31 protein-coding genes and 3 pseudogenes are annotated in these 42230 nt (G+C 64.2%); 20 read left to right on the top strand and 14 right to left on the bottom strand.

Going from position 1 to position 42230, the window contains the following annotated elements; all coding sequences use genetic code 11:
- The 3 genes and pseudogenes from BEN49_RS14160 to BEN49_RS29570 all read left to right on the top strand — a co-directional run.
- Window positions 1-2203 (top strand): glycoside hydrolase family 3 C-terminal domain-containing protein (locus BEN49_RS14160; protein WP_204376120.1); only part of this gene is annotated, 2203 nt, incomplete at its 5' end.
- Window positions 2204-2502: 299 nt separating this feature from the next.
- A pseudogene (locus BEN49_RS14165) lies at window positions 2503-4143 on the top strand (beta-galactosidase); the annotation flags it as partial.
- A gap of 128 nt (window positions 4144-4271) precedes the next feature.
- The gene (locus BEN49_RS29570) at window positions 4272-4421 is read left to right on the top strand and encodes a Beta-galactosidase C-terminal domain (RefSeq protein WP_239691941.1); all 150 of its coding nucleotides are present in this window, start codon (window positions 4272-4274) and stop codon (window positions 4419-4421) included.
- An 88-nt stretch (window positions 4422-4509) separates the two neighbouring features.
- Here BEN49_RS29570 and BEN49_RS14170 read toward each other — a convergent pair whose 3' ends face one another.
- Both BEN49_RS14170 and BEN49_RS14175 read right to left on the bottom strand, forming a co-directional pair.
- The gene (locus BEN49_RS14170; protein ID WP_070744429.1) at window positions 4510-5787 is read right to left on the bottom strand and encodes a pyridoxal phosphate-dependent aminotransferase; all 1278 of its coding nucleotides are present in this window, start codon (window positions 5785-5787) and stop codon (window positions 4510-4512) included.
- Window positions 5788-6046: 259 nt separating this feature from the next.
- Window positions 6047-8422: an outer membrane beta-barrel protein gene (locus tag BEN49_RS14175; protein WP_070744486.1), complete on the bottom strand. Its 2376-nt coding sequence runs from the start codon at window positions 8420-8422 to the stop codon at window positions 6047-6049.
- Between the two features lie 397 nt (window positions 8423-8819).
- Here BEN49_RS14175 and tsaE point away from each other — a divergent pair, with 397 nt between their 5' ends.
- From tsaE to BEN49_RS25760, 3 genes are all read left to right on the top strand, one after another.
- Window positions 8820-9257 carry a tRNA (adenosine(37)-N6)-threonylcarbamoyltransferase complex ATPase subunit type 1 TsaE gene (gene tsaE / locus BEN49_RS14180; RefSeq protein ID WP_070744430.1) on the top strand — a complete coding sequence of 146 codons (438 nt, stop codon included), beginning with the start codon at window positions 8820-8822 and terminating at the stop codon, window positions 9255-9257.
- Between the two features lie 94 nt (window positions 9258-9351).
- On the top strand, window positions 9352-10578 hold the full coding sequence (locus tag BEN49_RS14185; protein ID WP_070744433.1) for an alanine dehydrogenase: 1227 nt from the start codon (window positions 9352-9354) through the stop codon (window positions 10576-10578).
- Window positions 10579-10602: 24 nt separating this feature from the next.
- Entirely contained in the window at window positions 10603-11094 is a 492-nt protein-coding gene (locus tag BEN49_RS25760) for a carboxypeptidase-like regulatory domain-containing protein (RefSeq protein ID WP_083326102.1), read from the top strand.
- A gap of 246 nt (window positions 11095-11340) precedes the next feature.
- Here BEN49_RS25760 and BEN49_RS14190 read toward each other — a convergent pair whose 3' ends face one another.
- The 3 genes from BEN49_RS14190 to BEN49_RS14200 all read right to left on the bottom strand — a co-directional run bounded on the left by BEN49_RS14190 (window position 11341) and on the right by BEN49_RS14200 (window position 14832).
- Window positions 11341-13008 (bottom strand): formate--tetrahydrofolate ligase, encoded by a 1668-nt coding sequence (locus BEN49_RS14190; RefSeq protein ID WP_070744434.1) that lies wholly within the window; start codon window positions 13006-13008, stop codon window positions 11341-11343.
- 252 nt (window positions 13009-13260) lie between these two features.
- Window positions 13261-14184, bottom strand: coding sequence for a flavin reductase family protein (locus BEN49_RS14195; RefSeq protein ID WP_239691942.1), 924 nt, complete (start codon window positions 14182-14184; stop codon window positions 13261-13263).
- Window positions 14185-14226: 42 nt separating this feature from the next.
- A complete protein-coding gene (locus BEN49_RS14200; protein WP_125916871.1) occupies window positions 14227-14832 on the bottom strand; it encodes a hypothetical protein in 606 nt (201 codons plus the stop codon).
- 116 nt (window positions 14833-14948) lie between these two features.
- Between BEN49_RS14200 and BEN49_RS14205 the strand changes: the two genes are divergently transcribed.
- From BEN49_RS14205 to BEN49_RS14260, 12 genes and pseudogenes are all read left to right on the top strand, one after another.
- Window positions 14949-15371, top strand: coding sequence for an IS1/IS1595 family N-terminal zinc-binding domain-containing protein (locus BEN49_RS14205; RefSeq protein ID WP_070744440.1), 423 nt, complete (start codon window positions 14949-14951; stop codon window positions 15369-15371).
- A gap of 51 nt (window positions 15372-15422) precedes the next feature.
- Window positions 15423-16682 carry an MFS transporter gene (locus tag BEN49_RS14210; protein WP_094123167.1) on the top strand — a complete coding sequence of 420 codons (1260 nt, stop codon included), beginning with the start codon at window positions 15423-15425 and terminating at the stop codon, window positions 16680-16682.
- Window positions 16683-17162: 480 nt separating this feature from the next.
- Entirely contained in the window at window positions 17163-18695 is a 1533-nt protein-coding gene (locus tag BEN49_RS14215) for a hypothetical protein (protein WP_094123168.1), read from the top strand.
- Window positions 18696-18861: 166 nt separating this feature from the next.
- A complete protein-coding gene (locus BEN49_RS14220; RefSeq protein ID WP_083326103.1) occupies window positions 18862-20337 on the top strand; it encodes an MFS transporter in 1476 nt (491 codons plus the stop codon).
- A gap of 103 nt (window positions 20338-20440) precedes the next feature.
- A complete protein-coding gene (locus BEN49_RS14225) occupies window positions 20441-20662 on the top strand; it encodes a hypothetical protein (RefSeq protein WP_070744448.1) in 222 nt (73 codons plus the stop codon).
- A 226-nt stretch (window positions 20663-20888) separates the two neighbouring features.
- Window positions 20889-22130, top strand: a complete 1242-nt coding sequence (locus tag BEN49_RS29575) for an SLC5/6 family protein (RefSeq protein WP_070744450.1) — start codon at window positions 20889-20891, stop codon at window positions 22128-22130.
- 830 nt (window positions 22131-22960) lie between these two features.
- Window positions 22961-23581, top strand: a pseudogene (locus BEN49_RS29580) (sensor histidine kinase); the annotation flags it as partial.
- Window positions 23582-23810: 229 nt separating this feature from the next.
- Window positions 23811-24128 (top strand): response regulator transcription factor, encoded by a 318-nt coding sequence (locus BEN49_RS14240; protein ID WP_317040457.1) that lies wholly within the window; start codon window positions 23811-23813, stop codon window positions 24126-24128.
- A 159-nt stretch (window positions 24129-24287) separates the two neighbouring features.
- Window positions 24288-26197 (top strand): annotated as a pseudogene (gene acs / locus BEN49_RS14245) (acetate--CoA ligase).
- Window positions 26198-26602: 405 nt separating this feature from the next.
- A complete protein-coding gene (locus BEN49_RS14250) occupies window positions 26603-29347 on the top strand; it encodes a TonB-dependent receptor (protein ID WP_070744461.1) in 2745 nt (914 codons plus the stop codon).
- A 177-nt stretch (window positions 29348-29524) separates the two neighbouring features.
- On the top strand, window positions 29525-30931 hold the full coding sequence (locus BEN49_RS14255) for a hypothetical protein (RefSeq protein ID WP_125916873.1): 1407 nt from the start codon (window positions 29525-29527) through the stop codon (window positions 30929-30931).
- A gap of 89 nt (window positions 30932-31020) precedes the next feature.
- Window positions 31021-32139: a phytase gene (locus tag BEN49_RS14260; protein WP_083326104.1), complete on the top strand. Its 1119-nt coding sequence runs from the start codon at window positions 31021-31023 to the stop codon at window positions 32137-32139.
- Between the two features lie 108 nt (window positions 32140-32247).
- Here BEN49_RS14260 and BEN49_RS14265 read toward each other — a convergent pair whose 3' ends face one another.
- From BEN49_RS14265 to BEN49_RS14295, 7 genes are all read right to left on the bottom strand, one after another.
- Window positions 32248-32781, bottom strand: coding sequence for a hypothetical protein (locus BEN49_RS14265; RefSeq protein WP_070744465.1), 534 nt, complete (start codon window positions 32779-32781; stop codon window positions 32248-32250).
- Between the two features lie 12 nt (window positions 32782-32793).
- Window positions 32794-33948, bottom strand: coding sequence for a zinc-dependent alcohol dehydrogenase (locus BEN49_RS14270; protein WP_070744467.1), 1155 nt, complete (start codon window positions 33946-33948; stop codon window positions 32794-32796).
- Between the two features lie 321 nt (window positions 33949-34269).
- Window positions 34270-34938, bottom strand: coding sequence for a sce7726 family protein (locus tag BEN49_RS14275; protein ID WP_070744469.1), 669 nt, complete (start codon window positions 34936-34938; stop codon window positions 34270-34272).
- The gene (locus BEN49_RS14280; protein ID WP_239691943.1) at window positions 34935-35795 is read right to left on the bottom strand and encodes a GIY-YIG nuclease family protein; all 861 of its coding nucleotides are present in this window, start codon (window positions 35793-35795) and stop codon (window positions 34935-34937) included. The genes BEN49_RS14275 and BEN49_RS14280 overlap by 4 nt, the downstream gene beginning before the upstream one ends.
- Entirely contained in the window at window positions 35687-36430 is a 744-nt protein-coding gene (locus BEN49_RS14285) for a 3'-5' exonuclease (protein ID WP_083326105.1), read from the bottom strand. The genes BEN49_RS14280 and BEN49_RS14285 overlap by 109 nt, the downstream gene beginning before the upstream one ends.
- A 162-nt stretch (window positions 36431-36592) precedes the next feature.
- Window positions 36593-37066: a PA2169 family four-helix-bundle protein gene (locus BEN49_RS14290; protein WP_070744474.1), complete on the bottom strand. Its 474-nt coding sequence runs from the start codon at window positions 37064-37066 to the stop codon at window positions 36593-36595.
- A 93-nt stretch (window positions 37067-37159) separates the two neighbouring features.
- Window positions 37160-38392, bottom strand: a complete 1233-nt coding sequence (locus BEN49_RS14295; protein ID WP_239691944.1) for an AI-2E family transporter — start codon at window positions 38390-38392, stop codon at window positions 37160-37162.
- Between the two features lie 180 nt (window positions 38393-38572).
- Between BEN49_RS14295 and BEN49_RS14300 the strand changes: the two genes are divergently transcribed.
- Together BEN49_RS14300 and BEN49_RS14305 are read left to right on the top strand one after the other, a co-directional pair.
- Entirely contained in the window at window positions 38573-40507 is a 1935-nt protein-coding gene (locus tag BEN49_RS14300) for a DNA topoisomerase IV subunit B (RefSeq protein WP_070744477.1), read from the top strand.
- 109 nt (window positions 40508-40616) lie between these two features.
- Window positions 40617-41072, top strand: a complete 456-nt coding sequence (locus BEN49_RS14305) for a CHRD domain-containing protein (protein ID WP_070744479.1) — start codon at window positions 40617-40619, stop codon at window positions 41070-41072.
- 82 nt (window positions 41073-41154) lie between these two features.
- On the opposite strand, the gene BEN49_RS14310 is transcribed toward BEN49_RS14305, so the two are convergent.
- On the bottom strand, window positions 41155-41649 hold the full coding sequence (locus BEN49_RS14310) for a globin domain-containing protein (RefSeq protein ID WP_070744481.1): 495 nt from the start codon (window positions 41647-41649) through the stop codon (window positions 41155-41157).
- A gap of 58 nt (window positions 41650-41707) precedes the next feature.
- Window positions 41708-41851 carry a hypothetical protein gene (locus tag BEN49_RS28035; protein WP_158022917.1) on the bottom strand — a complete coding sequence of 48 codons (144 nt, stop codon included), beginning with the start codon at window positions 41849-41851 and terminating at the stop codon, window positions 41708-41710.
- Window positions 41852-42230: the final 379 nt, after the last annotated feature.

Raw genomic sequence — 42230 nt, forward strand, 5'->3', positions numbered from 1 at the left:
CCCCGCCCCGGCCACCACCCGGGCCACCGCCGCCAATGCCCAGCAAGCCCTAATGGGCCACGAAGCCGAAATTGAGGCCTTGCTTCAAAAGCTAACGCTGGAGGAAAAGGTGCACATGCTGCACGGCAACTCGGCCTTCGCCGCCGGCGGCGTGGCGCGCCTGAACATCCCCGAAATCATGACCTCGGACGGGCCCCACGGCGTGCGCCCCGAGCAGGGCCGCAACTGGAAGCCCCCCGTGGGCGCCAATGACGCCGGTACCGCCCTGCCCACCAACAACGCCCTGGCCTCGACCTGGAACCGCGCCCTGACCCACGCCTACGGCACGGTGCTGGGCTCGGAAGCCAACGCCCGCGGCAAGGACATCATCCTGGGGCCGGGCGTCAACATCATCCGGGCGCCGCTGAATGGGCGCAACTTTGAGTACTTCAGCGAGGACCCGTTTTTGGTATCGCAGCTGGTGGTGGGCTACATCCGGGGCGTGCAGGACCAGGGCGTGTCGGCCTGCGTGAAGCACTACGCGGCCAACAACCAGGAAACGCACCGCGACGACGTGGACGTGAGCATGAGCGAGCGGGCCCTGCGCGAAATCTACCTGCCGGCCTTCAAGGCCGCCGTGCAGCAGGGCGGCGTGTACTCGCTGATGGGCTCGTACAACAAGTTTCGGGGCACCTACGCCACCGAAAACGCCTACTTGATGAACACCATCCTGAAGGGAGAGTGGGGCTTTAAAGGCCTGGTGATGAGCGATTGGGGCTCGGTGCACGACACCCAGGAAGCCCTGCGCAACGGCACCGACCTGGAAATGGGCACCGACCTGAGCCTGATGTACCGGAGCGTGGACCAGAGCCAGGCCACGGCCACCGCCAGCACCGCCGCGGCGCCCGCCCGCAGCTACTACGACCAGTTTTTCCTGGCCGACCCCGCCCTGGCGGCCCTCAAGAAAGACCCCAGCCTGGTGCCGCTGGTGGACGATAAGGTGCGGCGCATTTTGCGGGTGATGTACGCCACCCACCAGCTCGGCGGCGCCAAGCGCCAGCCCGGTGCCTACAACACCAAGGAGCACCAGGCCACCGCGCTGCACGTAGCCGAGGAAGGCATGGTGCTGCTCAAAAACGAGGGCGGCCTCCTGCCCCTTAAGAAGTCGGTGAAGACCGTGGCCGTGATTGGGGCCAACGCCGAGCGGGCCAACTCGATGGGCGGCGGCAGCGGCCAGGTGAAGGCCAAGTACGAGATTTCGGCCCTGCAAGGCATCAAGAACGAGTTGGGCAGCGGCGTGAACGTGACGTATGCCCCGGGCTACACCATTGCCCGCGACCAGAAGGCCGACCCCGCCCTCATTGCCCAGGCCGTGGCCGTCGCCAAGGCCGCCGACGAGGTCATTTTTGTGGGCGGCTCCATCCACGGCTACGACTACAGCAAGTGGAGCGACAACGCCTACGACGCCGAGGGCGTGGATAAGCCCGACATGAAGATGCCCTTCGGCCAGGACGAGCTGGTGCAGGCCGTACTGGCCGCCAACCCGCGCACCGTGGTGGTGCTGCTGGGCGGGGGCCCCATCGACGTGTCGGCCTGGGCCGGCCGGGCCAAGGCCGTGGTGGAGGCGTGGTACCCCGGCATGGAGGGCGGCAACGCAATTGCCCACGTGCTGTTCGGCGACGTGAACCCCTCGGGCAAGCTGCCGTTCACCTTCCCCGCCAAGCTCGAAGACTCGCCCGTGTACAAGCTGGGCGAGTACCCCAGCAGCCCCGGCGACCCGCTGAAGGAGGTGTACAAGGACGATATCTACGTGGGCTACCGCTACTACGACACCTACAAAGTGGCGCCGCAGTACCCCTTCGGCTTCGGCCTGAGCTACACCACCTTCAAGTACGGGGCCCTGGCCGTGACGCCCGGCCCGCAGAGCGCCACCGTGAAGCTGAGCGTGACCAACAGCGGCAAGGTGGCCGGCGCTGAAGTCGTGCAGCTCTACGTGCACGACAACCAAACCGCCGTGAAGCGCCCCGAGAAGGAGCTGAAGGCCTTCGAGAAGGTATTCCTGAAGCCTGGCGAAACTAAAACCGTGACCCTAGCCCTGCCCGCCGAATCGTTCAAGTACTACGACGAAGGCAAAAAGCAGTGGGTGCTGGCCCCCGGCACGTTCGACCTGCTGGTGGGCAGCTCCTCGCGCGACATCCGCCAAACCGGCACCGTGAAGCTGTAGAACCATAAGCTTGTAACCTTGTAGCGCGGACTCTATCGTTCGCGTCGCTGCCCGGTCGCTACCCGATAATCGGTAGGCCGAAGCAAGCGGCGCGGACGACAAAGCCCGCGCTACGTGCTTGTACCCTGCATACTTTCTTGCTTATGAAACACTTGCTGCTCACCCTTGGTCTGCTGGCCGGGGCCCTGCCCGGAGCCCGGGCCCAAACCCGGCCCATCAAACAGGACAAGCTGCTCTACGGCGTGGCGTACTACGACGAGTACATGCCCTACGACCGCCTGGACAAGGACGTGGCCATGATGAAGGCCACGGGCATCAACGTGGTGCGCATCGCCGAATCGACGTGGAGCACGCTGGAGCCGCAGGAGGGTGTGTTCGACTACTCGCACGTGGACCGGGTGCTGAACGCCATGCACAAGGCCGGCATCAGCGTCATTATCGGCACGCCGACCTACGCGGTGCCCACGTGGCTGGCCCGCAAGTACCCGGCCATCCTGGCCGTCACTGCGCGCGGGCAAAACCAGTACGGCGTGCGCCAGAACATGGATATCAGCAACCCCGACTTTCGCCGCCACGCCGAGGCGGTGATTAGGGCCCTGGTGGGGCACGTGAAGAACCACCCGGCCATCATCGGCTACCAGGTGGACAACGAGACGAAGGCCTACGGCACGGCCGGGCCGGCGGTGCAGGCGCTGTTCGTGAAGCACATGCAGCAGAAGTTTCCGTCGCTCGACGTGCTGAACAAGGCCTACGGGCTGGATTACTGGAGCAACCGCATCAACAGCTGGGAGGATTTTCCGTCCACGGTAGGCACCATCAACGCCAGCCTGGGCAGCGAGTTCAGCGCGTTTCAGCGGCAGCTCGTGACGGACTACCTGGCCTGGCAGGCAGCCATCGTGCGCGAGTACAAGAAGCCGGAGCAGTTCGTCACCCAGAACTTTGACCTGGGCTGGCGCGGCGCCTCCTACGGCATCCAGCCCGAGGTGGACCACTTCGCCGCTGCCAAGGCGCTGGACGTGGCGGGCATCGACATTTACCACCCCAGCCAGGACCAGCTCACGGGTACCGAAATTGCCTTCGGCGGCGACCTGACCCGCTCAATGAAAGGCGGCCAAAACTATCTGGTGCTCGAAACTGAGGCCCAGGGCTTCCCGCAGTGGGTGCCCTACCCGGGCCAGCTGCGCCTGCAGGCCTTCAGCCACCTGGCCTCGGGGGCTAATATGGTGGAGTACTGGCACTGGAGCAGCATCCACAACTCGGCCGAAACGTACTGGAAGGGCCTGCTCAGCCACGACTTCATGCCCAGCCCGACCTACGACGAGGCCGGCACCATCGGCCGCGACTTCCAGCGCCTGAGCCCGCAGCTTGTCAACCTAAAGAAGACCAACAAAGTCGCCATCCTTTTCAGCAACCAGGCCCTGACAGCGGAAGGCTGGTTTGCCAACGGGCTGGAATACAACGAGGTGCTGCGGCCCTTCTACGATGCGCTGTACCGCCAGAACGTGGGCTGCGACCTGGTGGACCCCAGCAGCCCCAACCTCGACCAGTACCAGCTCCTCATCGTGCCCATGCTCTACGCCGCGCCCACCAGCCTGCTGGAGCGGCTCAACCAGTTTGTGCAAAAGGGCGGCCACCTGGTGTGCACCTACCGCAGCGGCTTTTCGGACGAGAACGTGCAGGTGCGCAGCACCGTGCAGCCGGGCGTGCTCAGCGCGGCCCTCGGCGTGACGTACAGCCAGTTCACGGCCCCCGTCAACGTCGGCCTGAAGGGCGACCCGTACCACGTGGGCGCTAAGGACAATGAGGTGACTACGTGGATGGAGCTGCTCACGCCCACCACGGCCACCGTACTGGCCAGCTACGACCACCCCGTGTGGGGCAAGTACGCGGCCATCACCGAGAACCGCTACGGCAAGGGCCTGGCCACCTACGTGGGCTGCCACACCGGCCCGGTGCTGGTGGAGAAAATTGTGGCCGACGCCGTGAAAAAAGCCAACCTCTGGGGCCCGACCAGGCCCTGGCCTTCCCAATCATCACCCGTGCGGGCGTCAACCAGCGCGGCAAGGCGGTGCACTACTACTTCAACTACGCCGCCGCGCCCGCCACCGCCACCTACCCCCACGGCCGCGGCCGCGAGCTGCTCTCGGGCGAGGCCGTGGCTAAAAACCAGTCGTTGGCCCTCGCCCCTTGGGGCGTGAAAATCGTGGAAGAGCAGTAGTTAGTCAGTTAAAAGTTTTGAGTTAAAAGTAAAATCTGACTTCACTACGAAGCCAGGATTTTAACTTTTAACTCAAAACTTTTAACTGTTAGTGCGCCACCGGTTCGCGCACGCCCAGCGCGTCGAGGGCGGCCGGCAGGCGTAGCAGCGCCGCTTCGATGGAAGCCATCGACTCGGCGCCGACCGAGAGGCGGAACCACGGATCGGTGGCTTCGGCCCCGAAGGCGCTGAACGGCACCATGGCCAGCCCGGCGGCTTGGATGAGGTACGAGGCCAGGTCTTTGCCCGTGGCCAGCACTTGGCCGGCGGGCGTGGTGCGGCCCACCGCGTCGATGCGGGTGGTGAGGTAGATGGCCCCGGCCGGCGCGATGGCCGCCACCGGGTAGCCCTGGGCCTCCAGGGCCCCCAGGCCGTCGTAGAGGGCCTGCAAGCTGCGCTGCAAGCCGGCCTTGATGCCGTCGAGGAAGGCATCAACGGCCCCGGTTTGGGGCAGGAACTTGGCGGCGGCCACTTGCTCGGCCTTGGGGGCCCAGGCCCCCACGTGGCCCAGAATCGCCTTCATCTGGTCAATGACCAGGGCGGGCCCGAAGGCGTAGCCCACGCGCACGCCGGTGGCGGCGAAGCACTTGGAGAGGCCGTCGATGTAGAGCACGTACTCGCGCAGGGCGGGGCGCAGGCTCACGGGGTCGAAGTGCTCGGTTTCGCCGAAGGTCAGCAGCCAGTAAATCTGGTCGTAGAGGATGTAGAGGGGCTTTTCGTTGGGGCCCCGGCTTTGGTTTTCGAGCAGCACCAGGTCGCAGATTTCCTCGAGCGCGGCCTTGGTGAACACCGTGCCCGTGGGGTTCAGCGGCGAACACAGGGCCAACAGCGTGGCCCCGGCCAGGTGGGGGGCCAGGTCGGCGGCGGTGGGCATGAAGTCGGCCTCGGGGCGGGTGGGCACGGCCACGGGCACGGCCCCGGTGAGGTGGCAGTAGTGGTTGTTGTTCCACGACGGCACCGGGAACACCACCCGGTCGCCGGGGTCCACCAGGGCCCGGTAGGCGGCGTAAATGAGCGGGCGCGAGCCCCCGGCCACCAGAAACTCGGCCGGCGTGTACGTCAGACCCTGCCGATCATGCACAAAGTCGGCCGCCGCCTGGCGCAGCTCGGCGATGCCGGGCGCGGGCGGGTAGTTGGTTTGGTGCTGCTGGTAGGCGGCGATGATGCCCGCTTGCAAGCCGTCGGGAATTGGGAACAGGGCGGGGTCGAAGTCGCCGATGGTGAGGTTGCAGATGGTCGCGCCCTGGCGCACCATCTCGCTCACCTCGTTGCCTATTTTGATGATTTCGGAGCCGCTGAGGCCCGCGGCCAGGTGCGATATTTTCATGGGAAGAGAAAAGGAAAGACGGCCGGTTGGCGCAGCGAAGGTATTATCCCCGCAACAACCGGAAGGGCGTCTGGGTTGCCGGGGGGCTCTGGGGCGGGCTGCCGGCTTTTTCGCCGGCAGCCCGCTAATCGTTGCGGGAAGGCTACGTGGGCGCTTGCGCCATTGCCGACTGACCAACGATTCCTAACGATTCAGCGATTACCGGGCAGCCGGCGAAAAGCCGGCAGCCCGGGCCGGGGGCCCTGTGGCTGTTGCGCGGCTACTGCCCGGCGGCGCGGCGCAATTCCTCTTCGGCGCCGGCGGCGCGCTTGCGGGCCCCGGCCACCGTGGCGCTGCCGAAGCGGTAGGTGAAGGCCAGCGTGGCCACCCGCGTGTCCAGCCGCTGGTAGAATGTTTCCGCGAAGGTGGCGTAGCTCTGCGTAGAGCGGATGGGCGTGGTGTAGAAGATGTCGGCCACGTTCAAGCGCAGCGTGGCCTGCTTGGCCCACAGGCTTTTTTGCAGGCCGGCCGCCACCTGGCCGCGGTACTTCAGCCGCTCGTAGCCGAAGGTTTCGCCGGTTTCAAAGTTCGTGCTCAGCTCGCCCGACCAGCCGCCGGGCAGGGCAAACGTGTTGCTGCCCGAGAAGGTGAGGGCTGGCCGGCGGTTGATGGGCGGCCCCCCCGCGGGGCCCCCCACGAAGCGGGCGTAGTAGAGCACGGCGTTGCCGTAGAACGTCCACCACGGGGCCAGCGTGAGCGGCGCGGTGAGGGTGAGGGCGTAGTTGTGCTGCACGGCCAGATTCACGCTCTGGCTCACCACCAGCAGGTTGCCTTCGGGGCTGGGCTGGCTCTGGATGACAATGGGCCGGTCGGTGCGGCTGTAGCTGAGGCCGGTGCTGAACTTCTGGCGGAAGGTATGGGTCAGCTCCACGTTGTAGCTGGTGGCGGGCACCAGGCTGGGGTTGCCCGCGCCGTACGAGGTGGGGTCGATGTAGACGCGCAACGGGTTCACCTGGTTGTAGATGGGGCGCTCGATGCGGCGGCTCAGGGCCAGACTCAGCGCGTGCCGGTCGTTGAAGGTCTGGTCCACCGACAGGCTTGGGAAGAGCTGAAAGTAGTGGCGCTCGAAGTCGTCAGAACCGTTTGCCGACTGGCCCAGCGTGTTGGTTTGCTCGGCGCGCAGGCCGGCTTGCAGGGCCGTGCGGGCCCCGGCGCGGCGCAGGATGCCGTAGGCGGCGTTCACGTTCTCGTCGTAGCGAAACGTGTTGGAAATGCCCAGGTCCCGGTCCGTCACGCCGTTCTGCGTGCGGTCGAACGCCACGTCGTTGTCCGAGCGCACGCTCGTAACCTTGGCCCCGGTCTCCAGGCGCACGCGGTGGGGCAGGGGCCGGGCGTAGTCGGCCTTCACCGATTCAATGTAGAGGCGGCTTTGCTGGTTGCCAGCGAGCAGGCCCAGGGGCCCACTGGGCTGGTCGTAGGCCGTGGTCAGGCCGGTGAGCCGGCGGGTGTCGTAGCGGGCATAGTCGGCGTCGGCCGAGAGCGTGGCAGCCCCGGCAGAATCGGCAAAGACGTGGCGCAGGTTCGCGTTGAGCGTGGCGTTGGGCCGGTGCACGTCCTGGGTGATGACCGCGCGGTAGCGGCTGGCTAGGGCCACCGCGCCGTCGTACGTAGTGGTCTGGTTCTGGTTGGTGCTGGCGAGCTGGTGGGCCAGGCCGCCCGCGGTCACGCCTACCAGGGTGCGGGCCGAAAGATTGAAGTCGGCCCCCACCTTAAAGGCGTGCGACTGCAAGTGGCTCACCAAATCGTTGTTTTGTACGCTGCTGCGGCCGGGGCCCCCGGCGGGCGCAAACTGCCGCTCAATGTCAACCCGCGTGAAATTGCGCCGGTCGGAGTAGGTGTAGTTGCCGAAGGCGTTGAACCGTTGGCGGCGGTAGTTAAGGGCCCCACCGCTGGTAAACTTGCCGAACTCGCCGCGGCCGTAGGCGGCGTTCACGCTGCCGTTGGTGCCTAGGCGCTGGTCCTTCTTGAGGTGAATGGCGATGACGCCGGCCGTGCCTTGGGCGTCGTAGCTGGCGGGCGGGTTGGTAATCAGCTCGATGGTACTCACTTGCTCGGCGGGCAGGGCCCGCAGCAGGTCGGCCAGCTCGGTACCGGTCAGGGCCAGGCGCTTGCCATCGAGCAGCACCAACAGGCCCTGGCGGCCGCGCAGGCCGATGTTGTCGCCCGCATCCACCGTCACGCCCGGGGCCCGGCCCAGCAGGTCGAGGGTGGTGGCGCCGGCCGCTAGGGGGCTGTTCTCCACGTTCAGCACGGTGCGGTCGGCCAGGTGCTCATACAGCGGCCGGGCGGCCGTCACGGATACCTCCGCCAGGGCCGTGCCGGCGCTGCGGGCCAGCACCAACGGCGCCAGGGCCAGGCCCGCGGCTGGCAGCTCAAACGCCGGGCTCCACTGCCGCTGAAACCCCACCTGCGCCGCCGACACCAAGTAGCGTCCGCCCGGGGCCGCCGCCAGCCGGAACGTGCCCTGGGCCCCGGTAAATTCTGCCTTCACCGCCACCGAGTCGGCGGCGCGGTGCAGCGTGACGGTGGCAAAGACCACCGGGGCCCCCGCGTTGTCGGCCACGGTGCCGTTAACGGCGGTGCCCGCTTGGCCCATACCCGCTAGTGGTAGCGCCAGCAGCCCGGCCACGACGAAGCAGCGGGTGAAAATAAAATATAACCTTGTTGAGAAAAAATTGTGCATAGGCTATCCGGCAGCTAAAAAAAATCGTAACCAGGAGCAGACCCGTGGAAGGCACATGACGTAATTGTGAAGAGGTCCCCCATTGCCTGGGTCTGGAGCCTTTCCCAGACCCAGTGTTGGCAGGTGCTGAACCAATTGCAGTCAGGCATTTAGGTTAAAAAAGGTGGCGATTGGATGACTAGCAGGACTGGAAGATATAGGCAAAGTCCCTCACTTTCCAACGGCTAATTCGGCTTTCTGCCCGGGGCCCCGGGGGCCCGGCCGCGGCCCGCGGCAGAGCCGGCCACCGGGCCTTTGGTATTTTTGCCCGATGCTTCCCGTTCAGCTTTCCGTGCCCGCCCTCGCCAACCTGCCCGCCGCCGCCCGGCAGCTGGCCGCCGCCATTGCCGCCAGCGGCTGCCCCGTGGTGGCGCTGGTGGGCGAAATGGGCGCCGGCAAAACCACCCTCGTGCGGGCCCTGGGCGCGGCCCTGGGCGTGGCCGACGACATCAGCAGCCCCACCTTCGGCCTGGTGCACGAGTACCGCGACGGCCGCGGGGCCCCGGTGTACCACTTCGACTTTTACCGCATCGATTCCGTCGACGAAGCCGCCCGCATCGGGGCCGCCGAGTACTTCGATTCGGGGTATCTTTGCTTAGTCGAGTGGCCCAACCGCGTGGCCGCGCTGCTGCCCGTGCCCCGGCTCGAACTCACCCTCACCCCCACGGGCCCCGAAGCCCGGGAGATTGAATTAAAAATTATAAATTAAGAATTAAAAAGGGTAAGCAAGAAATTGAAAATAAAGGTTTTGCCTTTCCATTTTTCATTCTTAATTTATAATTTTTAATTCCCTTTTTTCCCCGATGCCCGAACAACTACCCTCCGGTTTTGAGTCGCTCGCGGCCAGCCGCGCCTACTTCACCCAGGAGTCGATGCTGGCCGTGGAAACGCGCAAGCGCAAGCTGTTCATTGGCCTGCCGCGCGAAACCACGCTCCAGGAAAACCGCCTGGGCCTCACGCCCGAAGCCGTGCAGCACCTCGTCACGGCCGGCCACGAGGTGGTGCTGGAGGCCGGGGCCGGCGAGCCCAGCAAGTACTCCGACCACAACTACTCCGAGGCGGGGGCCCAAATCGTGTACTCGCCGCAGGAGGTGTTCCAGGCCGATATTGTGCTGAAGGTGGCCCCGCCCACGCGCGACGAAATCGAGTTCATGCGCCCGGGCCAGACGTTGATTTCGGCCCTGCAAATGGGCACGCTCACGGCTGAGTACATCGCCGCGCTGCAACGCAAAAAGGTGAATGCCATCGGGTTTGAGTTCATCCGCGACCCCTCGGGGGCCATGCCCGTGGTGCGCGCCATGAGCGAAATTGCCGGCTCAACGGTAATGCTGGTGGCGGCCGAGTACCTGGCCCGCTCCAACGAGGGCAAGGGCATCATCCTGGGGGGCATCACGGGGGTGCCGCCTTCGCAGGTCGTCATCCTGGGGGCCGGCACGGTGGCCGAGTACGCCGCCCGCGCCGCCATCGGCCTGGGCGCCGAGGTGAAGGTGTTCGACAACCACCTCTACAAGCTGCGCCGCCTCAAGCACAACCTGGGCACCCAGCTCTACACCAGCACCCTGGATACGTTTGCCCTGAGCCAGCAAATCCGCCGGGCCGACGTGGTGATTGGGGCCCTGAGCATCGAGGACGGCCGCATCCCGTTCATGGTGCCCGAGGAAATGGTGGCCAGCATGACGCCCGGCTCCATCGTCATCGACGTGAGCATCGACCAGGGCGGCTGCTTCGAAACCAGCGAGATGACCAGCCACTCGCAGCCCATCTTCCGCAAGTACGACGTGGTGCACTACTGCGTGCCCAACATCGCCTCGCGCGTGCCCCGCACCGCCACCAATGCCCTGAGCAACATTTTCACCCCGATTTTACAGGAAATCCACCAGCACGGCGGCATCAACGAAGTGCTGTTCACCAACGAGCACTTCCGCGCCGGCGTCTACATCTACCGCGGCTCGCTTACCAACGCGGCCATCGGCAAGAAATACAACATGCGGTATAAGGAATTAGGACTGCTTATTGCGGTGCGGAATTAGCAAAAAAAGATAGTTGCTGAAATTATGGACCGGGTATTGTTCCTGTTTGCTGCACTTATTTTGGCATTTACCAGCGCAGCCCAATCGTATTTGCTATCAGGGCAAGTAATTGATAGTGATACAAACACAGGGGTGCCGGGCGTTACTGTACTACTGAAATTAGAAGCGACAATTATAGCCGGGTGTGGTACAAACCAGAACGGCGACTTTCAATTAACTAAAGCCGCGGTAACAGACTACGCAATTGAAGTGAAATGCCCAGGATACCAAAGCAAAACGTTGATTTTCATTGGTTTAGCATCCAACCCTGCACCTTTACGCATCCTGATGCCTGGGTTCTGCCCTTACACTTACACTCGTGGCAAAATACCCCTATGCATTGGCGGTCATACCGACCAGATAGTACCCATTTTTTATGGCTTGCCTCCTGCCAGAATAATGGAAAAAGCTAAAAAAACAAACCATATCTGGGTGGGTGTGAAATCACAAATTGTGACCCTAAGTATTACTGTCTGATTCATAAGAGAAAATTATAGTTGTCGGGTTAGTTGACTAACAATACCTTCTACGAATCCACCGTCTAACACTCAACCAAAAACTGCCGGGCCAGCTGAAACAATTGTTTCCTCAGCATCAGGATATCGCTGAGGTGTTTATTCTATCCTCAGGGCGAATAGTTTAAAAGCGCCAGCGCTGCTACTTGTTGGGCTATATGCGCCTCCGCACAGTTCGGAAAGCTTGCCCAGCTGGCAACCGTTTTGATTACGATAACCCCGTAATTACCCCGTCGTCGTCGATTTCCATGCCGGCGGAGGCGGGCACGGGCGGCAGGCCCGGCATCCGCAGCAGGGTGCCGAGGATGGGGATGAGGAAGCCCGCTCCCGCCGCCAGCTCGCATTCGCGCACGGTGACGCGGAAGCCTTCGGGCCGGCCGATGAGCTTCTCGTTGTCGGAAAACGACTTCTGGGTTTTGGCCATGCAGATGGGCAGCCCCGCCAGGCCCAGCCGGTCGATGCGACGCAGGTCGGCTTCGGCCTGGGCGGTGTAGTCCACGCCGGCGGCCCCGTACACCTCGCGGGCGATGGTTTCGATTTTGGTTTTCACCGGCTGGTCCCAGGCGTAGAGCGGGCGCAGGCGGTTGGTGCCCGCGGCGATGTTGGCCAGCACCGCTTCGGCCAGGGCGGTGGCCCCAGCCCCGCCCTCGGCCCAGCTGGTGCTGCGCACTGCTTCTACGCCGCGGGCCCGGCACAGCTGCTGCACCAGGGCCACCTCTTCGGGCGTGTCGCTGACGAAGTGGTTGATGGCCACCACGGGCTGGTAGCCAAACTTCTGGGCGTTTTCAATGTGCTTGGCCAGGTTGGCAAAGCCCCGCTCGCAACGGGCCAGGCTGGGGGTATTAAGCTCGGCGGCCGGGGCCCCGCCGTGGTGGCGCAGGGCGCGCACGGTGGCCACCAGCACCACGGCGGCGGGGTCCAGGCCGGCGTAGCCGCACTTGATGTCGAGGAACTTCTCGGCCCCGAGGTCGGCTCCGAAACCGGCTTCCGTCACCGCGTAGTCGCCCAGCGAGAGGCCCATGCGGGTGGCCAGCACGGTGTTGGTACCCTGGGCGATGTTGGCGAAGGGGCCCCCGTGCACCAGGGCGGGGGTTTGCTCCAGGGTTTGCACCAGGTTGGGCTTCAGCGCGTCGCGCAGCAGGATGGTCATGGCCGCTTCGGCCTGCAACTGGCGGGCGTAAACGGGCTCATTGGCGTAGCTGAAGGCCACCAGGATGTTGCCGAGCTTGGCCTTGAGGTCGGCCAGGCCGGTGGCCAGGCACAGGATGGCCATTACCTCGGAGGCGGCCGTGATGTTGAAGCCGTCGCTGCGCATCACCCCGTTGGCTTTGCCGCCGAGGCCCACAATGGTTTGGCGCAGGCTGCGGTCGTTCAGGTCGAGGCAGCGCTTCCAGAGCACGGTGCGCGGGTCGATGCGCAGGGGGTGGTTGGGCGTCTGGATGGCGTTGTCGAGGAGGGCGGCCAGCAGGTTGTTGGCCTTTTCCACGGCGTTGAAGTCGCCGGTGAAGTGCAGGTTGATGTCCACCATCGGGCTCAGCTGCGAGCGGCCGCCGCCGGTGGCCCCACCCTTGGCCCCGAACACGGGCCCCAGCGAGGGCTCGCGCAGCACTACCACGGCCTTTTTGCCCAGCTTGCGCAGCCCGTCGCCCAAGCCGATGGACACCGTGGTTTTGCCCTCGCCGGCCGGGGTGGGCGTGATGGCCGTGACCAGAATCAACTTTGCCTCGGCCACCTTTTCCGGGGCAATCAGGTGCAGGGGCAGCTTGGCTTTGTCGCGGCCGTAGGGCTCCAGGTCGTTTTCGGTAATGCCCAGGCGCGCAGCTATTTCTTTAATGGGCGGCAGAACTACGGATTCGGCAATGGCAATGTCGGTCATACGGGGAAGCTATTTATTGCGAGTAATGGCAACTGAAAAGCAAGGATTTTGTGTAGCATGTCGCACGAATAGTTTTTTGGCGATGGTCTAAAACGGGGTGGTCCAGCGAATTGCCCGAAGGGCTTCGTCGGGCCACTCTTACTAAAAAACAGCGGCCCCGGGGCTTGGTAAGAGTGGTCCGACGACGGAAAAAGTCGCCGGACCACCCCGGTTTAAACCACCGCTATAGTTTTTACTAACCTGCGTTATCATTCACTTAATCAGCAGCGTTTTCCACGCCTCCAATACCCGGCCTTCGGCCAGCAGCTGCTGGGCCAGGAGCATCAGCTGCTTCGGCAGCTCGGGGCCCCCGGCGGGGTGTTTGTTCAACAGATAGGCCACCATCGGTTCAGTTTTGAACTCCGCCACTTGCGCGGGGGTGGGCAGGGCTTCGTGCTCCACGTTGGCGAGCTGGCCCAGGTCGTTGCCGGTGAGGACGGTGCTGGTGCGGATGTGGGCCGGCAGCTGGTCGTGGCCCATGCCCAGGCGGCGGTTGGGCCGCACCACCTCGAAGAGGCTGGCCCCGCTGGCGCGGGCGTACCAGTCGCCGCCCAAGCGGGCCACGGCGTCGAGCTTGAACGGGTCGATGCCGGCGGCGTCGGGCAGCAGCACGTCCTGGCGGAAGTGGGCCCGCACTGCGCGGCACACCACCAGGTGGCCCGCGCCGGGGCCCTTGCTCAGCGGCACAATCTGCTCCACCACGCACTCGAAGGCGGCGGGGGCCTCGGCCACGCGGGGCGGGCGCACCTGCTCGCTGGCCAGCGCCGTGAAACCGGCCTTGGCAAACTCGTTCACGCCGGCCGGGTACTCAGCGCTGGCCAAGGACATTTGCTGCACCATGGCGTAGTCGCAGATGTTGACGACGACCTCGGGCACGGCGCGCACGTTCAGCAGCGAGTGCTTCTCGGAACCGTCGCGCCCGCGGTTCACGGGCGAAAACACGAGGATGGGCGGCGTGTAGCTGAAGATGTTGAAGAAGCTGTACGGGCTCAGGTTCACGCGCCCCTCGGCGTCCACGGTGCTAACGAAGGCGATGGGGCGCGGGGCCACGGCGCCCCCGAGCAGCGGCATCCACTGGGCGGGCGTGAGGTCGGCGGGGGAAACGGAGTGGAAGGCGGTGGGAGTGGGGGCGGGCACGGGGCGAAGCATAAGGATGGGGCCCAAAACTACCGCCTTTGCTCAGGCTGCCGCCGCGCGCCCAACCCATACCACTCCCGTCTGAACAACGAAGAAAGGCTTGCCGTCGTCAGATTTGGCTTCCCAATGCGCTCTTTGTAATAATAAGGGCCCCAATTCAGCAAATTCATCTGGCCAAAACGGTTCTCCATCCGCATAGGCGGTCCAGTGCAAGGCGCCCACTCCGGGCACCGAATAATATTCCGATGGAAAGGAAACGTTCACTGGTCTGTCGAACAAGCCCTCGTACCGCGTCTGGCGGGCGTCGATGCCGGCGACCAGCTGCGAGCGGCCGAACTCCGGCTCGTGAATCCAGACGGCCAAATAAAAATCAGGATAATGCGCCATTAATCCCTGACGCCACGCCTGAAAATCGGCCACCAGCCGGCCCACCCAAAGCTGCCGGATGACTAGCGGCGGCTTTTCGCTGACTGCCCAGGGGGCCAGCCCAAGTTTCTTAACCTCATAGTTGGACTCCGAAAGCCATTCGATAGGTAACTCTTCCGGAGTGGCTACTCGGCGCCGGTGGGCGCGTAGCACCCGCCGAAACCCGCGAATTCGCTTTTTGCGTCTCTTCCAAGGGGAAATTTTATTGGGTAGACCAGCCATGCCCAAATGTAGCCCCCTTGCCTAAAGTCGTTGAGCGGTCTGCTATTTTAAACAAACGATTGTTCTTATGCTAAAAAGCTATAGATTTGGGTCCTGCTGCTCCTTGCTCTACGCTGATGACCACGCCCGTTTGCCCCAAGTGTGACTCGAAGGATGCCACCAAAAGTGGCGTCGTGAACGAGCGGCAGCGCTTCAAGTGCCGGGCCTGCGGCTACCACTACACCGTGGCCAAGGTGGGCCGCGAGGTGAACCCGTACTACGTGGTGAAGGCGCTGCAACTTTACATCGAGGGCGTGAGCTACCGCGAAATTGAGCGCCTGCTGGGCGTGAGCCACGTGAGCGTGATGAACTGGGTGAAGAAGTACGGCGTGAAGGCCCCGCGCCAGCCCGAATACCACCCGACCTATAAAATCCTGAACCAGAAGGAGCTGGCCGAATTCTTCCAGAAGCCGGAGAACCTGAAAAGCGCCGGCCTGGTGGTCACCGAGCTGGGCGACAAGTACATGATGATCCGCTGGGAGCGGTTCCGGGCCGGGTAGGGCCCCGGGGCCCTACCGGCCCGCATTTTTCTCACTTTTTGCTTTTCTGTTATGCACGCTCCCCAACCCTCGCTTGTGCCCACCGGCCGGCCCGCGGCGGGCCTGCTCAGCGCCGTCGTCATCGTGGCGTCGCTGGGCTACTTTGTTGATATCTACGACCTGGTGTTGTTCAGCATCATCCGGGTGAAGAGCCTGAACGGCATTGGCATAACCGACCCCGCGGCCGTGACGGACCAGGGCCTGTACCTGCTGAGCATGCAGATGTGGGGCATGCTGCTGGGCGGCATCTTGTGGGGCGTGCTGGGCGACAAGAAGGGCCGGCTGTCGGTGCTGTTCGGCTCCATCTTGCTCTATTCGCTGGCCAACATCGCCAACGGCTTCGTGCAGACCGTGGACCAATACGCTTGGCTGCGCCTGATTGCGGGCGTGGGCCTGGCCGGCGAGCTGGGCGCGGGCATCACGCTGGTGGCCGAGAGCCTGCCCAAGGAAAAGCGCGGCTACGGCACCATGATCGTGGCCTCGGTGGGCGTGAGCGGGGCCATGGTGGCCTACCTGGTGGGCCAGCAGTTTGGCTGGCGCAACGCCTACTTTATCGGCGGGGCCCTGGGGCTGGGGCTGCTGGCGCTGCGGGCGGGCGTGTTCGAGTCGGGCATGTTCGAGCAAACCAAGCGCACCGACGTGGCCCGCGGCAACTTCCTGAGCTTGTTCGCCAACGGGCCCCGGTTTTATAAGTACCTGCGCTGCTTGCTGGTGGGGGCCCCGTTCTGGTACCTGGTGGGCATCCTCATCACGCTGGCCCCCGAGTTTGGCCAGCAGTTCCACCTGCAAGGGCCCGTCACGGGCGGGCTGAGCATCTTCTGGTGCTACTTCGGCCTCACCCTCGGCGACGTCACCAGCGGCAGCCTGAGCCAGCTCATCAAGAGCCGCCAGCGCACGCTGCAAATCTTCATCCTCTCGTCGGCCGTCACGGTGGGGGCCTACCTGTTTGCCCTCGACGGGGCCAGCACGGCGGTGTTCTACACGGTGTGCTTTCTGATCGGGTTCACCGGCGGCTTCTGGGCCCTGTTTGTGACGGTGGCGGCCGAGCAGTTTGGCACCAACCTGCGCTCGACGGTGGCCACTACGGCCCCCAACTTTGCGCGCGGGGCCACCGTGCTCATCGCCCCTACCTACAAGGCCCTCAAGGCCTACCCGGCGCTGGGCATGGTGGGCGCCGCCAGCATCATCGGGGCGGTACTGCTGGGGCTGGCCTTTTTCAGCGCCAGCACCCTGCCCGAAACCTACGCCAAAGACCTGGATTACCTGGAGTAGCCACGGCCCCCGCCGCCCGCTTGCCCCGGGGCAGCCTCTACCCGGGGCTGCCCCTTTTTATTGCTCCTGGCGGCGGATGATTATATTAGGCAGAAGCAATTTTCTCGCTAAATTAATATAGATTTGCTCATCTGATGTAGTTAGCCAGATTGGTTTTATGAGACTGAATTTATTAAGAATAAGTGTCCAACCAATGCTGCCAGCGCTTTCTGGCTGGTTCCGAATGGTGCCACCAGCGACGGGGCCAGGGGTTGAGGCTCCCTAAGACGGCCGCCGCTCCGGCCGGCCGTAGTCACCCAGAAACTAATCTATAAGCAATGCGCATGGCCAGGAGCCCCTAAAGCTATAGCGCGTTAGCAAAACGATTGCACGGCTACACCAACCGGCCGCCCGGTAATGGTACTTAGCCGTGCCAAACTGTGGCAGTGCCCGCTTTGGGGCCCTGTCCACAATCCAATTCCCATCATTCCTTTCTTCGTTATGCAAAAAAATCGCTACACGCTGGCCCTCACCGGGTTGCTGCTGGCCGGTATCGGGTCGGCGTTCGGGCAGGTAGCGCCACCGGCCGTGGGCACGTCGCCGCCGCCCGCCGAGCCGGTCGCGCCGCCTACCCCGGTGGCCCCCGCCAAATCGGCGGCCTACGGGCCGGGCATGAAGGTCAACCTCTCGCCCGACGGCTCCAAGTACCTGCGCTTTCTGCTCTGGACGCAGGTGTACGCCCGCTTCAACGAAAACAACACCAACACGCTGCGGGGCCCCAACAACCCCAAATCGAGCCAATTGGATTTTGGCATCCGCCGCTCGCGCATGGTGATCCTGGCCCAGCTCAGCCCGCGCTTTTTGGTTTATACCCACCTGGGCATCAACAACCAAAATGCAGTGAGTGGCGGCGTGTCGCCAGGGGTGGACGGCAAGAAGCCGCAGTTCTTCATCCACGAGGCCGTGACGGAGTACAAAGTCAATAAGTACGTCAGCCTGGGGGCGGGCCTGCATTACTACAACGGCATCTCGCGCCTGACCAACGCCAGTACCACGAGCATCCTGACGATGGACTTGCCGCTCACCAACTTCCCGACCATCGACGCGCTCGACCAGTTTGCGCGTTGGATCGGGGTGTACGCCAAGGGCCGCGTGGGCAAGTTCGACTACCGCGTGTCGATGAGCGACCCCTTCCTGACCAACCTGCCCACCAACCCCAACTACGTGGCGGGCGGCGTGCAAACCGGCAACCCCCTGGCCCTGGGCAGCACGGTGGGCGGCGTGAACCGGGGCACCAACGCCGCCCAGTACAACCCCCAGAACGACGGGCACGTGTACCAGGGCTATTTCAGCTACAACTTCCTGGAGCCCGAGGCCAACCTGCTGCCCTACACCCAGGGCACCTACCTGGGCACCAAGCGCGTGCTGAGCATCGGGGCGGGCTTCATGTACAACCAGAACGGCATGTACTCGCGCTCTTCCGGCAGCGCCGTTACCCTGGCCAACCTGACACCGGGGGCCGACCTTTACGCCGCCGTGCCTACTGAGAAGCACGACATCAAGCTCTTCGGGGCCGACGTGTTTTACGATGCGCCGCTCGACACGGCCTCGCGCACAGCCGTAACCTTCTACGGGGTGTATTATAACTACAACTTCGGGCCGAACTACGTGCGCTTCGTGGGGGCCGAAAACCCCGGCTACGGCGGCGTGGCCACCCGCGGCAACGCCGTGCCGCAGTCGGGCACCGGTGGGTCGGTGTACGGCCAGCTGGGCTTCCTGATGCCCAAGAACACGCTCGGCAAAAAGGCCCGCCTCCAGCCCTACGTGGCCTACCTGCACAGCAACTACGAGGGCCTGCGCACTTCCGACGGCAACATCAAGGGCGTGAACGTGTACGACCTCGGGGCCAACGTGCTCATCGACGGCCACAACGCCAAGGTGACGCTCAACTACCGCGCCCGCCCCGATTTCACCAACGTCAACGACGTGAAGTACCGCCCCGAAGTGACGCTGCAAACGCAGGTATTCCTGTAGCGCTTTTAGGGCCCGACGCTGGTGCTTGGGAGTTGATGCGTGGTGCTTGGGTCGTTCTAGAAGCCTATGACCCAAGCACTACGCACCAATCCCCAAGCACCAGCCGTCGGGCCCCAAGAGCCGCGCAACCCCATTCAACCAGCCACCATTTCCCACCCTCCCTTGCATGAACCCAACCCCCAACTCCGCCTACGCGGCCGACCTGGATGCGCCGGCCGCGCACGACAACAACCAGGTCGATTCCAAAACCATCTGGCAGGTCATCACGGCCTCGTCGGTGGGCACGGTCATCGAGTGGTACGACTTCTACATCTTCGGGTCGCTGGCCGCCATCATCGGGCCGGTGCTGTTTGGGCACGCGGGCAAGATTGAGGATTCCCTGCTGGGGGCCCTGGCCGTGTTCGGGGCGGGCTTCGTGGTGCGGCCGTTCGGGGCCATGTTCTTCGGCCGGCTCGGCGACATGATTGGGCGCAAGTACACCTTTCTGGTCACGCTGCTGATTATGGGCGGGGCCACGTTCGTGACGGGCCTCGTGCCGAGCTACGACACCATCGGCGTTGCGGCCCCCATTATCGTCGTAATTCTGCGCCTGTTGCAGGGCCTGGCCCTGGGCGGCGAGTACGGCGGCGCGGCCACCTACGTGGCCGAGTACGCCCCCGACAAGAAGCGCGGCTACTACACCAGCTTCATCCAGATTACGGCCACCGGGGGCCTCATCCTCAGCATTCTGATCATTGTAATAACCCGCAAAACGATGGGCGAGGCGGCCTTCAAAGAGTGGGGCTGGCGCCTGCCGTTCCTGCTCTCGGGCTTCCTGGTGATTGCCTCGTACTACATCCGCAAGAAGCTGCACGAGTCGCCGCTGTTTGCCAAGGCCAAGGCCACCGGCACCACCAGCAAGAGCCCCCTGCGCGACTCGTTCGTGAACCCCGTGAACCGCCGCCTGGTGCTGATTGCGCTCTTTGGCGTGACGATGGGCCAGGGCGTAATTTTCTACACCTCGCAGTTCCATGCCTACTCGTTCATGAACAACACGCTGAAGCTCGACATCATTGACTCCAGCACCATTCTGGTGGTGGCGATGGTGCTGGCCACGCCGCTGTTCATCTACTTCGGCTCGCTCTCCGACCGCATCGGCCGCAAGCGCATCATCATGACGGGCATGATCTGCGGGGCCCTGTTCACCATTCCGCTCTTCTACGGCATCAAGGCCTACGCCGGGCCCCTGTCGGAAATCACCCCCGCCACCGTAGACGCCGCCGGCGTGGCCGTGCCAGCCGTGATGAAAGCCCTGGCCCCCAACGTGTTCATGATGACGGTGCTCACCTTCATCTTGGTGCTGTTTGTGACGATGGTGTACGGCCCCATCGCCGCCTACCTCGTCGAGCTGTTCCCGACCAGCGTGCGCTACACCTCGCTCTCGGTGCCCTACCACATCGGCAACGGCGTGTTTGGGGGCTTCGTGCCGCTCATTGCCACGGCCATTGGCGTGTGGGCCGCCAAGCAGCCGGCCGGCACGTTCTCCAAAGAGCACAGCAGCTTGCTCGGCCTCGTGTACCCGGTGGTCATTGCCCTCATCTGCTTCTTCGTAGGCATGGCCCTAATGAAGGACACCCGCGACGTGAAGCTGATGGACAAGTAATTCCTGGTTTGCCTGGCTAGCCAACACCATCCGCCGGGCCCCGTGTCCGGCGGATTTTTGTTTTCCCGGGGCCCCAAATTCGCCCGTTCTTCGTTCCCGCCCCATGTCCCAACTGCCCCCCGGCGAACAGGCCGAGCAGCGCCGCGGCCAGCGCCTGCTGTTCGTGGCCGTGCTGTTCGGTGTGCTGCTCAACTTCCCTCTGCTGGCCGTGTTCGACCGCGCCGGCCGCGTGGCCGGCGTGCCCGTGCTCTACCTCTACGTGCTGCTGATGTGGGTGCTGGTGGTGGGCCTGACGGGCTATTTGGTGCGGCGGCGCGGTGAATGAGTGATTTGGTGAAGGAGCGAAGGAGTGAATGAGCTGAGGAATGGGCCCCAGGCCGTCATGCTCATCTGGCGTCCGCGCAGCCGAAGCATCTCTGCTGCTGAGCAACCCATTCGATTGAAGCACTGACGCGGTAGAGATGCTTCAACTCCGCTGCGCTGCATTCAGCATGACGGCTTTTACCTAAAAAATTACCGATTCACAACTCACTCCTTCACCGATTCACTCCTTGAACAAGCTGCTCGTCATTGGCTTTTCGTTCGGCTACCTGGCCTTGCTCTTCGGGGTGGCCTACGCGGCGGAGCGTCGGTCGGCGGCGCGCAAAAGCTTGGTGGCCAACCCCTACGTGTACGCCCTTAGCATGGCCGTGTACTGCACGGCCTGGACGTACTACGGCTCGGTGGGGCGGGCGGCGCACCAGGGGCTCAGCTTCGTGGGCATCTACGTGGGGCCCACGCTGCTGGCACCGGTGTGGTGGCTGGTGCTGCGCAAAATCATCCGCGTGTGCCGGCAGCAGCGCCTCACTTCCATCGCCGATTTCATTTCGGCCCGCTACGGCAAAAATGCCGCCCTGGGGGCCCTGGTTACGGTGGTGTGCGTGCTGGGCGTGGTGCCCTACATCGCGCTGCAAATCAAGGGCATTGCCGCTTCGTTCGTGGTGCTGACGGGCAGCGGGGTGGGGGGCGCGGCCACCACGGCCCTCTACACCACGGGGGCCCTGGCGGTGTTCACCATCCTGTTCGGGGTGCGCTCGGTGGAGGCCACGGAGCGCCACGAGGGCATGGTGCTGGCCGTGGCCGTGGAAAGCTTAGTCAAGCTGCTCGCCTTTTTGCTGATGGGCGGCTTCGTCACGTTCGGGCTGTTCCACGGCTTCGCCGACGTGTTCGACCAAGCGGCGGCGGTGCCGGCGCTGCGGCAGCTCTTCACGCTGCGCGGGGCTGGCACAGGGCCCGCCGCGTGGGGCACGCTGCTAATGCTGGGCATGTCGGCGGTGCTGCTGCTGCCGCGCCAGTTCCAGGTGGCGGTGGTGGAAAACGTGGACGAGGACCACCTGCGCAAGGCCATGTGGCTCTTTCCGCTCTACCTTATCGTCATCAACCTGTTTGTGCTGCCGGTGGCCTTCGGCGGGATGCTGCGCCTGGGGGGGAGTGGTTTCGACGCCGACACCTTCGTGCTGGCCCTGCCGCTGGCCACCGGCCACCCGTGGCTGGCGCTGCTCACCTACCTGGGGGGCCTGTCGGCGGCCAGCGGCATGATCATCGTCGAAACCATTGCCCTGAGCGTGATGATCAGCAACCACTTGCTGATGCCGCTGCTGGTGCGCGTGCCGGCCGCCGGCCCCGCCCGTCCCGCCCGCTGGTTTGCCTACCTGGGCCGCGCGGCCCTCGAAGCCGCCGCCTGGCCGTGGTGCTGGTGCTGCTGCTGGCCTACGCCTACTACGCCGAGGTGGGCCGCCAGCTGCCGCTGGTGAACACCGGCCTCGTGTCGTTTGCCGCCGTGGCGCAGTTCGTGCCCTCCGTGCTGGGGGCCCTGTACTGGAAGGGCGGCACCCGGCGCGGGGCCACCGGCGGGCTACTGGCGGGCTTCGCGGTGTGGTTTTTCACGCTAGTGCTGCCCACGCTGGTGGGCCCCGGGCGGCTGCCGGCCAGTGTGCTCAGCGCCGGCGTGGGCGGCGTGGCCTGGCTGCGGCCCGAAGCCCTGTTCGGCCTCGACGGGCTCGACCCGCTCTCGCACGGGCTGTTTTGGAGCTGGTTTTTCAACATCGGGCTCTACGTGGGCCTCTCGCTGTACCGGGCCCCCACGGCCCTGGAGCGGCGCCAGGCCGACGTGTTCGTGGACGTGTTTGCCCGCCGCAGCCTGGCCGAGGAAGTGGCCGGCTGGCAGGGCCGCACCCCACTGCCCGACGTGCGGGCCCTGCTGCTGGGCTTCCTGGGCAAGCGCCGCACCAACCAGGCCCTGGGCGCCTTCGCCGTGCGCTTCCCCGACGCGCTGCCCGCGCCCGACCCAGGCCCCGTGCGCTCGGGCCCGCCGCCCGGGGCCCAGTCGTTCGTGTCGGCCGACCCGCGCCTGCTCACCTACGCCGAGAAGCTGCTGGCCGGCACCCTGGGCCCGGCCTCGGCTCGGCTGCTGCTGGCTTCGGTGGCGGGGGCCGAAGAAATTAGTTACGACAACGTGGTGGGCATCCTGCGGGAAAGCCAGCAGCTGCTGGAGGCCAACCGCCAGCTCCAGAAGCAAAGCCGCCAGCTTCAGCGCCTCACCGACGAGTTGCGCCAGGCCTACGACCAGCTGCAAATTCTGGATATGCAGAAGGACGAGTTCCTCTACACCGTGACGCACGAGCTGCGCACACCGCTCACCAGCATCAGGGCCCTGGCCGAAATCCTGGCCGACAACCCCGACCTGGACGTGGCCGAGCGTGAGAACTTCCAGCTCACCATCGGCCGCGAGGCCGAGCGCCTCACCCGCCTCATTTCGCTGGTGCTGGACCTGGAGAAGTACGAGAGCGGCCAGGCCACGCTGGAGCGCGCGCCCCTGGCGCTGGCCGCGGTGGTAGCCGACGCCGTGGCCGCCGTGGGGCCCCTGGCCAGCGCCCGCGGCATCGAGCTGCGCGTGGACGTTCCCGCCGACCTGCCCGCCCTGCCCGCCGACCGCGACCGGCTGATGCAGGTGCTCATCAACCTGCTCTCGAACGCCGTGAAGGCCTGCCCGCCCAGCGGCCAGGGCCGCATTGCGGTGCTGGCCTGGCCCGCGGCCGATGCCGTGCTGCTGTGCGTGGAGGACAACGGCAAGGGCATCGCGCCAGCCGAGCATCACCTCATCTTCGACAAGTTTTTCCAGGCCCGCCACCAGGCCCTGCGCAAGCCCGAGGGCTCGGGCCTGGGCCTGGCCATCACCCGCCGCATCGTGGAGCTGCACCAGGGCCGCATCTGGGTCGAAAGCGCCCTGGCCCACGGGGCCCGCTTCTTCGTGGAGCTGCCGCTGGTGGGGGCCCCGAGCCGGCGGGCGGGGCCGGCCAGCCCGGGGCCCCACCGGCGGCCCCACCACTTTCCGTTCCCCGCCTTCCGCTTCCCACCCCCGGCTTGCTATGAAAACGCCCCACATCCTCATCGTCGACGACGAGCCCAACATCGTCATGTCGCTCGAATTCTTGATGCGCAAAAACGGCTACCAAGTGGGCATTGCCCGCAACGGCACCGAGGCCCTGGCCGCCATCGCCGAAACGCCTTTCGACCTGGTGCTGCTCGACGTGATGATGCCCGACGTGGACGGCTACCAAGTGTGCCAGCAGTTGCGCCAGCGCCCCGACCGCGCCGCCACGAAAGTTGTGTTCCTCTCAGCCAAAAGCCACGACGCCGACGTGCAGAAGGGCTACGACGTGGGGGCCGATTTGTACGTGCCCAAGCCCTTCAGCACCCGCCAGCTGATGGAAAAAGTGCGCGAGCTGCTGGCCGGCAAGCCGTCGCTATAAGCCGCTACGGGCGGCGCCGATTGGCCAGCCGTAGCGGCCTTAACCGGCCCGCCGGCCTAGCTTGCTGCCCCGGGGGCCCCGGGTGCGGCGCTGGGGACCCCGGCGGCGTACCGTGCCGCTTATTCGTTCTTTTGTTATTCTCACTTCTTACCCGTTCCCATGCACAGCCGCATCCGCACCCTCGAAGAATACCACGCCGACTACCAGCAATCCATCGACGACCCCGACGCCTTTTGGGCCGAAGCGGCCGAGCCCTTCACCTGGCGCAAGAAGTGGGACACCGTGCGTAGCGGCGAGTTTTCGCCGGCCGGCGACAGCCGCTGGTTCGACGGGGCCACCCTCAACCTCACCGAAAACTGCCTCGACCGCCACCTTGAGCTGCGCGCCAACAAGCTGGCCATCATCTTCGAGCCCAACGACCCCAAAACCCGCCACTCGCGCCTCACCTACCGCGAGCTGCACGAGCAGGTGTGCCAGTTTGCCAACGTGCTGAAAAAGAACGGCGTGGCCAAGGCGACCGGGTGGTGCTCTACATGCCCATGATTCCGCAGCTGGCCGTTGCCGTGCTGGCCTGCGCCCGCATCGGGGCGGTGCACGGGGTCATCTTCGCCGGCTTCTCGGCCTCGGCCATTGCCGACCGCATCAACGACGCCGACGCCACCTTCGTGCTCACCGCCGACGGCCTGAACCGCGGCGCCAAGCAAATCCCTGTCAAGAGCGTGGTGGACGAGGCCCTCGAAACCTGCCCCAGCGTGCGGCGCGTCATCGTGGTGGAGCACACCGGCTGGCCCGTGCAGTGGCAGGAAGGGCGCGACGTGTGGTACCACGACGAGGTGCAGGACGTGGAAAAGGACTGCCCGGCCGAAGAGATGGCCGCCGAAGACCCCCTCTTCATCCTCTACACCAGCGGCAGCACCGGCAAGCCCAAGGGCGTGGTGCACACCCAGGCCGGCTACATGGTGTGGGCCGATTACACGTTCCGCAACGTGTTTCAGGTGGAGGAAAATGACGTGTACTGGTGCACCGCCGACATTGGCTGGGTGACGGGCCACACCTACGGCCTGTACGGGCCCCTGCTGGCCGGCAGCACCACGCTGCTGTTTGAGGGCGTGCCCACGTTCCCGTCGCCGGGCCGCTTCTGGGAAGTGATTGACAAGCACCACGTCAGCATTTTCTATACCGCGCCCACGGCCATCCGCAGCCTCATGGCGCACTCCCTCGACCACGTGCTGGCCTACTCGCTCAGCAGCCTGCGCGTGCTGGGCTCGGTGGGCGAGCCCATCAACGAGGAGGCCTGGCACTGGTACGACCAGCACGTGGGCAAGGGCCGCTGCCCCATCGTGGACACGTGGTGGCAGACGGAAACCGGCGGCATCATGATTTCGGCCCTGGCCGGTATTACGCCCAGCGTGCCCGCCCGCGCCGGCCTGCCGCTTCCCGGCGTGCAGCCCGTGCTGCTCAACCAGGACGGCTCCGAAATTGAGGGCAACGACCAGGAGGGCTACCTCGCCATCAAGGGCAGCTGGCCGGGCGTGATCCGCACCACCTGGGGCGACCACGAGCGCGCCCGCCAAACCTATTTTACGCCCTACCCGGGCTACTACTTCACCGGCGACGGGGCCCGGCGCGACGAAAAAGGCCTTTTCCGCATCATCGGCCGCGTCGACGACGTGATAAACGTGAGCGGGCACCGCTTCGGCACGGCCGAAATTGAGAACGCCATCAACCAGAGCGACTACGTGGTGGAAAGCGCCGTGGTGGGCTACCCGCACGACGTGAAGGGCCAGGGCATCTACGCCTACGTCATCTGCAAGCACGGCGTGCCCACCACCGACCTCGACCTGAAAATGGCCGAGGCCAGCATCATAGAGGCCGTGGTGGCCGCCATCGGCCGCATTGCCAAGCCCGACAAAATCCAGCTCGTGAGCGGCCTGCCCAAAACCCGCTCCGGCAAAATCATGCGCCGCATCCTGCGCAAAGTGGCCGAGGGCGAAACTACCAACCTGGGCGACGTCACGACCCTACTCGAACCGCTGGTGGTGGACGAGATTCTGGCCGGCCGCAAGTAGGTGAGGCCCCGGGCCAGTGCTTTTTTTCCTGGTTCAGCAACGGCTTGCCGTTGGCAAAAATGCCCTGCTGGCCGTGTGCCGGCAGGGCATTTTTGCACGCCCCCCGCAGCGCGCCCCCGGGGCCCAGCGCGCCCGGGCCCGGACTGTAGCACGGCGCTGGGCCGGAGCGGCGGCACCGCGCGGCGGTGGCCTAGGCACGGGCGTAATGTGAAGTTTGTGTGTCGTAGGTTAATCATTAATTACCTTGATTAGTAATATTTTATATAGGTTAGTTGCCTGATTGGTCATTCATTTTGGGGGGCCTGGCCCGGCGGTAGCTTTTTGATAACACGGGCTTCTTGGCGCTGGGGGTGAGGAAGAAAGAGTTTTGCACCGGCAACTCAATTACCCTCTTCCCCGCACTTGATGAATCGACTTTACGCCCTGCTGATTTGCCTGCTCACGCTGCCGCTGGCGGTGCTGGGCGGCACCATTAAAGGCCGCGTGACGGACGCCCGCACCGGCGAGCCGCTGGTGGGCACCACGGTGTACCTGCGCGGCACCGGCCACAGCGACCAGGCCCAGCTCGACGGCTCCTTCACCATCCGCAACGTGGCGGCGGGCGAGTACGAGCTCATTGGCCAGCTCATTACCTACGAGTCGGTCAGCCAGCGCATTACCCTTACCTCGGCCCAGCCCGACCAGGTGCTGAACCTGCGGCTGCGCGACAAAAACAACGCCCTGGATGAGGTGACCGTGCAGGGCCACCGCGACCCGGAAGGGGAGGTAACGGCCCGCCGCATCGAGCAGGTGGCCCCCAGCATCGTCAACGTTGTCTCGGCCCAGGCCATCCAAACCTCGCCCGACATCCAGGTGGCCAACGTGTTGCAGCGCGTGTCGGGCGTGACGTTGGAGCGTAGCACCAACGGCGACGGCCGCTACGCCATCGTGCGGGGCATGGACAAGCGCTACAACTACACGCTGGTCAACGGCATCAAAATTCCCAGCCCCGACCCCTACAACCGCTACGTGCCGCTCGATATTTTCCCGGCCGAGCTGCTCCAGCGCCTCGAAGTGACCAAGGCCCTGACGCCCAGCATGGAAGGTGACGCCATTGGCGGGGTGGTGAACCTGGTGATGAAGGACGCGCCCGCCGAGCGCACCCTGAGCGGGCAGCTGGGCACGGGCTACGGCCAGCTGTTTACGGACCGCTCCTTCCTGGGCTTCGACCGCGGGCAGGTGAACATGAAGTCGCCGGCCGAGCGCAACGGCTCGGGTTACCAGGCCACGCCCGCCGACTTCCCGTGGGTGAACTACACCCACAAAACCGCGCGGCCCAACCTGCTCGGCAACCTCACCTTCGGCAGCCGCTACGGCAAGGAGCAGCGCCTGGGCGTGCTGCTGGCCGGCTCGTACCAGGCCCAAACGCGGGGCTCGAACGGCTACTTCTACGAAACGGGCATCACCCAGGACAACCAGCCCGCCCTGCGCACGCTGCACGTGCAGCAGTACTCCACGGCCCAGCAGCGCCTGGGCCTGAACGCCAAGCTCGACTACCGCCTCAACGCACGCAACACGCTGCGCTTCTACGGCGTGTACCTGCAACTCGATGAAGCCCAGGCCCGCGCCGAAACCGACACCACCTACAAGGGCACCGCCCGCCCCGACGTGGACCGCCTGCTGCGCAACCGCTACCAGCGCCAGGGCATCGCCAACGCCACCTTGCAGGGCGAGCACCAGCTGGCCCCGCGCCTGGCCGCCACCTGGTCGCTGGTGTATTCGCGGGCCACCAACAACGTGCCCGACGTGGTGGAGCAGGACCTGAAACTGACGGCTTCGGGCAACTACTACCAGAATGCCACCCGCACCTGGCTCGACAATACCGACCAGGACAAGGCTGCTTACCTGAACCTGAAGTACACTTTCCTGGAAGGCCTGGACCTTTCGGCTGGGGCCCTGTACCGCGACAAGGACCGCACCAACCACTACCTGGCGTACTCGCTGCGGCCCTCGGGCCAGCCAGCTACGAACGAGCAGGACATCAACTCGGAAGCCTACTCGGTGTTCAACCCGCTGGGCATTTACGTGGGCAACAACAACTACACGGCGGCCGAGAAAGTAACGGCCACCTACGGCCAGGCGCGCTTCGTGCGGGGGCACTGGGAGGTGCTGGGCGGCGTGCGCACCGAGTACACCGACCAGTCGTACATCACCAGCCTGCCCGCCTCCGAAGCGGCCAACCGCGGCGGCCAGAAGTACCTCGACGTGCTGCCCAGCCTGCATCTGCGCTACACCCTCGACGAGCGCCAGAACCTGCGCGCCTCGTACTTCTCCAGCATCAGCCGGCCCAGCTTTTTTGAGCTGACGCCTCACAACAACGCGGGCAGCGTGAGCGAGAGCAATGTGTACGCCGAAGCCGGCAACCCCTACCTGCTGCACACCCAGGCCCAAAACCTGGACCTGCGCTACGAATTCTTCGGCGCCGGCAACGACCAGGTGATGCTGGGGGCCTTCTATAAAAACATCAAAAACCCAATTGAGTACGGCCTCGTGACGCTGCCCAGCAGCACCGTGACGGTGTACCAGCCCATCAATCCCGGCACGGGCGCGGCCACCAACTTCGGCTTCGAGTGGGTGGGGGTGAAGTACCTGGGCAACTTCGGGCTGTCCACCAACTACACCTTCACTCAGTCGGCCATCACCACCGACAAGGGCCGCAGCGCCACCGCCGAGGACACCCGCGTCAGCGTAGCCCAAAAACGCCCCCTGCAAGGCCAGTCGAAGCACGTGGCCAACGCCTCGCTGCTCTACAAAAACCCGCGCAGCGGCTTCGATGTGCAGCTGGCCTACGTGTACACCGGGGCCCGCATCGTGCAGGTGGGCCAGTTCCTGGGCCTCGACTACTGGCAGCGGGCCCAGTCGCAGCTCGATTTTTCGGCCGAAAAACGGCTGACCAAGTCCGACAAGCGCTTCGGCCTGACGGCCTACATCAAGGTGCAGAACCTGCTGAACACGCCCTACCAGGTTGATATCCTGGCCCCCGGGGCCCCGGCGCTGCTCGGCACCCCCGCCGTGGCCAACTACCCCTACCAGGAGCGCGCCGACCGCGTGAGCGTCGTCAACCAAACCTACCGCGCCTACTACCTGGCCGGCCTGCGCTTCCGGCTGTAGGGGCCCTGGCTCTGAGGGTCCCCGGATAATTAGGGGCCCCGGAGGCCGTCATGCTGAGCGTAGCCGAAGCATCTCTACTGCGGCAGTAATCAAGATTAGTGGAGCAGTAGAGATGCTTCGACTTCGCTCAGCATGACGGCCTTTCGTACGCTTACAAATTTGAATTCTATTCCGACTATGCCCTTCTCTACTCCCTTGTTCCGTGCCGCGGCTGCCGCTTGCCTGCTGGGCGCTGGGGCCCTGTTTTCGTCGTGCGAGAGCGTGATTTACGTGGCCGCGCCCGTGACTTCGGTGGGCCAAAGCTTCACCGGCGACACGCTGCGCAGCCCCATCAAGGGCATCATTGCGGGCCGGGTGGCCCCGTACTACATGGTGGGCGACGTGACCGTGAACGACGGCGACACGCTGCTGATCCAGGCGGGCGTGAAGATCCTGGTGATTGGTAAACCCAAGTCCACTAGCACGTTCGGGCAGGCCACCAACAACCCCGGCTTCGTGGTGAACGGCGCGCTGCTGAGCCTGGGCACCAAGGAGGCGCCGGTGGTGATGACCATCGCCGATAACCTCAAGGGTGACCCCAACGCCGTGGTGAGCGCCGCCACCGATCCGGCCTTCAAGGGCTATTGGGGCGGCATAAACGCCGACGGCGCGGCGCTGCTGGTGCTGCGCTGGACGGAAATTGGCTACGTTGGGGGGCCCTACGGCGCCAACGCGCCCACCGGCTACGCGGCCGGCGACCCCAAGTACGGCATCTCGATGCTGGCCAAGAAAGCCACCGCCCAGTTGGTGGTGGAGGACTGCTACCTGCACGGTTCCGTGGACGACTTCATGCGCCTGCAAAGCTGCCGGTTCAGCCTGATGCGCAACCGCTTCGAGAAGATGGGCAAGGCCGGCGGCGAGGGCGTGAACGTGAAGGCCGGCTGCCTCGGCGACATCGCCTACAATACCTTTGTGGGCGGCGCCACCAACGGCTCGAAGGTGGCCTCGGTGGCCGCCGCGCCCGTGCAGGCCACCGTGAACACTTACAACAATACCTACCTCAACTGCGGCTATCGCCAAACCAAGGCCGGCCGCGGCGGCTCCATCAACTACGAGGTGCAGGCTGCCGGCGTGGTGTACAATAACCTGATTGTCAACTGCCGTTTCGGCCTGCGCATGCGCTCCGACGACCTGCCCGACCTCAGCAAAATCAAGTACAACAACCAGTACTACTACGGCGGCACCGCCTCCCAGGTGGCCGAGTTCAACGCCGCCACGGCTGGCTCCGTCACCACCAACCAGCCAAACGATACCCGCGGCGCCGCCGGGGCCCTCGACCCCAAGTTCCAGGCTGCCGACCTTACCACTGCCGCCGGTACCACGGCCGCCCCCAACACGGCCATGCAGTGGACCAACTTCCTCCGGGGCCCCGGCGGCCTGCGCCTGCTGGCCAATTCGCCAGCTTTGGGCCGGGGCTTCACCACGTTCTCGCCCGTTAATGCCGTGGGTGGCCTCCGCATCGGGGGCCTGTTCACGCCCACCGTCAGCGCGCCGGGCTCCGACGCCGGGGCCTACCAAGCCGACGGCACCGGCAACCAGCAGTAGAGGGCCTCACCCGCTGTAAAACGGAGTGGTAATCCGTTCCGGTACCTGGCCGCAACGGAGTGCCACTCCGTTCTACAATCCTTTCCCCGATGCCCGTTTCCGTTCCTTTTCGCTTCCCAGCCGTGGCCGGTTTGCTGGCCGCCTTGGCGCTGCTGGGTACCCAGTGCCACCAGTCCGTGTCGGGCGTGCTGGGCACGCCGGTGGGGGCCCTGAACGCGGGCCGCGGCGTGGTGCAGCCGGTGGTCGTCACCAGCCCCGTGCGCTACGATACTGATGACCCCGCCATCTGGGTGAACCCCGCCGACCCGGCCCAGAGCCTGGTTGTTGGCACCGATAAGGCTTCCGACGGGGGCCTGTACGTGTTTGATTTGCAAGGCAAAGAGGTGCTGGGCAAAACTGTGCACGGCCTCAAGCGCCCCAACAACGTGGACATCGGCTACGGCCTGCTGCTGGGTGGCCACCCCACCGACTTTGCCCTCGTAACGGAGCGCGAAACCAGCCTGCTGCGCGCCTTCTGCCTGCCCGACATGCAGCCGCTCGACCACGGCAACCTCGCCGTGTTCGCCGGCGACGCGGCCGGCGACCGCATGCCGATGGGCGTGGCCATCTACACCCGCCCCACCGACGGGGCCCAATTTGCCGTGGTGGGCCGCAAAACGGGGCCCCGAGCAGGCTACCTGGCCCAGTACCAGCTGGCCGACGACGGCGCCGGCCAGTTGAAAATGGCGCTCGTGCGCCAGTTCGGCGCCTGGAGCGGCAAGAAGGAAATCGAGTCCATCGCCGTCGATAACGAGCTGGGCTTCATTTACTATTCCGACGAGGGCGTGGGCGTGCGCAAGTACTACGCCGACCCGGCCCGGGGCAACGCCGAGCTGGCCCTGTTCGCCCAAACCGGCTTCACCGAAGATCACGAAGGCATCTCCATCTACAAAACGGGGCCCCGGACGGGCTACCTTCTGGTGTCGGACCAGGGGGCCAGCCAGTTCCGCTTCTTCCCCCGCCAGGGCACCCCCGCCGACCCCAACGCCCACCCCGAGCTGCGCGCCGTGCGGGTGGCCGCCCACTTCAGTGACGGTTCCGACGTGACCAACGTGCCCCTGAACCCGCAGTTTCCCTACGGCCTGTTCGTGGCCATGTCCGACAACAAAACCTTCCACTACTACCGCTGGGAGGACCTGCTGGGCCCCGACCTGAAGGCTGTGCAGTAGCCCGCGCGGGGCCCCGCAACGGCTAGCTACCCTAGGCCCTGGGCCGCAAAAAGCCCGCCCGGTACAGTAACCGGGCGGGCTTTTTACGTTGCGTCGCCGCACGAGTGCTTAGGCTTGGTAGCGCCGGCGCTTCTTGGAGCGCTTATTCTTGCCTTTGGAGCTGAATAACACAATGGCGCCGGCCGTCAGCAAGGAAATGGTAGCCAGCCGGGTAATGAACCCCGAGCGGTTGTATTTCCAATCCATTTTGGCGCCGCGCTCCGCGAAAATGTTGGGCACGTGGCCGTGCGTGAGGTCAGCCAACACACCCTCTATCATGTCTACCCGGTCGGCTAGAATCATGGGCAGCCAGTGCTTATACTGATTCTCACTGTATTTATAAGCCTGGCGGCGGATTATTCCGCTCAAGCCGCGGGGCGGCTCCGGCGTGCCAAATACGGCCGACACATTGGGCCGCTCAATCGACTTCAGCACCTCTTCGTTCACGGGCTGTAAGTAGGGACGCTCGTCGCTTTTGGGGTCCTCGCCCACGTTCATGCGGTCGCGCATGGGGTAGGTGGGGTCGTTCTTGGGGTCGGCATCGATGCCCCAGCCCTTGATCTGCTTCGGGTCGACGGGGGTATTTACGGTGTTATCTTTCATGGGAAGGCAAGGTTACTGGTTGGCGGTAGGGGGCATGAGCACGGTCTTGATGCAGTTGTCCAGCTTGTCGGAGAACATGCGGTAGCCGTCGGCCACTTCTTCCAACGGCATGCGGTGCGTGATCAGCCCCTTGGGGTTAATGATGCCATTCTGCACGTGCTCAATCAGGCGCGGCAGCAGGCGCTTCACCGACGTCTGGTTGCCCCGGATGGTCAGGCCCTTGTTCATGGCGTTGCCGATGGGTATCAAGTTATCGGTCGGGCCGTACACGCCCACAATCGACACGATGCCGCCTTTCTTCACCGAGTTGATGGCCCAATGCAGGGCCGTGGCCGAGCCGGCCTGTAGCAGCAGCTTGCGGCCGGTAATGGTTTGCAGGGCGTTGCCGGCGGCTTCGGCTCCTACGGCGTCAATCACGCAATCGGCACCCAGCCAGTCGGTAATTTTCTTGATGAACACCACCGGGTCGCCGATTTCCTCGAAATTGTAGGCCTCGCAGTACGAGTAATTGCGGGCAAATTCGAGGCGGTACTCCTCTTTGTCGATGATGATGACCCGGCCCGCGCCGAACAGCCAGGCGCAGCGCGCGGCCATGATGCCAATGGGGCCGGCCCCGAACACCACCACCGTATCGCCGGTCTGAATGCCCGCCATTTCGGCGCCCTGGTAGCCCGTGGGCACCACGTCGGTGAGCAGCACGGCGTCGTCGAGGTCCATATCGTCCGGGATGATGACCGGGCCCACGTTGGCGTAGGGCACGCGGGCGTACTCGGCCTGCCCGCCGTTGAAGCCGCCGGCCGTGTGCGAGTAGCCAAAAATGGCGCCCACAGCCGTCGATTCGGTGTTGGACTCTTGGCAGTTGCCAAACATGCCCTGCCGGCAGAAGTGGCACTCGCCGCAGGCAATATTAAACGGCACAATCACCCGGTCGCCCACCTTCACCTTGGTCACGTCGGCCCCAATTTCCACGATTTCGCCCACAAACTCGTGGCCAAAGGTGGAGCCCACGCGGGTATCGGGGATGTTGCCGTTGTAGAGGTGCAGGTCGGAGCCGCAGATGCAGGCGCGCAGCACGCGCACGATGGCATCCTGGGGATGCTTGATTTCCGGCATGGGTTTTTGCACGGCGCGGACCCGCTTGGGGCCCCGGTATTCCATTGCTAACATAAAAAATCTCTGGAAAGGAAAGAAGACAGCTACTGCCGCGCCAAGCATTTCCCAAGGGTACTTGCGTCCGCCCAACTCCTAAAGAAGCCCTTCGCGCGGCTGACTGACTTATTAATACTGAACTGCATAGCCAAGGTTGCAGTAACCTTTTGCCTCGAAACTACAGCAAGGTTGAGCTTATAAATTACTCAAGATGAATAAGCTATAATCTAGCGATTTGGTGCAACTAAGGCTCAGGTTTGGTGCTGCAAATTATAATTCGCGTTTTTGCTATAGCAGTACCCCACCCGGGCGCCCCCCGTCGCCCATGGGGCCCCCGCATCATTTGGCGGGCGCCTGCTTGCCGCCCGCGGGCTTGGCTTTTTTAACGGGTTTAGTGCCCGGTTTTGCTTTGCGCTTGAGTCGTCGCTGCCGGATGGCCGCCAGCCGGTCGCGCTCCACTTTGCGCTCGGCGCGGGCCAGCAGGCGCTGGGGCAAGCGGGCCATCAGCCGCTCGCGCACGTACTGGGCCAGGCGCGCCAGCGGGATGCGGTTGTTGGTGCGCAGCAGGTGGGCCACGTCGCGGCTCCGCAGCGTGCTCACGCCCGTCAGGCCCAGGGCCAGCAGGAACTGCTTCACCTCTTCGAGCAGGAGCAGGGCGGCGATGGGGGCCCGTTCCACGGTGGCGTTGTAGGCGGCCGGGCGGTGCGGGCGCAGGCCGTCCTCGGCGGCCACCAGGATGCCCACCCACGCGGGCAGCAGCGGCAGCAGCTTGGGCAGGTGCTTGGCCGTCACCACGAACGTGACGAAATCGTAGGCCGCGGCGTAGCAGCGCAACTGGTTGGGCACGCGCTGCAAAGTGTCGCGGTCGCCCTTCACCTCGTAGCCGTGCATGAAATCGGGCGTGATGTGCACCACGTCGGCGCGGGTGCTGCCGGTGGGCAGCTCGTCCACGTACACGCCGTCCGTCAGCTGCGGGTAGAGCAGGGCCCTGATTGCCGGGTCGTTCACGAAAACACCTTTACCTTCTCGCCCTTGTGCTTGGTGCGCAGGTACTGGCGGATGATCTGCTGCGTGTCCTTGTTGTCGGTGTACGACTTGATGACGTCGCGGAAGTCCCCGATTTTGCGGGCCGTGAAGGTTTCGTCCACGTAGGCAAAGCCTAGGTAGCGGCCGTTTTCGACCAGCACGACGGTCTTTTCCAGCTCGGTGCGGCCCGCGCCAATCACCACGAACGACTGGTGCTCGTAGGTAATGCTGTCGATGGCCTCGTCCACGCGGGCGTTGTAGGCTTCGGGCGCTTCCTGGCCCACGCAGGCCCCCAGGCAGCGGTGCACCTGGTAGTCGAAGCACGCGCCCGGCGTTTTGTAGAGGCCGCACAGCTTCTGGCACAGGTTGTACTTAGCCACCTTGTGGTACAGAAAGCCCTGGGCCTTGTACTGGTTGCCAAGCGCAATGATGGGAATCTCGGCGTTGCGGGCGTCGGCGCGGCCGTAGAGCAGGCGCTTGTAGCCCTGCTCATCCACGCGCAAATAGATGCCCGCCGGAAACACCGAGCGCCGCTGGGCCCGGTTGTAAGCCGGCTTGAGCTGCTTGATGAGGTGTGACTCATACAGCAGCGCCACCAGCTCCGAGCCGGTCAGTTCCCAGGTGATGTCGGCGATGGAATTCTTGAATTCCAGGCTCTTGCGCGACTTTACATCCACGGCAAAGTGCTGCTGGATGCGCTTGTAGATGTTGATGCTCTTGCCCACGTAAATCACCTCGCCCGCCTCGTTGTGGAAGTAGTACACGCCGGTGGCCTGGGGCAGCGCGGCCACCATTTCGGGGCTGACGAGCGGCGGCAGCAGGGCAGTTTTGATGGCCAACTGCACGGCGGCCACGCGCTTGGCCGCCGGGGCCTTGGTGGGGCCCCCGCGCCCTCGGGCCGGCGGCCGGCGGGTGCCAGCGCATCTACCTGGGCCAGCGTGTCGGCGGTGGGGGCCCCCGGGGCCCCAGCCTCGCTTTCCTGGGTGATGCCGAGCAGGCGGCCGAAGAGCAGGGCCGTGGCGTGGGCGTCGCCGGCGGCGCGGTGGCGGCCGTTCAGCGGGATGCCGATGTTCTGGCACAGCTTGCCCAGGCTGTAGCTGGGCTGGCCCGGAATGAGGCTGCGCGAGAGTCGCACGGTGCACAGCGTTTTGCGCTGGTAGTTGTAGCCGAGGTCGGCAAATTCCTTCTTCAAAAACGAGTAGTCGAACCGCACGTTGTGGGCCACGAACACGCAGCCCTCGGTAATCTCGACCACCTTGCGCGCCACCTCGTGGAACTTGGGCGCGTCGCGCACCATGTCGTTGGTGATGCCCGTGAGCTGGGTGATGAACGGCGGAATGCTGCGCCCGGGGTTGAGCAGGGTGGCGTACTCGTCGATGATTTTTTCGCCGTCGTGGATGTACACGGCAATCTCGGTGATGCGGTCCTGGGCCGGCTGGCCGCCGGTGGTTTCTAAATCGACAATGGCGTACAAAGGGCAGCGGAAAAGGGCGGGCAGGAGATTGGGCTAACAAATTTAGCGGCCCGGAAGGTTGCAAGCCGCCCCAGCCGGGGCCCACAAAAAAAAAGAGCGGCCCGGGGGCCGCTCTTTTTAGCAATTACTCAAGCGGTAAGCGGCCGCAAGGGCCGCATCGGCTTAGTTATTCGTGGTGTGGGCCGAAAGCCAGGTTTTGGCTTCCTGCACTTTGCTGTGCTGCTGCTGGAGCACGCTTTTTACGTCGGCGGGCAGGTCCTGGGCGGCCAGGGCGGTTTCGTAGCTTTTCAGGGCCGTGGCTTCGCCGGTAGCGGCGGCTTCGAGCACAGCCGAGTCGTCCTGGCCGGTGAAGGCCGATTTGATGTTGATCCAACCGCGGTGCACGGCAGCGGCGGCATCGGTGGCCACGCTCTCCACGGTATTAGAATCGGCGGCGTCGATGCCGTACTGCTGGGCGTAGCGCTCCAGGTCGGACGCGAAGCCAGCGCGCTGCTGCGAAAACTGGCTGAGCTGCGATTTCAGGTCGGCGCTCTTTACTTCTTCGGCGGCTTCTTGGTAGCCTTTGGTCGACGTGCGGTTCAGGTTCAGCAGGTCGGTGAGGGCGCGGGCGGTGGTGTCGGTGAGGGTACTAGCCATGATAATATCAAATTGAAAGTGGGAGTGGAAAAGAAGCACTGGGCTTGTGCAGGCGTTTACGGGGCCCCCGGCGCGGGGTTGCGCCCGGGGGCCCTAGCCGGGCCGTAATTTGTGCCAGGTGCGCATAAAAAAGCCTTCTTTGGCTGCCGACTTAGCCGACTTCAGTTCGGTGCCGTCGCTCACGTCGCCCAGCAAAAAGCCCCACGGCTCCGTGCTTTTGTTGGCGTCGAACACCACCTTTAGCACGGCCACCAGCGGAATGCTGAGGATCATGCCCGGCGTGCCCCACAGCTCGCCGCCCAGAATGAGGACGATGATGGCCGCCATCGGGTTGATGCTCACCTTCGAGCCCGTCACCATCGGCGTGATGAAGTTGCCCTCCAGAAACTGCACGAACACGAACACCCCCACAACGCCCAGCGCTTTGGTGGGCGAGCCCGTGTCGACGAGCGTAACCAGGGCCGGGATGGCCGAACCCACCAGAATGCCGATGTAGGGGATGATGGCCAGCACCGAGGCGAAAATGGCGAAGAACACGGCGAACTTCACCCCCAGCACCAGCAGGCCGATGGAGTTCAGCACCGACACAATTACAATCACCGTGAGCAGGCCCTGGATGTAGGCCTGCACCACCACCTGGATGTTGTCCATGGTGTGCAGCACGTTGGTGCGCTTGTCGGGGCTTACGAAGCGGAACAGGAACTGCCGCATGTGGTCGCGGTAGTACAGGAAGCAGAAAATGTAAATCGGTACCAGCGTCGTCACGCTCAGCACGCCGGCCGTGGTGCTGAGCGTGGAGCCTAGGTAGCCGCCGGCCGACGACTTGAACGACTCCATACCGGAGTCAATCAGCTCGTCTTTACTGATGGGCTGGTAGCCAAACTTGTGGCTGGCCCATTGCTGAATCTGGTCGAAGTACTGCACGCCCCGTTCTTGCAGCTTGGGCAACTCGTCGCGCAGGCTCACAATTTGCGAGCCGAACAAATAGAACATGCCCACCAGCGCGGCAATGACGAGGAGCAGCGTGAAGATGATGGCCCACACCCGCGGCAGCTTCCAGCGCTCGAAGCGCAGCACCAGCGGCAGCAGCAGCACCGCGAGCAGCGCCGCGAACAGGATGGGCAGCAAGATGCCGTCGAGCTTGTGCAGCACGTACACCAGCAGCGAAAGCCCGATGAGCACGAACGTGTAGTGCACAACCCCCGACTGCTTCACCTCGGCCGGGGCGTGGTGCTGCATGGGCGAAGGCAGGTTGCGGGGGGCGTTGAGGTTGTTGGGCGGCGGCATGTTGCGTGGCGCGCCCGAAGCAGTACGGGTGGGTTGCATAGCAGGGGGGGGGGAAGTAGGGGTGAGGCCGGGGCCCCCGCGAACCTGGGGCCCCCGGGCGGGGTTGTGAATTGGCTAACCAGGTTGGCGGTGGCGGCTAAGCTGCCTGGCAGGGCCCCCGGCGGCCGGCCGGGGTTTTGTGCGTTATTTTACCTGGCAATTGCCTCCTACGGATTTTTTATGACGAGCGACGAACTCACCCCCGCGGCCCCCGCCCACGGCTACACCGAAGACAGCATCCGCTCGCTCGACTGGCGCGAGCACATCCGCCTGCGGCCCGGCATGTACATCGGCAAGCTCGGCGACGGCTCGGCCTACGACGACGGCATCTACGTGCTGGTGAAGGAGGTCATCGACAACTGCATCGACGAGCACGTGATGGGCCACGGCCGTACCATCGACATCAAAATATCGGAGCAGCGGGTGCAAGTGCGCGACTACGGCCGCGGCATCCCCTTGGGCAAAGTGGTGGATGTGGTGAGCAAAATCAACACCGGCGGCAAGTACGACTCCAAGGTGTTCCAGAAGTCGGTGGGCCTGAACGGCGTGGGCACCAAGGCCGTGAACGCCCTCAGCGGCTACTTCCTGGTGCAAAGCGTGCGCGAAGGGCTGCTGAAGTCGGCCGAGTTTGCCCAGGGCCGCCTTGTGCAGGACCCCAAGCCCCAGAAAACGCCGCAGCGCAACGGCACGCTGGTGACCTTCCAGCCCGACGACACGATTTTCAAGAACTACCGCTTCATCCCGGAGTACTTGGAAAACCAGATGTGGAACTACGTGTACCTCAACGCGGGCCTCATCATCAACTACAACGGCCAAAAGTACTTCTCCGAAAACGGCCTGCGCGACCTGCTCGGCCGCAAGGCCGACGTGGAGCACCTGCGCTACCCCATCATCCACCTCAAGGGCCCCGATATTGAGCTGGCCATGAGCCACGGCAACGACTACGGCGAGGAATATTACTCCTTCGTGAACGGGCAGTACACCACCCAGGGCGGCACCCACCTGGCCGCCTTCCGCGAGGCCGTGGTGAAAACCGTGCAGGAGTTTTACGCCAAAACCAACAAGAACAAGAAGTACGAAGCCTCCGACATCCGGGCCTCCATCATCGCCGCCGTTTCGGTGCGCGTGCAGGAACCCGTGTTCGAGAGCCAGACCAAAACCAAGCTCGGCTCTTTGAACATGGGCGACGAGGGCCCCACGGTGCGCGGCTTCGTGCTGGACTTCGTGAAGGAGGAACTGGACAACTTCCTACACAAGAACCCCGCCACCGCCGAAGCCCTCAAAAAGCGCATCGAGCAGAGCGAGCGGGAACGCACGGACATGGCCGGCGTGAAGAAGCTGGCCAACCAGCGCGCCAAAAAGGCCAACCTGCACAACCGCAAGCTGCGCGACTGCCGCTTCCACCTGGGCGAAAACGCCAAGGACGGCGCCGAAAAGGAGCTGCTCACCACGCTCTTCATCACCGAGGGCGACTCGGCCTCGGGCAGCATCACAAAGAGCCGCAACGTGGAGCTGGAGGCCGTGTTCAGCCTGCGCGGCAAGCCGCTGAACTGCTACGGCCTGAAGAAGAAAATCGTGTACGAGAACGAGGAATTCAACCTCTTGCAGCACGCCTTGAATATTGAGGAAGGCATTGAAAACCTGCGTTATAACCGCGTGGTCGTCGCCACCGACGCCGACGTGGACGGCATGCACATCCGGCTGCTGCTGCTCACGTTCTTCCTCCAGTTCTTCCCCGACCTCGTGCGCAACGGCCACGTGTTCATCCTCGAAACGCCGCTGTTTCGGGTGCGCAACAAGAAGGAAACCATCTACTGCTACAACGAGGGCGAGAAGCAAGCCGCCATGCGCAAGCTGGGCAAAAACCCCGAAATCACCCGCTTTAAAGGTTTGGGCGAGATTTCGCCCGAAGAGTTCGGCAAGTTCATCGGCGACAACATCAAGCTCGAGCCCGTCATCCTGCAGTCCGACCGCAGCATCCAGCAGGTGCTCACCTACTACATGGGCAAGAATACGCCCGACCGCCAGCAGTTCATCATCGAAAACCTGCGCCTGGAAAAAGACCTCGTGACCAGCGACGTGCTGCCGGTGGCCGAGGTGGTGGAAGTTGATTAGGGCCCCGGGGGCCCAGCGGGAAATTTCTTTTTAACTTAATGCAAACCGGTTGGTTGAGGATTAACGTAAGAATCCATTGTACTTTTTCCCGCCCTCAATTCCTCGATTTATGAAGAATTTCCTCGCTTCTCTCTTATTACTAGCCGGCTTGGTATCTGCCACATCCTGCAAAAAAGACGACACTACCAACAATGCGCCGGTGCAGCCCACGCTGGGCACCTTTAGCGGCAGCCAAGAAGTGCCCGTTGTGGCATCCGCGGCCACGGGTACCATCACCGGTACCTACGATAAAACGGCGATGGTACTGACGTACACCGTCACGTTCTCCGGCCTGACGCCCATCATGGGACATCTTCACACCGGGGCACCGGGCGCAAACGGCGACGTATTCTATCCCTTCCCCTTCAACAATGCTGCCGGTAATGGCTTCATATCGCCCATCACCGGTACTAAACAGCTTACCCCAGATCAGGATAAGGCATTGCTTAGCAATGGAGTGTACGCTAACCTACACACGGCGACCAACAAAGGCGGTGAAATCCGGGCTAACCTAACGGTGAACTAGTCCTTCTCCGCAGTCAGCACCCCACGCAAAAGCCCCCGCCCGGTACATCCGGGCGGGGGCTTTTGCGTGGCCGGTGGGGGCCCTATTGGCCCACCACCTGGCTTTGCAGGGTGGTGATGATGGTGAGCAGCTCGGTCTTCTCCGGGTCTTTCACGCCGTTGTCGGTCAGGGCCTTGGTGAAGGCCACGCCGAACACGCCAAACTCCTGGGTGGTGGTGGCCATGCCTTTGTGGGCGGCCGTCATGGTGAGGCCCTTGTATACCAGGGCCCCCCCGGTGGCCTGCCCGATCTGGTCAATCAGGTTGTCGCGCAGCAGCGTTACGCGCTGGGCGTTGCCCGAGCTAAGCAGGGGGTCGAAGGTGCGCTTGAGCGACGTGTTGCTGGTCTGGGTTTCGGCAATCACATTGGCCAGGAACGAGTCCACGACCTTCGACACGCCACCAACGCTGCCCAAGCGGGCGTACAAAGTGGGGGCGGGCGCGGGGGTAAGCGCGGGGTCGTTGATTTTGCTGCACGCGGCGTTTAGCAATATGTTGCTGGATAACAGCACGGTGAGTATGAAAGTAAAGGTGTTCATCGAAAAATAAGTGATAAAAAATGGGTGAAAAAAGGAAATCGGAAACGAGCCAGGGGCCCTACACCGCCACAAAAAAGCGGCGCAGGTTGAGGGTGAAGCGCAGGCGCTCCAGGGCCAGCACGTAGCCGGCCGGCACCGGGCGCAGGCCGGGCCGTGGCCCGATCGGGGTGGTACACGAACGATACCGTGCCCGTGCCGGCATTTAGGGCGCAGGCCGATACGCTGGGCTGGGCCGCCAGGCGCGCGCGCAGGGCTCCGGCCGCGGGGCCCGTGGGCAGGTGTGGCACCTGCTAGGCCACCAGGGCAATGGGTGCGGTGAAGCTGTGCAGGCTGGGGGGCTCCCAGTTGGCCCAGGCCAGCACGGTCAGGGGCCCCACCAGCCAGCCGTGGCGTACTAGGGCAGATATAAAATTATTGGTTAAATACTATTTATAATGCACTGAACGAATTCATTCGCAACAGTTGCTTGTAAAGATTTTATTAGGAAGTGCTCCTCGGTGAACGCCAGAATTCATCCGGCCAACGGGGCCCCGGCCCCCGGTCGGCGGCCGGGCCTCGGCGGGCGGCGGGCAGCCGCACCC

It is taken from the genome of Hymenobacter coccineus (assembly GCF_001816125.1).
Lineage (GTDB): Bacteria > Bacteroidota > Bacteroidia > Cytophagales > Hymenobacteraceae > Hymenobacter > Hymenobacter coccineus.

What these genes read in the sequence shown, in the direction of transcription:
- BEN49_RS14200 (WP_125916871.1), bottom strand. Translation starts at nt 14,832, where the DNA reads ATGGCTGGTCTACCCAATAAAATTTCCCCTTGGAAGAGACGCAAAAAG.
- BEN49_RS14225 (WP_070744448.1), top strand. Translation starts at nt 20,441, where the DNA reads ATGTCCCAACTGCCCCCCGGCGAACAGGCCGAGCAGCGCCGCGGCCAG.
- BEN49_RS14270 (WP_070744467.1), bottom strand. Translation starts at nt 33,948, where the DNA reads ATGTTAGCAATGGAATACCGGGGCCCCAAGCGGGTCCGCGCCGTGCAA.
- BEN49_RS14175 (WP_070744486.1), bottom strand. Translation starts at nt 8,422, where the DNA reads ATGGGCCAAGCGGGCACCGCCGTTAACGGCACCGTGGCCGACAACGCG.
- BEN49_RS14290 (WP_070744474.1), bottom strand. Translation starts at nt 37,066, where the DNA reads ATGGCTAGTACCCTCACCGACACCACCGCCCGCGCCCTCACCGACCTG.
- BEN49_RS14250 (WP_070744461.1), top strand. Translation starts at nt 26,603, where the DNA reads ATGAATCGACTTTACGCCCTGCTGATTTGCCTGCTCACGCTGCCGCTG.
- BEN49_RS14185 (WP_070744433.1), top strand. Translation starts at nt 9,352, where the DNA reads ATGCCCGAACAACTACCCTCCGGTTTTGAGTCGCTCGCGGCCAGCCGC.
- BEN49_RS14220 (WP_083326103.1), top strand. Translation starts at nt 18,862, where the DNA reads ATGAACCCAACCCCCAACTCCGCCTACGCGGCCGACCTGGATGCGCCG.
- BEN49_RS14300 (WP_070744477.1), top strand. Translation starts at nt 38,573, where the DNA reads ATGACGAGCGACGAACTCACCCCCGCGGCCCCCGCCCACGGCTACACC.
- BEN49_RS14215 (WP_094123168.1), top strand. Translation starts at nt 17,163, where the DNA reads ATGCAAAAAAATCGCTACACGCTGGCCCTCACCGGGTTGCTGCTGGCC.
- BEN49_RS14190 (WP_070744434.1), bottom strand. Translation starts at nt 13,008, where the DNA reads ATGACCGACATTGCCATTGCCGAATCCGTAGTTCTGCCGCCCATTAAA.
- BEN49_RS28035 (WP_158022917.1), bottom strand. Translation starts at nt 41,851, where the DNA reads ATGCCGGCACGGGCACGGTATCGTTCGTGTACCACCCCGATCGGGCCA.
- BEN49_RS14205 (WP_070744440.1), top strand. Translation starts at nt 14,949, where the DNA reads ATGACCACGCCCGTTTGCCCCAAGTGTGACTCGAAGGATGCCACCAAA.
- BEN49_RS14210 (WP_094123167.1), top strand. Translation starts at nt 15,423, where the DNA reads ATGCACGCTCCCCAACCCTCGCTTGTGCCCACCGGCCGGCCCGCGGCG.
- BEN49_RS14240 (WP_317040457.1), top strand. Translation starts at nt 23,811, where the DNA reads ATGCGCAAAAACGGCTACCAAGTGGGCATTGCCCGCAACGGCACCGAG.
- BEN49_RS14170 (WP_070744429.1), bottom strand. Translation starts at nt 5,787, where the DNA reads ATGAAAATATCGCACCTGGCCGCGGGCCTCAGCGGCTCCGAAATCATC.
- BEN49_RS14305 (WP_070744479.1), top strand. Translation starts at nt 40,617, where the DNA reads ATGAAGAATTTCCTCGCTTCTCTCTTATTACTAGCCGGCTTGGTATCT.
- BEN49_RS25760 (WP_083326102.1), top strand. Translation starts at nt 10,603, where the DNA reads ATGGACCGGGTATTGTTCCTGTTTGCTGCACTTATTTTGGCATTTACC.
- BEN49_RS14310 (WP_070744481.1), bottom strand. Translation starts at nt 41,649, where the DNA reads ATGAACACCTTTACTTTCATACTCACCGTGCTGTTATCCAGCAACATA.
- BEN49_RS14260 (WP_083326104.1), top strand. Translation starts at nt 31,021, where the DNA reads ATGCCCGTTTCCGTTCCTTTTCGCTTCCCAGCCGTGGCCGGTTTGCTG.
- tsaE (WP_070744430.1), top strand. Translation starts at nt 8,820, where the DNA reads ATGCTTCCCGTTCAGCTTTCCGTGCCCGCCCTCGCCAACCTGCCCGCC.
- BEN49_RS14265 (WP_070744465.1), bottom strand. Translation starts at nt 32,781, where the DNA reads ATGAAAGATAACACCGTAAATACCCCCGTCGACCCGAAGCAGATCAAG.
- BEN49_RS14295 (WP_239691944.1), bottom strand. Translation starts at nt 38,392, where the DNA reads ATGCAACCCACCCGTACTGCTTCGGGCGCGCCACGCAACATGCCGCCG.
- BEN49_RS14255 (WP_125916873.1), top strand. Translation starts at nt 29,525, where the DNA reads ATGCCCTTCTCTACTCCCTTGTTCCGTGCCGCGGCTGCCGCTTGCCTG.